Annotated in this window: 58 protein-coding genes, 2 pseudogenes and 1 other annotated feature; of the genes and pseudogenes, 40 read left to right on the forward strand and 20 right to left on the reverse strand. The window is 60.7% G+C overall.

The window, feature by feature from the left end; all coding sequences use genetic code 11:
- The 6 genes and pseudogenes from F464_RS29540 to F464_RS0125185 form a co-directional block, all read left to right on the forward strand.
- Nucleotides 1–204 (forward strand): penicillin-binding transpeptidase domain-containing protein (locus F464_RS29540; protein WP_040395780.1); only part of this gene is annotated, 204 nt, incomplete at its 5' end.
- A gap of 172 nt (nt 205–376) precedes the next feature.
- Nucleotides 377–786: pseudogene (locus tag F464_RS0125160) on the forward strand (transposase); the annotation flags it as partial.
- Nucleotides 655–771 (forward strand) — a sequence feature (AL1L pseudoknot). Its footprint overlaps the pseudogene before it by 117 nt.
- Nucleotides 787–910: 124 nt before the next feature.
- Nucleotides 911–2,056, forward strand: coding sequence for an ISAs1 family transposase (locus F464_RS0125165; protein ID WP_018992631.1), 1,146 nt, complete (start codon nt 911–913; stop codon nt 2,054–2,056).
- A 26-nt stretch (nt 2,057–2,082) separates the two neighbouring features.
- Nucleotides 2,083–2,910 (forward strand): annotated as a pseudogene (locus F464_RS0125170) (IS3 family transposase); the annotation flags it as partial.
- Nucleotides 2,911–3,569: 659 nt separating this feature from the next.
- Nucleotides 3,570–3,821, forward strand: coding sequence for a ribbon-helix-helix domain-containing protein (locus F464_RS0125180; RefSeq protein ID WP_018992634.1), 252 nt, complete (start codon nt 3,570–3,572; stop codon nt 3,819–3,821).
- On the forward strand, nt 3,818–4,150 hold the full coding sequence (locus F464_RS0125185; protein ID WP_018992635.1) for a type II toxin-antitoxin system RelE/ParE family toxin: 333 nt from the start codon (nt 3,818–3,820) through the stop codon (nt 4,148–4,150). Before F464_RS0125180 ends, F464_RS0125185 begins: the two co-directional genes overlap by 4 nt.
- A gap of 251 nt (nt 4,151–4,401) precedes the next feature.
- On the opposite strand, the gene F464_RS30650 is transcribed toward F464_RS0125185, so the two are convergent.
- Nucleotides 4,402–4,614, reverse strand: coding sequence for a GDCCVxC domain-containing (seleno)protein (locus F464_RS30650; protein ID WP_232429034.1), 213 nt, complete (start codon nt 4,612–4,614; stop codon nt 4,402–4,404).
- Between the two features lie 20 nt (nt 4,615–4,634).
- Nucleotides 4,635–5,198 (reverse strand): cation transporter, encoded by a 564-nt coding sequence (locus F464_RS0125190; protein WP_018992636.1) that lies wholly within the window; start codon nt 5,196–5,198, stop codon nt 4,635–4,637.
- A 169-nt stretch (nt 5,199–5,367) separates the two neighbouring features.
- On the opposite strand from F464_RS0125190, the gene cadR reads away from it, so the two are divergent.
- The 4 genes from cadR (at nt 5,368) to F464_RS0125210 (ending at nt 7,750) form a co-directional block, all read left to right on the forward strand.
- Nucleotides 5,368–5,811, forward strand: a complete 444-nt coding sequence (gene cadR, locus F464_RS0125195) for a Cd(II)/Pb(II)-responsive transcriptional regulator (RefSeq protein WP_018992637.1) — start codon at nt 5,368–5,370, stop codon at nt 5,809–5,811.
- Nucleotides 5,808–6,143, forward strand: a complete 336-nt coding sequence (locus tag F464_RS0125200) for a YnfA family protein (protein WP_018992638.1) — start codon at nt 5,808–5,810, stop codon at nt 6,141–6,143. The genes cadR and F464_RS0125200 overlap by 4 nt, the downstream gene beginning before the upstream one ends.
- 561 nt (nt 6,144–6,704) lie before the next feature.
- Entirely contained in the window at nt 6,705–6,980 is a 276-nt protein-coding gene (locus tag F464_RS0125205) for a hypothetical protein (RefSeq protein ID WP_157354167.1), read from the forward strand.
- Nucleotides 6,980–7,750, forward strand: a complete 771-nt coding sequence (locus tag F464_RS0125210) for a metallophosphoesterase (protein ID WP_018992640.1) — start codon at nt 6,980–6,982, stop codon at nt 7,748–7,750. The genes F464_RS0125205 and F464_RS0125210 overlap by 1 nt, the downstream gene beginning before the upstream one ends.
- A 389-nt stretch (nt 7,751–8,139) precedes the next feature.
- Here the strand turns inward: F464_RS0125210 and F464_RS0125215 are convergent, their stop codons facing one another.
- Nucleotides 8,140–9,093, reverse strand: a complete 954-nt coding sequence (locus tag F464_RS0125215; protein WP_232429037.1) for a TIR domain-containing protein — start codon at nt 9,091–9,093, stop codon at nt 8,140–8,142.
- A 516-nt stretch (nt 9,094–9,609) separates the two neighbouring features.
- Here F464_RS0125215 and F464_RS0125220 point away from each other — a divergent pair.
- Nucleotides 9,610–10,068, forward strand: a complete 459-nt coding sequence (locus tag F464_RS0125220; RefSeq protein ID WP_157354170.1) for a hypothetical protein — start codon at nt 9,610–9,612, stop codon at nt 10,066–10,068.
- 418 nt (nt 10,069–10,486) lie between these two features.
- Here the strand turns inward: F464_RS0125220 and F464_RS0125225 are convergent, their stop codons facing one another.
- The 4 genes from F464_RS0125225 to F464_RS0125240 form a co-directional block, all read right to left on the reverse strand.
- A complete protein-coding gene (locus tag F464_RS0125225) occupies nt 10,487–11,743 on the reverse strand; it encodes a hypothetical protein (RefSeq protein WP_018992643.1) in 1,257 nt (418 codons plus the stop codon).
- Nucleotides 11,744–12,115: 372 nt separating this feature from the next.
- Nucleotides 12,116–12,583, reverse strand: coding sequence for a DUF411 domain-containing protein (locus F464_RS0125230; RefSeq protein WP_018992644.1), 468 nt, complete (start codon nt 12,581–12,583; stop codon nt 12,116–12,118).
- A gap of 34 nt (nt 12,584–12,617) precedes the next feature.
- Nucleotides 12,618–14,033: a heavy metal sensor histidine kinase gene (locus F464_RS0125235; RefSeq protein ID WP_026296310.1), complete on the reverse strand. Its 1,416-nt coding sequence runs from the start codon at nt 14,031–14,033 to the stop codon at nt 12,618–12,620.
- Nucleotides 14,030–14,710 carry a heavy metal response regulator transcription factor gene (locus F464_RS0125240; protein ID WP_018992647.1) on the reverse strand — a complete coding sequence of 227 codons (681 nt, stop codon included), beginning with the start codon at nt 14,708–14,710 and terminating at the stop codon, nt 14,030–14,032. The genes F464_RS0125235 and F464_RS0125240 overlap by 4 nt, the downstream gene beginning before the upstream one ends.
- A 177-nt stretch (nt 14,711–14,887) precedes the next feature.
- Between F464_RS0125240 and F464_RS29550 the strand changes: the two genes are divergently transcribed.
- The 17 genes from F464_RS29550 to F464_RS30120 all read left to right on the forward strand — a co-directional run bounded on the left by F464_RS29550 (nt 14,888) and on the right by F464_RS30120 (nt 34,327).
- Nucleotides 14,888–15,310, forward strand: coding sequence for a hypothetical protein (locus F464_RS29550; RefSeq protein WP_018992648.1), 423 nt, complete (start codon nt 14,888–14,890; stop codon nt 15,308–15,310).
- Nucleotides 15,311–15,719: 409 nt separating this feature from the next.
- Nucleotides 15,720–17,126 (forward strand): TolC family protein, encoded by a 1,407-nt coding sequence (locus F464_RS0125250; RefSeq protein WP_018992649.1) that lies wholly within the window; start codon nt 15,720–15,722, stop codon nt 17,124–17,126.
- 17 nt (nt 17,127–17,143) lie between these two features.
- On the forward strand, nt 17,144–18,541 hold the full coding sequence (locus F464_RS0125255) for a multicopper oxidase domain-containing protein (protein WP_026296311.1): 1,398 nt from the start codon (nt 17,144–17,146) through the stop codon (nt 18,539–18,541).
- Between the two features lie 65 nt (nt 18,542–18,606).
- Complete coding sequence (locus F464_RS0125260; RefSeq protein ID WP_026296312.1) at nt 18,607–19,116, forward strand: cupredoxin domain-containing protein; 510 nt, start codon at nt 18,607–18,609, stop codon at nt 19,114–19,116.
- A 106-nt stretch (nt 19,117–19,222) separates the two neighbouring features.
- Nucleotides 19,223–19,576 (forward strand): copper-binding protein, encoded by a 354-nt coding sequence (locus tag F464_RS0125265; RefSeq protein WP_018992652.1) that lies wholly within the window; start codon nt 19,223–19,225, stop codon nt 19,574–19,576.
- Nucleotides 19,577–19,666: 90 nt separating this feature from the next.
- The gene (locus F464_RS0125270; protein WP_026296313.1) at nt 19,667–20,956 is read left to right on the forward strand and encodes a TolC family protein; all 1,290 of its coding nucleotides are present in this window, start codon (nt 19,667–19,669) and stop codon (nt 20,954–20,956) included.
- Complete coding sequence (locus F464_RS0125275) at nt 20,953–22,551, forward strand: efflux RND transporter periplasmic adaptor subunit (RefSeq protein WP_026296314.1); 1,599 nt, start codon at nt 20,953–20,955, stop codon at nt 22,549–22,551. Before F464_RS0125270 ends, F464_RS0125275 begins: the two co-directional genes overlap by 4 nt.
- A 1-nt stretch (nt 22,552) precedes the next feature.
- Entirely contained in the window at nt 22,553–25,726 is a 3,174-nt protein-coding gene (locus tag F464_RS29555) for an efflux RND transporter permease subunit (protein WP_018992655.1), read from the forward strand.
- Nucleotides 25,727–25,845: 119 nt separating this feature from the next.
- Complete coding sequence (locus F464_RS30655; protein ID WP_026296315.1) at nt 25,846–27,066, forward strand: TolC family protein; 1,221 nt, start codon at nt 25,846–25,848, stop codon at nt 27,064–27,066.
- Nucleotides 27,063–27,632: a hypothetical protein gene (locus F464_RS29560; RefSeq protein WP_157354173.1), complete on the forward strand. Its 570-nt coding sequence runs from the start codon at nt 27,063–27,065 to the stop codon at nt 27,630–27,632. The genes F464_RS30655 and F464_RS29560 overlap by 4 nt, the downstream gene beginning before the upstream one ends.
- 23 nt (nt 27,633–27,655) lie before the next feature.
- Nucleotides 27,656–28,810: an efflux RND transporter periplasmic adaptor subunit gene (locus F464_RS29565; protein ID WP_051092363.1), complete on the forward strand. Its 1,155-nt coding sequence runs from the start codon at nt 27,656–27,658 to the stop codon at nt 28,808–28,810.
- A gap of 9 nt (nt 28,811–28,819) precedes the next feature.
- Nucleotides 28,820–31,939: an efflux RND transporter permease subunit gene (locus F464_RS0125300; protein WP_018992659.1), complete on the forward strand. Its 3,120-nt coding sequence runs from the start codon at nt 28,820–28,822 to the stop codon at nt 31,937–31,939.
- 48 nt (nt 31,940–31,987) lie between these two features.
- Entirely contained in the window at nt 31,988–32,368 is a 381-nt protein-coding gene (locus F464_RS31780) for a hypothetical protein (protein ID WP_018992660.1), read from the forward strand.
- 163 nt (nt 32,369–32,531) lie between these two features.
- The gene (locus F464_RS31205) at nt 32,532–32,813 is read left to right on the forward strand and encodes a superantigen-like protein SSL4 (protein ID WP_157354179.1); all 282 of its coding nucleotides are present in this window, start codon (nt 32,532–32,534) and stop codon (nt 32,811–32,813) included.
- Between the two features lie 198 nt (nt 32,814–33,011).
- Nucleotides 33,012–33,317 (forward strand): hypothetical protein, encoded by a 306-nt coding sequence (locus tag F464_RS0125310; RefSeq protein ID WP_018992661.1) that lies wholly within the window; start codon nt 33,012–33,014, stop codon nt 33,315–33,317.
- Nucleotides 33,318–33,555: 238 nt separating this feature from the next.
- A complete protein-coding gene (locus F464_RS30115) occupies nt 33,556–33,765 on the forward strand; it encodes a hypothetical protein (RefSeq protein WP_018992662.1) in 210 nt (69 codons plus the stop codon).
- A gap of 151 nt (nt 33,766–33,916) precedes the next feature.
- The gene (locus F464_RS30120; RefSeq protein ID WP_269744920.1) at nt 33,917–34,327 is read left to right on the forward strand and encodes an ABC transporter permease subunit; all 411 of its coding nucleotides are present in this window, start codon (nt 33,917–33,919) and stop codon (nt 34,325–34,327) included.
- Nucleotides 34,328–34,379: 52 nt separating this feature from the next.
- Here the strand turns inward: F464_RS30120 and F464_RS0125325 are convergent, their stop codons facing one another.
- From F464_RS0125325 to F464_RS31455, 3 genes are all read right to left on the reverse strand, one after another.
- A complete protein-coding gene (locus tag F464_RS0125325) occupies nt 34,380–35,744 on the reverse strand; it encodes a hypothetical protein (protein ID WP_198292343.1) in 1,365 nt (454 codons plus the stop codon).
- Between the two features lie 154 nt (nt 35,745–35,898).
- Complete coding sequence (gene petA / locus F464_RS29575) at nt 35,899–36,504, reverse strand: ubiquinol-cytochrome c reductase iron-sulfur subunit (protein ID WP_040395781.1); 606 nt, start codon at nt 36,502–36,504, stop codon at nt 35,899–35,901.
- A 436-nt stretch (nt 36,505–36,940) separates the two neighbouring features.
- Nucleotides 36,941–37,387: a hypothetical protein gene (locus F464_RS31455; RefSeq protein ID WP_198292344.1), complete on the reverse strand. Its 447-nt coding sequence runs from the start codon at nt 37,385–37,387 to the stop codon at nt 36,941–36,943.
- A 457-nt stretch (nt 37,388–37,844) separates the two neighbouring features.
- Between F464_RS31455 and F464_RS0125340 the strand changes: the two genes are divergently transcribed.
- The 12 genes from F464_RS0125340 (at nt 37,845) to copK (F464_RS0125390) (ending at nt 47,660) form a co-directional block, all read left to right on the forward strand.
- Nucleotides 37,845–40,274 carry a heavy metal translocating P-type ATPase gene (locus F464_RS0125340; protein ID WP_084600599.1) on the forward strand — a complete coding sequence of 810 codons (2,430 nt, stop codon included), beginning with the start codon at nt 37,845–37,847 and terminating at the stop codon, nt 40,272–40,274.
- Between the two features lie 143 nt (nt 40,275–40,417).
- Nucleotides 40,418–41,260, forward strand: a complete 843-nt coding sequence (locus F464_RS0125345; RefSeq protein WP_198292345.1) for a class I SAM-dependent methyltransferase — start codon at nt 40,418–40,420, stop codon at nt 41,258–41,260.
- On the forward strand, nt 41,257–41,727 hold the full coding sequence (locus F464_RS29580) for a hypothetical protein (RefSeq protein WP_040395782.1): 471 nt from the start codon (nt 41,257–41,259) through the stop codon (nt 41,725–41,727). The genes F464_RS0125345 and F464_RS29580 overlap by 4 nt, the downstream gene beginning before the upstream one ends.
- Nucleotides 41,728–41,741: 14 nt before the next feature.
- Nucleotides 41,742–42,005 carry a DUF2933 domain-containing protein gene (locus F464_RS0125355; protein ID WP_018992670.1) on the forward strand — a complete coding sequence of 88 codons (264 nt, stop codon included), beginning with the start codon at nt 41,742–41,744 and terminating at the stop codon, nt 42,003–42,005.
- Nucleotides 42,002–42,655, forward strand: coding sequence for a methyltransferase family protein (locus tag F464_RS0125360; protein WP_018992671.1), 654 nt, complete (start codon nt 42,002–42,004; stop codon nt 42,653–42,655). Before F464_RS0125355 ends, F464_RS0125360 begins: the two co-directional genes overlap by 4 nt.
- Nucleotides 42,655–43,434 (forward strand): HD-GYP domain-containing protein, encoded by a 780-nt coding sequence (locus F464_RS29585; RefSeq protein ID WP_084600600.1) that lies wholly within the window; start codon nt 42,655–42,657, stop codon nt 43,432–43,434. The genes F464_RS0125360 and F464_RS29585 overlap by 1 nt, the downstream gene beginning before the upstream one ends.
- 151 nt (nt 43,435–43,585) lie before the next feature.
- Complete coding sequence (locus F464_RS0125370; protein WP_018992674.1) at nt 43,586–43,831, forward strand: hypothetical protein; 246 nt, start codon at nt 43,586–43,588, stop codon at nt 43,829–43,831.
- Nucleotides 43,832–45,329: 1,498 nt separating this feature from the next.
- Nucleotides 45,330–45,722, forward strand: a complete 393-nt coding sequence (locus tag F464_RS30660) for a CzcE family metal-binding protein (RefSeq protein ID WP_084600604.1) — start codon at nt 45,330–45,332, stop codon at nt 45,720–45,722.
- A gap of 104 nt (nt 45,723–45,826) precedes the next feature.
- Nucleotides 45,827–46,108, forward strand: a complete 282-nt coding sequence (gene copK, locus F464_RS0125380; protein WP_018992676.1) for a periplasmic Cu(I)/Cu(II)-binding protein CopK — start codon at nt 45,827–45,829, stop codon at nt 46,106–46,108.
- Between the two features lie 244 nt (nt 46,109–46,352).
- The gene (locus F464_RS30665) at nt 46,353–46,745 is read left to right on the forward strand and encodes a CzcE family metal-binding protein (RefSeq protein ID WP_084600601.1); all 393 of its coding nucleotides are present in this window, start codon (nt 46,353–46,355) and stop codon (nt 46,743–46,745) included.
- 116 nt (nt 46,746–46,861) lie between these two features.
- Nucleotides 46,862–47,143 (forward strand): periplasmic Cu(I)/Cu(II)-binding protein CopK, encoded by a 282-nt coding sequence (gene copK / locus F464_RS0125385; RefSeq protein ID WP_026296319.1) that lies wholly within the window; start codon nt 46,862–46,864, stop codon nt 47,141–47,143.
- Nucleotides 47,144–47,378: 235 nt separating this feature from the next.
- The gene (gene copK / locus F464_RS0125390) at nt 47,379–47,660 is read left to right on the forward strand and encodes a periplasmic Cu(I)/Cu(II)-binding protein CopK (RefSeq protein WP_018992678.1); all 282 of its coding nucleotides are present in this window, start codon (nt 47,379–47,381) and stop codon (nt 47,658–47,660) included.
- 152 nt (nt 47,661–47,812) lie between these two features.
- On the opposite strand, the gene F464_RS31785 is transcribed toward copK (F464_RS0125390), so the two are convergent.
- From F464_RS31785 to F464_RS0125440, 10 genes are all read right to left on the reverse strand, one after another.
- The gene (locus F464_RS31785) at nt 47,813–48,226 is read right to left on the reverse strand and encodes an ankyrin repeat domain-containing protein (RefSeq protein WP_018992679.1); all 414 of its coding nucleotides are present in this window, start codon (nt 48,224–48,226) and stop codon (nt 47,813–47,815) included.
- Between the two features lie 7 nt (nt 48,227–48,233).
- Entirely contained in the window at nt 48,234–48,422 is a 189-nt protein-coding gene (locus tag F464_RS31790; protein ID WP_224792799.1) for a hypothetical protein, read from the reverse strand.
- A gap of 99 nt (nt 48,423–48,521) precedes the next feature.
- Nucleotides 48,522–48,884, reverse strand: a complete 363-nt coding sequence (locus F464_RS0125400; protein ID WP_018992680.1) for a YgdI/YgdR family lipoprotein — start codon at nt 48,882–48,884, stop codon at nt 48,522–48,524.
- Nucleotides 48,885–49,335: 451 nt separating this feature from the next.
- Nucleotides 49,336–50,142: a hypothetical protein gene (locus F464_RS0125410; protein ID WP_018992682.1), complete on the reverse strand. Its 807-nt coding sequence runs from the start codon at nt 50,140–50,142 to the stop codon at nt 49,336–49,338.
- Nucleotides 50,143–50,308: 166 nt separating this feature from the next.
- Complete coding sequence (locus F464_RS0125415) at nt 50,309–50,866, reverse strand: ankyrin repeat domain-containing protein (protein ID WP_040395790.1); 558 nt, start codon at nt 50,864–50,866, stop codon at nt 50,309–50,311.
- Nucleotides 50,867–50,978: 112 nt separating this feature from the next.
- A complete protein-coding gene (locus F464_RS0125420; RefSeq protein WP_026296320.1) occupies nt 50,979–51,329 on the reverse strand; it encodes a hypothetical protein in 351 nt (116 codons plus the stop codon).
- A gap of 66 nt (nt 51,330–51,395) precedes the next feature.
- Nucleotides 51,396–51,782, reverse strand: coding sequence for a hypothetical protein (locus tag F464_RS0125425; protein WP_018992685.1), 387 nt, complete (start codon nt 51,780–51,782; stop codon nt 51,396–51,398).
- A gap of 41 nt (nt 51,783–51,823) precedes the next feature.
- The gene (locus F464_RS0125430; RefSeq protein ID WP_018992686.1) at nt 51,824–54,943 is read right to left on the reverse strand and encodes an efflux RND transporter permease subunit; all 3,120 of its coding nucleotides are present in this window, start codon (nt 54,941–54,943) and stop codon (nt 51,824–51,826) included.
- A gap of 15 nt (nt 54,944–54,958) precedes the next feature.
- Entirely contained in the window at nt 54,959–56,071 is a 1,113-nt protein-coding gene (locus F464_RS0125435; RefSeq protein WP_018992687.1) for an efflux RND transporter periplasmic adaptor subunit, read from the reverse strand.
- Nucleotides 56,068–56,631, reverse strand: a complete 564-nt coding sequence (locus tag F464_RS0125440) for a hypothetical protein (protein WP_026296321.1) — start codon at nt 56,629–56,631, stop codon at nt 56,068–56,070. The genes F464_RS0125435 and F464_RS0125440 overlap by 4 nt, the downstream gene beginning before the upstream one ends.
- Nucleotides 56,632–56,643: the final 12 nt, after the last annotated feature.

Below are 56,643 nucleotides of genomic sequence, written 5' to 3' on the forward strand. Positions count from 1 at the left end.
GAGCGGTATCGTCTTTATGCAAAAACGGGTTGGGCGACCCGCAACGCTTCTCCTGTGGGTTGGTATGTTGGGTTTGTGGAAACACCGGACGACATCTGGATTTTCGCTCTGAACCTTGCCACCCGCGATGCCAAGGATCTCCCGCTGCGCATCCAGATAGCCAAAGATGCGTTGAAGGAAAAGGGCGCGTTGCCGCCAAGCTAACGTCTCCTTTCGGAAAAGTTCAACTCCCGCTTCGGGTCGCTATGGATAGATTTGCATAGTGAAGCTTTGGCTACCACGAGAACCCGGGGCGATTCAAAGTCATAGGGCGCCGTGGCACAATTTGAATCGCCCCGGGTTTGATGGAGGCTCTAACTCTTGAGAAGATAGAGCCATGAAGAAGTCCGTGAAGTTCTCCCCCGAAGTCCGTGAGCGTGCGGTGCGCATGGTTGCCGAGTGTCGCGGCGATCATCCGTCGCAGTGGGCAGCCGTTGAATCCATCGCCGCCAAGATTAGTTGCACGCCGCAGACGTTGCTGACCTGGGTGCGTCAGCACGAACGGGATAGCGGACAGCGCGAGGGACCTACCACGGCCGATCAGAAACGCGTCAAGGAACTGGAGCGCGAGGTCCGTGAGTTGCGCAAAGCCAATGAGATTCTGAAGCTTGCCAGCGCGTTTTTCGCCCAGGCGGAGCTCGACCGCCGATTCAAGTCCTGAGAGCCTTCGTCGACGCGCATCGCGATGCCTTCGGGGTCGAGCCGATCTGCAGGCAATTGCAGATCGCCCCATCCGGCTACCGGCGCCAGGGCTGCCGCAGCTACGCGCTTGTCGTTGACCATCCCAGAATGACGTTCACGATCAACCACTTGCCACACCCCTGTTCACAAGCGGTTGTTTTGTGTAGCTTCCTGTCTTTTTGGGCAACCAATGGACACAGGGAAGCTGGCCGACATGGTGGAGGTTTTCGAAGGCCTGGAGGATTGGCGCAGCGCGCAACAGACGCGGCATCGGCTGTGCGAAGTGCTCACCGTGGCGGTGTGTGCAGTGCTCAGCGGCGCCGACGACTTCGAGGAGATCTCGCAGTGGGGGCGCGCCAAACTGCCATGGCTGCGGGGCTTTCTGCGGCTCGACTACGGTGTCGCCTCGCCCGATACCTTCGAGCGCGTGTTCGCGCTGCTCGATCCGAAGCAGTTCGAGCAGGCCTTTCGCGCCTGGGTGGCAGGCATCGTCCCGGCGCTGGGCAAAGACCAGGTCATCGCCATCGATGGGAAGTCGAGCCGACGCACCACGAGCAAGGCGGCCGCTGCGCCGCTGCATCTGGTCAGTGCGTTTGCGGCCAACGTGGGCGTGGTGCTGGGCCAGACGGCGACGGCGGAGAAGTCGAACGAGATCACAGCGATTCCCGAACTGCTCCAGGTGCTCGACATCGAGGGCTGCATCGTCACCATCGATGCGATGGGCACGCAGACCAAGATCGCACGTGCCATCCGTGAGCGAGGCGCCCACTACGTGCTGTGCGTGAAAGACAACCACCCGAAGCTGCTCGACTCGATCATGTTCGCCGACCTCGATCCGCGCGGTCCGCTGACACCGAGTTCGACGCATAAAACCACGAGCACTGGCCATGGACGGACCGAAGTGCGCAGCTGTACGGCCTATGACGTGACCGATCGGCTCCACAAGGCCGAGGCCTGGAAGGATGTGGCCAGCTTTGCCGCCGTCGAGCGAGTGCGAACGCTGGGAGAACGCACCAGTACCGAGCACGCGTACTACATCAGCAGCCTGCCGGCCGATGCCGAGCGGATTGCGCTGGCGATCAGAAGCCATTGGGAAGTCGAGAATCGTCTGCACTGGTGTCTGGATGTTCAGTTCGGTGACGACTACGCACGGGGCCGCATCGGTCACATTGCCCACAACCTGGCGCTGGTGCGCCACATGGCGCTCAATCTCATCCGGCTCGATACGTCAATCAAGACCAGCATCAAGACCAAGCGACTGCTGGCAGCAACATCCGACGAGTTTCGGGCCACGCTGCTCGGCTTCGAGACGCCAGACGAGGATGACGATGAATGATGAATGCGTAGCTGCGGCAGCCCTGCTACCGGCGCCATGTCGCGCTGCTGCGCAATCCTGAACGACGCAGTCAGAGAGTGCAGCGCGACGAGATGTTGATGCCCGAGATCGAGCGCGTCTGGCAAGCCAACCTGCAGGTTTATGGTGCCGACAAGGTCTGGCGGCAACTGAACCGGGAAGGTGTCGCGGTAGCCCGCTGCACGGTCGAGCGACTTATGCGCCGTCATGGGCTGCGTGGTGTCGTACGAGGCAAGGTCGTGCGCACCACGATCAGCGACAGCAAGGCGGCGTGTCCGCTGGATCGGGTCAATCGGCAGTTCAAGGCCGACCGCCCCAACCAGTTGTGGGTCTCGGACTTCACTTATGTCTCGACCTGGCAAGGCTGGCTGTATGTGGCCTTCGTCATCGATGTCTTTGCCCGACGCATCGTGGGCTGGCGTGTGAGCAGTTCCATGCACACGGACTTCGTGCTCGATGCCCTGGAGCAGGCGCTGTACGCCCGCCAGCCAAGTCCCGAAGAAGCCCTGATCCACCACTCCGACAGAGGCTCGCAGTACGTCTCGATCCGCTACAGCGAGCGCCTGGCCGAAGCAGGTATAGAGCCGTCCGTCGGCAGCAAGGGCGACAGCTATGACAATGCTCTGGCAGAGACGATCAATGGTTTGTACAAGGCAGAGATGATCCACCGGCGAGCACCCTGGAAAACCAAGGAATCTGTGGAGCTGGCAACGCTGGAATGGGTGTCCTGGTTTAACCACCACCGGCTGCTCGAACCCATCGGGTATATCCCGCCCGCAGAAGCTGAGGCAAACTACTACAGGCAACTCGCCCGTCAGACCGCCATCGCGGCCTGACTTAAACCAACCGGCCTCCACGGAACCCGGGGCGATTCAGGTGGAGGCCATATTATTGAGCCGAGGATGCCGCTTCCGGGGATTGGGTGGTATGCAACGTGCGCAGAGCCTGGCGGACTTCGGTTTGGAATTATTCAAGTTGATCAAGATGCTGCCTAAGGTTATTGCCGAACAATTCTCTGCTGGCCGCCGTCCTCGACAGGCCATGATCGGCGCTCAAACGTCTAGCATCTGCTTCTGACAGCGGCGAATTTCGGCTTCGGGTCGTTACAGTGAGTTCTCATAATCGTCGATCCTGCCATTCAACAGCGCAGGGGCGGACGTAGCAGGGTGCTCAATCTTTGCCACCGGTCTTTGTGGTCGTGCTGGAGGGCAAATGAGGAAAAAGGGAGCAAAGAGCGCGAACCTGTACGCAACATTGCGAGTGCTGCGATGTTCGGGGGGTAATGTCGCCGAAGTAGGGCAGGGGACTTCCCCGGGTTTCCGGTTTCCGGTTTTCGGCCCGAAGCTGCCGGCCAGCCTGCGTCGATTGAGCGGCTGAAGTAGTGCGGACAGCTGCCGCACGGCGCTCAGCGCCGCCGGAATGCGGTTGCCCAGGGGATATGGCGAGACGGACACGCAGTCTTGCCAAATTTTGCCAAGCCGACTAATCTGAGGCCATGAGCACGATGAACATTTCCTTGCCCGATAGCCTGAAGTCCTTCGTGGACGAGCAGGTCAGCGAGCGCGGCTTCGGTAGTAGCAGCGAGTACCTGCGCGAACTGATCCGCAAGGATCAGGGGCGTCAGCGCTTGCGTGGCTTGTTGCTGGCGGGCGCAGCCTCTGCACAGGGATCGCCAGCCAATGCCGCTTACTTCGAAGGTCTGCGTGACCGGGTACGCAAGGCTGCAAAGTCTGTTTCTCGCGGGTGAGGGTCAAGCCGGTAGTTCCGCGTGAGCAGGCCAACCTAGACGTCGACAACGTGGTCGCCTACTACCTGGACGAGGGGGCCGCGTCGATCGCACTCGATTTCATCGACGCGTTGGAACAGGTTTATACCCACATAGGTCGCCATCCCGCCACAGGTTCGCCTCGTTACGGGCATGAATTGGACCTTCCCGGTCTACGCTCTTGGTCGCTGTCTCGCTACCCTTACCTCGTCTTCTACGTCGAACGGCCAGACCACATTGATGTCTGGCGTGTGCTGCATGGCCAGCGCGATATTCCCACTTGGATGCAAGACCCCGACGCCTTAGCCTGACGCCACCGCCCGGCATTTCCGCGAGCCAGTCATTGCTGTCCGCTTACGAAAGCCACCCTTCAACCTTGCAAACTAGAGCAGCCAGCCAGGGCACGAAACGCCGAAAGTCCATCACCAAATGCCTGGATCACTCTGAAAGCTGTCGCACAGCCTTTTCAGGTCAGCGGCTGTGCCCGACCCGCTCCGGGCTGACGACCTTTCTTAAACCGGACGCTCGCATCTGCAAACGGTGGTACAGCAGGATCAGGTGATCAGCCACAGCAGCCGTGCTTCTTTCGATCTTCCTGTACGGGTGGGCACGGCACCGTCCCGTAGGAGCAGAACACGCAGCAGTCGCCGGCGTTCGGGCGCAGCAGTGCGTGACAGGCCTGGCACTCGTAGAACCATTGGCAGGCATCCGCAGGCATCTGTTCGGTCTTGGTGTGCCCGCATTTCGGACAGGTCAGCGTGGATTCTAGAATCACGGCGCTCTCCGGCATGGGTTTCATGCGGGCGTGGCCGCAGCCGCATGGGCGGCGATTTCTCCGCGTGCCTGCCGCACGACGCTCCGGCCCGCCAAGAGTGCCAGGCCAGCGATCACCACCGCTACCAGCAGATCCGGCCAAGCGGTGCCGGTGCCCAGGACGCCCACGGCCGCCAGCCCCACCGCCACATTCACGATGGCGTCGTTGCGGCTGCACAGCCAGACCGAGCGCATGTTCGCGTCGCCGTCGCGAAACGCGTGGAGCATCGCCGCGACGCTGCCATTGGCCAGCAAGGCGAGCACGGCGATGGCGCCCATGGTGACGGGTTCCGGCGGGATGCCGGACATCGCCGTCCAGGCGGTCTTGCCGAGGACGAAGAGACCATAGACGCCCATGGTCAGCCCTTTGACCAAAGCGGCGCGGGCGCGCCACAACAAGCCCATGGACAGCACCGCCAGCGACAAGCCGTAGTTGGCGGCATCACCGGCAAAATCGATCGCGTCTGCGAGCAGGGACACCGAACCGGCGTGCAGCCCGCCGACGGTTTCGACCAGGAACATCAGGGCATTGATTGCGAGCGCCACCCACAGCGCCTTGCGGAAACGCGGACTGACGACGGCCCTTGCTGACGAACATTCTCCGGAGCAGCAAGTGGACATGGTCTTTCCTTCGCAATTCGATTGCCGCCATTGGAAACCATGGAGTCACTCCAGGGTCAAGCATTTATAGTGATCGGTCTGACGGGAGGTAAACATGCGCATCGGGGAACTCGCTCAAACGACCGGCGTGGGCGTCGAGACGATCCGGTACTACGAGAAGGCGGGTCTGCTGCCGACACCGCCCCGGCAGTCGAACGGGTACCGGGATTACGGCGAGCACCATGGCGAGCGCCTGGCCTTCATCCGTCATTGCCGCGCGCTCGACATGCCGTTGGCCGAGATCGGGCGCCTGCTCGATTTCGTCACGCACCCGGAAGCCGACTGCGGTGACATCAACCGGCTGATCGACGAGCAACTGGCTCGCGTACGGGCGCGGCTGTACTCGCTACATGCTTTGGAGAAACAGCTCACGGCGCTACGTGCGCGCTGCAAAATCGGACAGGTCCCTGCCGACTGCGGCATCCTGCACGAGTTGGTGGCGGCCGCTCACGGCGAAGCCTGCGCCTGCCACGCCGCCAATCCCGGGGAAGTGCGATGATGCAGTTGATCAAGACCACGGGCCTGTTCGCGATCACCGCGGTCGCGGAGATCCTTGGCTGCTATCTGCCGTGGCTCGTGTTGAAGCAGGGACGTCCGCCGTGGCTGCTTTTGCCCGCCGCCGTCTCGCTCGCCCTATTCGCCTGGCTGCTGACCTTGCATCCGTTCGCCGCGGGGCGCACGTATGCGGCCTACGGCGGTGTCTATGTGGCCGTGGCGCTGGGCTGGCTTTGGGCCGTGGATGGCGTCGCGCCGACACGCTGGGACGCGATCGGCGCGGGCGTGGCGCTGGTCGGTATGGCGATCATTGCGCTGCAGCCGAGGAGCATCTAATCGGACCGGGCGCTACGCCGCGCCGCACCGTCTCTTGATCTGGAGCGACGGAGCATCGAGCGGCGCTCGGTCACCTTCATTACCTGCTCGAAGGCCGCACGCGATCTATACATCTAAATGACATATTCGAACATCCGCAATCGGCCCGAACTCGGAGTGGCCGGAAATGGCCGTTATGGACAGCTGTTCATAACGCCCAAGTGCGGCTATAGACAACAACGAAGATCCGAAATCGTAACGGCTGTTTGTTCCTGGCGTAGCGGACATCCCACCTAAAAGATCTGTCATCCTTGGGCTTTGCAAGGATGCGTAGCGCGAGATAAGCCTTATCGGCTGAGTTGGATTCGTTTTTTGCGCGTGACGCTCAGGTGTTTGAAGTACGCAATGCGGCTCTGGGGCGCCACTCCCGCGCCCTCGCCCTCAAGTTCTGCCGGCAAGAGCGGTTTATCAGGGCGTGGAAAGAAGCATCAGGGCGTGGAAAGAAGCGCTGAACTCATGACGGCGATTCTTCACCAGCCCTAATGAAAGGCAGATATTAGCGAAATGCAACAAGGAGAGCACTTGAACGTTCGCGAACTGATCGAGATCCTTGCGAGCCTGCCGCCCGTCGCGCGAGTAGTGGTCGACGACGTCGAAGGCGTGTTTGATGACGTGGGGTTTGCTAAAGCAGTAGCGATCCGCGGGAACGCAAATCAAGACGCACACTACTACGGCCCGCACCTGGCGGACGATCTCCAGCCGTGGGAAACGGCGGCGTGCATCGGCGCGGCGCGTACGAGAGGTGCACGGCTCACGGTTGCAGACATGGAAGCCGATAAAGCGCGGGGGATTTGGTGATGAAGCTCTGCATTGCGTCCGATGTCCATCTCGAATTTGGCGAGCCGTGGGAGCCGGCCGATCTCGACTATGACGTGCTCGTGCTGGCCGGCGATATCGACGTCGGCACCAAGGGCTTCAAGCGGTTTCGCGGGTGGCGCGATCGGTGGATGATCTACGTCGCAGGCAATCACGAGTTCTACGGCCAGAACATGCCCGCGACGGTGCGCCAGTTGCACGGACTACGCGCTGAAGCCGAGCGTGCAGGCAGCTTCTTCCTCGAAAAGTCCTCGACCGTGATCGAGGGCGTGCGCTTTCTCGGAACGACGCTCTGGACCGACTTCCAGCTGTTCGGTGCCCATCGCCGCAGCGAAGCAATGAACGCGGCCGAAGAGCAGATGACCGATTACCGGAAGATCGTCGCGCTGAAAGACGGGCCGACGAAGGTCATGCTGTCGGCTGTCGACACCCTGCGCATCCACGAATACGCCCGCGACTGGCTTGCTCACGAGCTCGCGCAGCCGCACGACGGTCCGACGGTGGTCGTGACACATCATGCACCGTCGATCCAGTCGATCGCGCCACGCTTCCGGGGTGATCTGGTGACTGCAGCGTATGCCTCGAACCTCGAAGGGCTGATCCTGGAGCATCAGCCGACGCTGTGGATTCACGGCCATTCGCACGTCGCCTGCGACTACCGCATCGGCGCGACACGGGTTGTCGCGAACCCGAAGGGCTATCCAGGCGAAACGTTTGTTGGGTTCCAGCCGCGCCTGGTTGTTGAGGTTTGAGACGACGAAGCCGTATGAGCGCACCGCGCTCTTATCTTCGCTCGCGAGCTGCTCGAAGAGCTCCGTGATCGCACAAGACATCCAGGGACAACAGTGAGGAGTGGGGGCGGCAAGGCACGCATCTGCACTCGCGCCATTGCGACCATCAAGATGTCATCAGGGGGTTAATGTCAAGTTCCGCCGCGTAGGCAGAATGTGAACAGGGCACGACACCATGACGTCGATCCTGCTTCGACGTCCAATCACACAGAACCGTAGCTCACCAGTCCGGCGAACTCACGCTGCCAAAGCTGAGCTGACATACGACTTTCGTCGCGCATGTCCCGGAGGGGGCAATAATCCAAAAATCGCGGGCATGTCGCACGAGGATAGGCAGCGTGCGGGGCGACTCACCGCTGCAATGGCTGAATTAGCATTTCCCAGAAGTACTCCGCCACTCCCTCGTAATTGAGGAGCGTTTGGCCATCGCGCCCGAGGTGGGCGAAGCCGAGCGGCTTGAACCCCAGCGAGTAGCCGTCGTCCTGGATCGACATGCTTTCGTTGAAGCTGTTCTGCGAAACGCCGCTGTGGCTGAACAGGATGTCGCCGCCGAAACTCCTACCTCCCATCCAGATTCCGCATCCGCATCGCCGTTTCCCAGAGACGTAAATCGCCGCGTCAAAGCTGTTGGCATCGATCTGACGGAAATTCACTTCGATGTCCGGATTGCGCTGCTTCAACTCTTCCAGGGAGTTAGCGAAGTACTTGGCTACAAACTCGAAACACTCAGCCCGTGCGCAATCACGCTCGCGGTCAGTAAATTCCTTCTTGATGCGCAGGTTGCTGGACCGGGACGTTGTTGTAGTAACCACCGGTTGCACGGGTGCCGCTACCGGTGGAGCCGCAAGCGCTGCTGGCGCAGCGGCAGTCGACTTGGGAAGCGTATTGAGCGCGCCCTTGATCGCGGATACGACGTGGAAAAAGCCCTCATCCAATGAAGGGTACTGAGTGACCGCCTTCCCATCCGGTGTGGCGGCCAATAGCTTGCCGAACGGCAAATCGTGCCAGTGGCAGACCCGCAAGATCACCGGGATCACGATCGCCAGCCCAAGGTTGTGACGCTCGACTGCGCGCACCATTTCGACGTCGTAGCAGTAATCGGAATTGATGAAATTGGGACTCACGAGCAGCAAGACGAGTTCGGCATCCTCGAAGTGTTGGCCGATTTCATTATTGAATTCTTGCCCAGCAACGATCCGGCGATCGTGCCAGGTTTCGATCAAGCCCTGGCGTTTCAGGGGCGAAAGATGCTTTTCGAGCTCGTTTCGCAATGTCTCGTCCACGTGCGAGTAGGAGAAAACCACTTTGGCCAATTTACGTCTTCCTGAGTCAGTCGCGTGAAGCAAATAAATAGTAATGGAGCGGAGGATCGCTATAGTCCCACTCTTTCGCCTGCGCCCGAAAAAGCTGTGGTCAGCGCTCCCCGAATTGGCGCTTGCATAGTGTAGCTTGCATGCCTAATCCGGAACCACTGTTGCGCGGCGCACCACAGGACTTTTTTTGTCGCGAACGCCCTGGCGACCAACAATAGACGAAACAATCAAGCTTCGGGGCACATGAAATCCATCGCGCTACTCGACATCAGGCTACGCTAGACCGGTGGGTAGGGGAGGATTTGCAGCGCGAGGAGATTCACCATCGAGCGGCCCGGTAAGAGGCAAGTCGGGAACGGCACAACCAGCGTCAAGATCCAATGCCGCCACGTTCTACCTGCTCCGGCCGGCGAGTAGCAAAGCTGGAAGACCAGCTAAATACATTGCGCACACTGGAATACGTAGCGCATAATCTATGTCTTCGATTAAGTTTGCCTGGAGGTGGAAATGCCAAATGCAACAACAATTTATCGCGCGCTCGAAGAACTAGCAAGGCGATTTGAAGTGCTTCATCAAAAGTTCAGCGAATTTTTCGAAGCTGCACAATATATGGGAGATAGGAAATGTTTCGGGCCGATCGTCAAATTTGATGATCATCTGGATAGGAACTGCTTCACGGTTAATTTCCTTGACAAGACTCTTATTTTCCGCTTTTCGTCCGCATTAAGCGAGACGAACTCCCCTGTCGGCACCGTCACCTGCCTGGAGCCCAACCCCGACGACGAATCGCAGCCGTACGACGTGCTGACTATTTCTTTCTCAACCAGTGGAAAAATTTATGGTATCGACAAGCCCGATGACTTTGAGGATCCGCTGAATATCAGTGACACTGTCACCGCAATCTTTATCGTCAGCCATTGCGTCTACCTGACCCTCCGGAAGGGAGTGCAGGCACAACCCTCGTGAGGGCCGGCATAGCCCCCGACAAATCCAAGTCGCGCCGTGACGGCCAAGAGGACGCGCTCTCAAGGCACGAGCCGCGAGGGGATAAAGTGGCGAGCTGAGAACGGTTGGTCGATACTTTCCACCGAGTGAAGAACATATCGACGGTCGAGTGGCTCTTGTCGGTCGGGCCGGCTTTGACATGAGGTTCACTGCGCTCATTCGGCACAGCTTTCCGCTCTGCAGCCGGTAAACGATGGATTTCAGATGGACTTGAGCCGTACGCTCACGGTCGGCCCTGTATGGCAAGCGGAAGGTTGGAAGCCAGCCACTGCCAGACGGCTGAGACGTTCGGCGGGTAATGTCAACCGCGTGGTTGTGGCTGTGAAATGCAATCTACGGGCGCTCCTGCCGAGCGGCAAGTCTCTCCAAATATTCTCCATCATGCGACACAGCGACACGCAAGGCGCTCGAGAATCCGCCGATCTTCGCCGAGCTTGCACAGCGATTCGAAATGCTGGTCAAGATCCTCGAACAGGATATAACTCAGTGAGAAGTCCTCGTGGCGCTGGAACATCGGGCGCTTGAGTTGCACGACGATCTCCTTCTCGCGTGCAGCCGGAGCAACCAAATATAGATGCTCATGCCGGCCCGGAATCGACAATGCCATGTCGGCAAGGCGTAGGATTCCCGAATAAATCGACGTACTCTTCTCCACTTCAAAGGCACTCGCGATTCTCGGTTCGCCAGGGTATAGCCACAAGACATCGATGAGTTCTGCGGTGGCGTGCACTTCTGGTGGGAGCCCAAGGTCTGGCAGACACTCCAGGCAACGGTAGCCCAGCGCGCGGCCGCGGTAGAGGGCGCTGCGGTCATTGCGGGCGACCAGCACGTCATAGCCCAGTGCGCGGCCCAGTTCGATCAGTTGATATTGGACCTTCGTATGCAGGCGCTCCTCCGCCATGTCTTGTTCGACCTGGGCGTGGCGCTTGCGACGCACCTGCTCGATTTTTTCACGTTCGATGGTCAGGGCACTCGAATCATCATCGGTCGTTCCGAGCCGTCCGACGCCAATCTCGAAAAGCATGCCGCTGAATGCGCCCAGATCTCGTGAGAGCATGCCCAGTGCAGCGTTGGCAACGATGATTGTCTCCCGCATTTCCAGATAGCTGTCCCACGAGCCGAGTCTCTTCTTTGTCCTAAACAGCGCGTTGAATCCGTTCAGCATTGCCGTGTTGAACGGTGGGAAATGCGTCGGATGCAGGAAGTACAGAATATTCGCGACGGCTGGGCCCAAGCCTTTGATGCGCTTACCGGCGAGTTTCAGAACCTCCCTTTCGAGCGCCCGTACATCGGTAGTTCCGAGACAGGCGTAGAGGAACTCGCCAAATGCCTGTTTGTTGAGATCATGCTCGTAGATGTCGGGGATACGCAATTTTGGCTTCCAGTAGAACGGATGTGCGGCCCCTTCGAATACCTGTTTTTGTTCGGAAATGCACGCCAGTACGAACTCCAAGGACGATCCCTTGAAGTCATTCGGGAAGCGATGATGCTTGATATCGTCGACGACCGCTGCAACACCACGGCGAATGCTGCGAAACGCCTTGATCCGGTCTTCGCTGCTGATGAACCAAGTGCTATAGACTGATTCGGGATCGGCCTTGTAAGCTTGCGCAATCGGCAACAGAGCATCATGCATAAGGACCCCTCATTGACTTGAGCATCATTTCTAACAGCGTAAATTGAGGTGGTCAATCCTGCCCAAATGGGGGGGCGCTGCCCACACATCCGGCCCCCGGACACATCGCCTACGCCGTCCTGAGTTGTCATCGAGAACGCAAAGGTCCGGAGCATGGGCATAAAGCATATGCCCGCCGCCAAGGATCGCGCATCGGCGTTGATGGCGATGGGTCCCTCCTGTGCGAGGAATGGTAGAACGCCTGCGCTAGCCGTGTTCAGCCGCGATGCAGCAGTCTGGCTCGTGGGTCTGCCGAGGAGGGGGGCGAGGCACGCCGCGCAGGTAGGCCGGCACTTTGCATCTCTGTGCGATAGTGCCGCGCCTGCCCCCGGTTCAGTGCCTTGCGAAAGTGGTGATCACGCCCTTCTCGTCGAAGCTGACGACTTCGTAACGGTCAGCGGGGAAAGGCCCCTCCATTCCCGGGGATCCTTGAGGCATTCCGGGCGCGGAAATGCCCACGATCTTCGGCTTGACTGCCAGCAACCGCTTCACATCCGAAGCGGGCACATGCCCTTCGACGACGTAGCCGCCGACCTTGGCCGTGTGGCACGAGCTAAGCGCCGTCGGGACACCGGCGTCGCGTTTCACCTCGCCCATTTTCGGTGTGGCAATTTCCTTGACGTTGAAGCCCTGGGATCGCATATGCTCTGCCCATTTGCCGCAACAGCCGCAATTCGGATCCTTGTAAACGATGACTTCGTCACCTGCTGCAAGCGCAGGAGACAGACTGAACGTGAGGGACAGCGCAGTTGCGGCAAGCAATGCGCGCTCGCGGATCGGAAACAGTGCATTGATGGTCATATCGGTCACTCCTGGCGAATACCTTGGGCAAACTCTACTCTATGCTCGTCTGGCCATGGATCGAGCGCGGCAAATGAATGCGAAATGCGGTGACGCCGTCGGCGGATTCGACGTCTACCGTTCCGCCATGTGTCTCGACGATCGTACGGGTGATTGCCAGACCGAGCCCGGCGCCCTCTCCGTGATGATGTCGCTCGGCGCTTGCACGATGGAAACGTTCAAAGATGCGTGATAGTTGATCTGCCGGAATTGTGTCTCCGCGATTTTGAACGCGGAGCATGACTTGAGGGCCGTCATCGGCGACATCAATCTCGATAGTGCTTCCCGCGCGCGAGTGGCGCAGGGCATTCGATAGCAGATTTGAGATCGCGCGCCGCAGCATCAAGCGATCACCGTGGACCGTTGCTGCGCCTCGTACCACCACGCTGACATCGTGCTCCTCGGCAAGTGCTTCATAGAATTCCGCGAGCGCACGCGCCTCCTCGGCCAAGGCCACCAGTTCGTGTGGGCCAGGCAGGCGCCCATTATCCGCTTTTGCCAGGAACAGCATGTCGGCAACCATCCGCGCGATCCGTTGGTATTCTTCAAGGTTTGACGTTAAGACCTCACGATATTCGTCGGCGGTACGCGTTCGGGACAGGGAAACGGCCGTTTGCGTCATCAGATTCGAGATGGGGGTCCGCAGTTCATGGGCAATATCGGCCGAAAAGTCGGATAGACGTTGAAACGCAGCTTCGAGGCGGCTGAGCATGCCGTTAAAGGCGTCGACGAGTTCACGCACTTCAACCGGCGCCTTGGCTTCCGTCAAGCGTTGGCTAAGACGCTCAGCTGACACCCCGCGAGCGATCTCGGTTACTCGGCGTAAGGGGGCGAGACCCGCATGCGCGACCCACCAGCCGAGCAGGGCGGCCATTACCGCCGCGAATGAGATGGCAAGCCAAAGGCGAAGCCGCGCTGCGTCGAGAAAAGTTGCATGGTGGGTGATATCCAGTCCGACCACAGCGCGAATATAGGTCGTTGTTCCGTCGGCCCGCGGCATACGCAGCGACTGCTCACGTCCCGCATAGTGGTGTCCATCCTTCTCCCATTTGGCGATGCCGGATGGTAATGCCTCTCCGGCGAGGATTCCCGTCAGAAAAGAGCTTGGATGGATTGCGTAACTTACAACCCCGTCCTTATCGCGCAAGAACGCCGCGATACCATCATGGCCGACGAAAGCGTCGTCGAGTCGTTGGGGCAGCATATCCCGTGCGGACGGCGAATCGGCCCGCTGGAGCAGATTTTCGATCAGCGCGAGTTTTCCGCGCAATTCATGGTCGTCGAGTTCAGCAAAGTGCGCTTCCACTGCACGACCGAGCAGTACGCCGACGGCAATCAGTAAGCTCGCTGCCGTCAGTGCGAAGAGCAGTGCAAGTCGTGTGGTGAGCGATAGAGGGTACCGGAACTTCACTGAGCCTCCGGTACTTCCAGAACGTAGCCCATGCCACGCACGGTACGGATAAGTTTTGGTTCGAAGGGTTCGTCGACTTTCGCTCGCAACCGCCGAACTGCGACTTCGATGACGTTCGTGTCGCTGTCGAAGTTCATGTCCCACACTTGCGAGGCAATCAATGACCGCGGCAACACTTCGCCCTGCCTACGCAACAGCAGTTCGAGTAATGAGAACTCCTTCGCTGTGAGATCGATCTTTATGCCTGCACGCGTCACTCGCCGTCGCAGAAGATCAAGTTCGAGGTCCCCAACCCTGAACACCTCAGGTTCCTTGGCCTTTCCTCGACGTAGCAATGTGCGCACGCGCGCGAGCAGTTCCGAGAAGGCAAAGGGTTTCACTAGATAGTCGTCGGCCCCGAGCTCGAGACCACGTACCCGATCCTCGACCTGATCGCGTGCAGTAAGAAACAGCACTGGCGTTTCTCTGCCGCTACGTCGGACGGTTCGAAGCACGCCCCAGCCATCAAGTGAGGGGAGCATTACGTCGAGCACGATCAGGTCGTACTCGCCATTGAGCGCCATATGCAGGCCATCCAGCCCGTCGCGCGCGAGGTCCACAACAAAGCCGGCTTCGCCCAGCCCCTGCTGCAGGTAATCGCCGGTTTTCGGCTCATCCTCAACGATCAGGATCTTCATGGTTGCCCTCTATCTCGTTCATGCGACGACATTTTGCATCGCTAAACCGGGCTTCAATTCGAGATTACCAAGATGTAATTCGGGAGACAGACTTCTGACACCTTCTGAGTCGCAATATGGCGATGTGTCGGTCCGTACCGAGGGCATCGCTTCTATCCTTTCGAAGGAGGTAGTTGTATGAAACCGATTATGGTGATGCACGTTGTGTTCGCGTTGACTGCCGCGGCTGCGATGTCTGTTACGTTTGCGGCAGCGCCGACGAATGAGGAGCACCAAAGTCATCATCCCGACGTGGCGCAAGTGACACCCGCCACGACAGGGCCCGCTGCCAGCATGCCCGCGCTCCAACAGCGCATGAAGGCGATCCGTTCGGAGAAAGACCCCGCGCGTCGCATGGCCCTGATGGAAGAGCAGGTGCACGCCATGGAGTCGGCGATGCGTGACATGCCAGCTGAATGCCCGATGGCCGCTGGCAGGATGGGCGGCAAAGCGCCAGACATGATGCGTGACCACATGCGAATGATGGAAAAGCGCATGGACATGCTGCAGCAGATGATGGAAATGCACATGAAGGCTGAGCCGACGAACCCCATGAAATAAGAGGAGGTTTGCCTCTGGGAAGGCTCCTCGGGGCTAAGGCCACAAGAAAGAATGAATCCCCGATGAAGAGCGGTTGTTTCGCCATTTCGTGGCGGAGCGCTGCGGCGCTCGTCTGTCTGGCCTTGCAAGTTCACACAGGCCGAGCCGCGGCGTCGAACGTGTCCTCGCCACCAGAATCCTCCCGCGTGCGCGACGCCACATTTGCGACAGGCGCGGATGTCGGAATTGAGGTGCCCTCGTTCCGTTCCGTGCTTGAAAACTACCGTTCTTACGGCGCGGACGAGCCCCTTCGTCCATGGCGTGAGGTCAACGATGAGGTGGGTCGAGAGGAGGGCCGTCACGGTAATCGCGACACTACGCCGATTTCGAACGATGCGGCGCCACAGGGTGGAAGGACGGAGGATATGAGGTGAAGGCCGCCACGTCTTTTGTCTTGGTATCCGCTGGCATCCTGACGGGCTGCGCAACGGCCGAAATTGACAGTAACTACGAGGCGGTAGCGCGATTCAGTCAGGAACATGCTGGAAGCGTGCCACGATGGTTGCGTAGCGATCCTGATCGCGTCGAGGTGGAGGCGGAAGTCGCTCGCCTGCTGGCTCAGCCGCTGCGTAAGGATGATGCCGTGCGGATAGCGCTCAACAATAGTCCGGCGTTTCAGGTGGTGCTTGCAGAAGCGGCGGCGGCATCGGCCGACACTACGCGCTCAGCGCGCGTCCCCGGCCCGGTGTTTAGCTTCGAGCGTCTGCTGCGTTCGGGAGGCGGCGAGCACGAACTCGAGCTTGGCCGAGCGCTGAGCTTCTCACTGCTTGACGTGTTACTCCTGCCTGCGCGTCTCGACCGCGCCGAGCTGAAACAACGGGAAATCCGGTTGCGGGCCTCGGCGTCGGTCTTGGCGCTTGTAACTGACGTGCGCCGCGCATGGGTCGAGGCTGTTTCGGCGTTACAGGTCGCCAATTACCACGACCAGGTGGCCAGTGCCACGGCAGCGACAGCCGAACTCGCGCGCCGTATGCAGAGCGCGGGCAACTACAGTCGTCTTCAGCAAGCGCGAGAACAAGCGCAGTATGCAGATGCCGTGAGCGTTCAGATTCGTGCGCGTCAGGATGCGGTACGGACCCGCGAAAACCTCATTCAGTTGATAGGCCTGTCGCCTCACCAGGCGCTTGCCCTTCGACTCCCGGAGCGCTTGCCGGATTTGCCGGGGGAACCGATCGACGAAGCGACGGTTGCTCGCACGATAGTCGACGAGCGCCTCGACGTCCGTATCGCACGCGCTGCACTTGAAACAGCCGCGAAAGATCTCGGACTTACGCAGGTGAGCAGCGTAGTCAATGGGATCGAGGTCGCTGGCGTGCGCAACAGCGAGACAGGCACGCGCCCACAGCGTGGTTTTGAGATCGAATTGCCGTTGCCGATATTCGACTTCGGTGACGCACGCCGCGCGGGAGACCAGGCGCGTTATCTCGCTGCGGTCAACCGTACCGTACAGGTCGTTCGCAATGCCAGTTCGCAGGTGCGCTCGAACTATGACGGGTATCGCAACGCGTATGACTTGGTACGCCATTACCGCGACGAGGTCATCCCGTTGCGCAGAAGCATCGCGGACGAGGCGGTTCTCCAATACAACGGGATGTTTATCAGCATTTTCGAGCTTCTCGCGGAGACCCGCAACCAGACGTTAGGCGTGATTCAGGCCATTCAAGCTGAGCGTGACTTCTGGCTTGCGGACGCCGCACTGAGTGCGACCTTGCTCGGTTACCCGATTGCGCCGACGGTCCTGCGATCAGGCCCGGCGGTACCTGTCGCTCAACACTAGTATGGCGAGCACTGAGAATGCCCAATAGACGACAATTTCTCGCGGGTGCAGGCTTGCTTGCGATCGGTGGGGTGGGCCGTGCTGCCTTGGCAGCTCTACCCGAGGTGGCCCTACGGCACAGTGCCGACACGGCGATGCCGCTGCAACCCGCCGATGGTGCTTCCTACAACCCAGTTGTGACCCTCAATGGCTGGACAGCACCATGGCGCATGAACGGCGGCGTCAAGGAGTTCCATCTTGTTGCGGAACCGGTCGAGCGCATCATCGCTCCGGGGATGACCGCGAGGTTGTGGGGATATAACGGCCAATCGCCGGGCCCCACCATTGAAGTGGTTGAAGGCGATCGGGTGCGCATTTTCGTCACGAACCGTCTCCCCGAGCATACGACGGTCCACTGGCACGGGCAACGTCTGCCCAACGGCATGGACGGGGTTGGGGGGCTGACGCAACCGCATATTCCTCCTGGCAAGACATTCGTCTATGAATTCATCGCCCGCAGGCCGGGTACCTTTATGTACCACCCCCACGCCGACGAGATGGTGCAAATGGCGATGGGGATGATGGGGTTGTGGGTCACGCATCCGCGTAACCGGCATGCGCTGATCGACCCTGTTGACCGCGATTTTTGCTTCCTCTTGGGCGCGTTCGACGTAGAGCCCGGCAGCTATACCCCCAAGACCCATACGATGCTTGAATTCAACCTGTTTACGTTCAACAGCCGCGTCTTCCCGGGCATCGATTCGCTCAACGTGCGCCGTCGCGATCGCGTACGGATTCGAATTGGCAACCTATCCATGACCAGCCATCCGATCCACCTGCATGGACACGAGTTCGAAGTGACGGGGACGGACGGTGGTCCGATCCCGAAGGAGGCTCGCTGGCCCGAAGTTACCGTCGACATCGCGGTTGGCCAGATGCGTCAGATCGAGTTCGTCGCTGACGAGGAAGGCGACTGGGCGCTGCATTGTCACAAGTCGCACCACACGATGAATGCGATGGGTCACGACGTACCGACAATGATTGGAGTCGATCACAGAGGTCTTGTCGAGCGCATCCAGAAACTCGTACCGGACTATATGGCGATGGGCGAGCGCGGCATGGCTGAGATGGCCGAAATGGAGATGCCGCTGCCAGACAACACCCTGCCGATGATGACAGGCCAAGCGCAGTTCGGCGCAGTCGAGATGGGCGGCATGTTTACCGTCGTCAAGGTTCGGCGTGATCAGAGGCCAGGAGACTACTCGAACCCCGGGTGGTACAAACATCGGGCGGGGCGTGTCGCTCATGAGTGGGCAGGGGGTGTCATGGACCCGGCGCGGACACTCGATGCAGGTGGTCAATCAATGCCGGGGACTACCACCGGCTCTCCCGGAACGATCAATGTTCGCCGGCCCAGACGTCACCCGGGGCACTGATGCTGGACCACTGCCCACTTCTTCCCGAACTGTATGAAATATTCGATTATGATAATGGAGAACCAATGAGGTCACGACGTCATTTCTTGGCTACGAGCCTGTTCGCGACAGGCTCACTCTTTGCTGGTCGCGCAGCATTGGCTCACGGAGAAGCGACGCACTCCGCCATCAGACCTGCGACGGTTAGTAATGAACAGAAGGACTGGGGGGTGGCCGGCGATCCGCGCGAGGCAAGTCGTACTGTCCCCATTCTAATAACGAATGGAATGCGCTTCTCGCCCGATCGCATCGAAGTACGCCTTGGAGAAACGATCCGCTTTGTTCATCGCAACGTCGATAACGTTCTCCACGAAATGGTCATCGGGACAAAGTGGGCACTCCATGAGCATGCTGAATTGATGACGAAGTTCCCCGGTATGGAGCATGACGCGCCGTGGATGACTCACGTTGCCCCGGGCGGGATGAGCGAAATCAATTGGACGTTCAATCGCCCCGGGCGCTTCGAGTTCGCCTGCCTGATCCCTGGTCATTACCAAGCGGGCATGATCGGTACGATCATTGTGTCCCAAGCTTGAGCCGATTGATCCATGCAAGCTGACAAAAAAGTAATTTTCCAGTCACCTTCTGGTTCAAATCGACTCTTCATACTGAGTCTCAATTAGTCACGACGCAGGATTTGTCATGCTTACCCAACGCAATCTTCCGACCGTTGCGCTCCTCGCAGCACTCGCAATGGCCACTCCGACCTTTGCGTCGAACGGCCACGATGCCCATCATGCTGGCGCTGCCGACAGCGGTAGCGAGGTCGTATCGGCGCTGTCTGACGGAACGATCAAGAAGATTGACAAGAGCACCGGCAAAATTACGATCAGCCACGGTCCGCTCGAAAATCTCGCCATGCCGGCAATGACGATGGTTTTCCGTGCCGCCGATGCATCCATGCTCGATCAGGTCAGAATAGGCGACAAGGTCCGCTTCAGGGCCGAGCGCGTTGATGGCGTGTTCACTGTCACAAAGCTTGAAGCCGCAAACTGACGCCAGCGTCACCGGGAGGGGTGTAGTCCCGGACGCCGTGGGCACCTGTCATTTACGATTGTATCGGCCTCTATTTTCAAGTCGTTTCGGATGAAAACGCATATTCTCGGCCTCCGTTCCTTGCATAGAGTCGTAGGCATTACCGTGCTCGCCGCCAGTCTGGGGGCAGGCGCCGCACACGCCCAAACCCCCCCGTTGGGTGCCGATGTGGTCGGTCTGATAGAACAGGCCCGCCTCAACAACCCGGCATTCGCGGGCGATCGCGCCGAAGCTGCCGCGGCCCGGGAACGGGTTGAACCGGCGGGCGCGCTGCCCGATCCGACCGTTCAGATTGAACTCATGGACTTCACTAACACGATGCGTGGGGGCTCGACGACACTTATTCCGGGCGAAGTTGGGGAAACGCGCTATCGCATCATCCAGTCATTACCGGGCTGGGGTAAGCGCGAACTAGCAGCGAACGCGGCAAGTGCGCGTGCTGATCAGGCCGATGCGAACCGCGACGCAGCATGGCGCAATCTTGCTGCAGAGATCAAGATTGCGTGGCTGCGTTACTACGCGGCCGATCGCGAGGCCGCACTGAACCGTGACGGACTCGCATTGCTGCAGAGCCTTGAGGAAATCACGCTGTCGCGCTACCGACTCGGCCTGCTGCCGCAGCAGGCGGTATTGCGTGCGCAGCGTGAGATCACCTCTCAACGTCTTGCGCTTGTGGGCATCGAACAGCGGCGCCGCGGTATGGCCTCGGCACTGAACGCATTGCTCGGACGTGCGCCGGGCAATGAACTTGCTTTGCCCCAGGATCCCGCGCCATTGCCACAGACGCTCATCCTTGCGGACCTGGCCGAGCGCGCCCGTGCGACTAACCCAATGATTGCCGCCGAGGATCGCGGTATCGAGGCGGCGCGGATCGAGCGCGATCGAACTTGGCGGGACCGATACCCGGACTTCAGTCTCGGCCTGACCAACAACCAACCTCGCGGCGGTGATCAATCCTGGGATGTGATGTTTGAGGTGATGATCCCGCTGCAGCAGTCCGCTCGTCGAGCGCGCGAACGTGAGGCGACGCTGATGGTCACTGCCGCTGACGCAAAGCGCGCCGCGGCCGAGTCGAAGCTGCTGGGCGAGCTTGGCAGTGCCTACGCGACGTACGCGAGCGGCCGTGAAACGCTGCAACTGTTGCGCGGGACGCTCATGCCGCAAGCTGAGGCGACACGGGATGCAACGCGCGCCGCATTCGCGACGGGGCGTGTCGACTTCGATACCGTGCTCGAAGCCGAGCGCCAACTCGTCGATACGCGCATGGCGATGCTGCAGGCCGACGTTGACACTCGGATGGCGCTTGCTGAACTTGAAAAACTTGCAGGAGATATGCCTTGAAGCCCGGCGTACAACTTTCCTTGGCTGCTGCGGCGGTCGCGCTCGCGTTGGGCGCCGGTTACTGGGCGGGTAATCGCGCCGATAGACAGGATCCGGTAACGGGTAGCCACGTGGTCGGTGCGGGCGAGGCCGCGCCAGCAGGTGGGACGCCATCGAGTGGAACTGGCGAACGCAAGGTCCTCTACTACCGCAACCCAATGGGGCTGCCCGACACCTCGCCCGTGCCGAAGAAGGACTCAATGGGTATGAACTACATCCCGGTGTATGCCGACGATAAGCCTGACGATAGCGGAGTGGTCGTCGTGAGCCCCGCCCGCGTGCAGACTCTCGGCGTCAAAACGGCGGTCGCCGAAATGCGCGTCGTCGATGCGGTAGTGCGTGCGGCCGGACGTATCGAGCTCAACGAGCGCGCGATCGTGGATGTCGCGCCGCGTTTCGAAGGCTGGATCGAGCGCCTGTATGTGAATGCCGTCGGAGATCCGGTACGTCGCGGGCAGCCGCTCTTCACGATCTACAGCCCGGAACTGCAATCGGCTGGCGAGGAGCTGCGCATCGCCGAGCGACTGCAGCGCGACAGCGCGTCCACCGATACTGTCGCTGCCGACGCTGCTCGTCGGCTCGCCGATGCGACGCGGGCGCGCCTGCGCAACTGGGACATCGCCGCGCCCGCGAGTGGCGAGACGCCGCAGCGCCAGACTTTCCATTCACCGACGAACGGCGTCGTGCTTGAGAAGAAGGCGGTGCAGGGCACCCGCTTCATGCCCGGCGACGCGGTCTATCGCATCGCCGACCTGTCGAAGGTCTGGATCATCGCCGACATCTACGAGCGCGACCTCGCCCGCATCCGGGTTGGCCAGTTGGCGTCGGTCACGCTCGACGCCTTCCCGGACCGCCGCTTCGAGGCGAAGGTCGGCTATCTCTACCCAACGCTAAATACCGAAACGCGCAGCACACAAGTCCGCCTCGAACTTGACAACCGCGACGGCCTGCTGCGCCCGGGGATGTTCGCGCACGTTGACCTCGCGTCCGGCGTGGCGACCCAGCGAGTAACCGTGCCGACTTCAGCGGTAATCGACGACGGCAAGCGCCAGGTTGTGCTGCTCGCGCTCGACGAAGGACGCTTCAAGCCGCAACCGGTGCGCATCGGCCAGCGCGGCAAGGAATACGTCGAAGTGACGGACGGCGTGCAGGCGGGCGATCGTGTTGTCGTGTCGGCGAATTTCCTGATCGACTCCGAAAGCCAGCTCAAGGCCGCTTTGTCGAACCTGACCGATGCCACGGCGGCAGAAGGTGGGGGATCGTCCGCAGCAGCGCAGATCTACCGCGGGGAAGGTACCTTCGACGCGCTCGATGACGCTGCCGGCACCGTGTCATTGACGCACGGCGACATTCCCGCGCTGCAGTGGCCTGCGATGACGATGGACTTCGGAATCGCATCGAAGGATCTCGCTGCCGGAGTTGCGCCAGGCACAAAGGTGCGCTTCGAGTTCATACAGCGCGCGCCTGGCGAATTCGTGGTTACCCGGATTGAGAAATCTGCACCGGCGGCCGCTAGCGAGCCGGTGGCACCGGCCCCAGCGCACGGAGGGCACTAACATGCTCGGCCGGCTGATCGACTGGTCTTCCCGCAACATTTTCCTGATTTTGCTCGGGACACTGTTCCTGATTGGTGGCGGGATCTACGCGGTCAAAAATACGCCGCTCGACGCGCTGCCGGATTTGTCGGACGTTCAGGTCATCGTCTTCACCGACTTCCCGGGCCAGGCGCCGCAAGTCGTCGAGGACCAGGTAACTTACCCGCTTACCACCTCGATGCTTGCGGTGCCGCGCGCGAAAGTCGTGCGCGGCTTCTCGATGTTCGGCGCGTCGTATGTCTATGTGATCTTCGAGGACGGCACCGATATCTACTGGGCGCGCTCGCGCGTCCTTGAGTACCTCAGTACCGTTGCCGGCCGGCTACCCGCCGGGGTGGCGCCACAGATCGGCCCGGATGCGACCGGTGTCGGCTGGGTCTATCAGTACGCGATAACCGGCAAGAATTTGTCGCTCGCTGAGACGCGCAGCTTGCAGGACTGGTACGTGCGCTACCAACTGACGAAGGCCGGCGGTGTGTCCGAAGTCGCGAGCATCGGCGGCTTCGTGCGCGAATATCAGGTCACCGTCGATCCCCACCGGCTTGCGACCTTCGGCCTTGCGCTTGACGAGGTCAGCAAGGTGATCCGCGACTCGAACCGCGACGTCGGTGGGCGTGTCATCGAGATGGCTGAAAAAGAATTCATGATCCGCGGTCGCGGTTACCTGCGGGGCGTGCAGGACATCGAGGCGCTCGTTCTGAAGACCGTAGGTGGCACTCCCGTGCGCATCGTCGATGTCGCACGGGTCGAGCTGGTTCCGGCCGAGCGCCGCGGTATCGCCGAGCTCAACGGCGAAGGCGAAGTGGCGTCCGGCATCGTCATGGCGCGATTTGGCCAGAACGCCCTCGATGTGATCGCCAACGTCAAGGCGAAGATCGCTGAGATCACGCCCGGGTTGCCCGAGGGGACCGAGATTGTCCCCGTCTATGATCGCTCGACGCTGATCGAGCGCGCGATCGCGAACCTGAAATGGACGCTGCTCGAGGAAAGCCTGATCGTCGCCGCGGTCTGCGTGATCTTCCTTCTGCATGTGCGCAGTGCGCTCGTTGCCATCATCACACTACCGCTTGGCATCTTGATCGCATTCATCGCGATGCGCTCGCTCAATTTGGGCTCAAATATCATGAGCCTCGGTGGCATCGCGATTGCGATCGGTGCGATGGTTGACGCTGCGATCGTCATGATCGAAAACGCCCACAAACGCATAGAGCACCTCCCCGAGGGAGCGACGCAGACGCAGCGCCGTGAGGCAATTATCCGTGCCTGCAAGGAAGTCGGCCCGGCACTGTTCTTCTCGCTCCTGATCATCACCGTCTCCTTCCTGCCCGTGTTTACGCTCGAAGGCCAGGAAGGCCGTATGTTCTCGCCGCTCGCGTTCACGAAGACCTTCGCGATGGCCGGCGCGGCACTGTTGTCCGTGACGCTCGTGCCGGTGTTGATGCTGTTCTTCGTGCGCGGCCGCATCCTGCCGGAGGCGAAGAATCCGGTGAACCGGGTGCTGATCTGGCTCTATCGTCCGATCATCGCCTGGGTGATGCGCCACAAGGTCCTCACGATCGTGGCCGCACTGGTGACGATGGCGGCAACTGTTTTTCCGGCGCGACAACTCGGCTCGGAGTTCATGCCGACACTCAACGAAGGCACGCTGTTCTACATGCCTGCGGCACTGCCTGGAATGTCGGTGACCGAAGCGGGTCGCCTGCTCGCGACGACGAACCGCATCATCAAGACTTTCCCCGAAGTCGAGTCTGTGTATGGCAAGGCCGGGCGTGCGCTGTCGGCGACCGACCCGGCGCCGCTCGAGATGTTCGAGACGGTCGTCAACCTCAAACCGCAAGCCGAGTGGCGCCCCGGCATGACGACCGACAAGCTGATCGCCGAGATGGACGCCGCGCTGAAATTTCCCGGCGTCGCGAACTCGTGGACGATGCCGATCAAGGCGCGCCTCGACATGCTTTCAACCGGGATCCGGACCCCGATCGGTGTCAAGGTGTTCGGCAAGGATCTGGACACCATCGAGAAGGTTGCGAAAGCGATTGAGGCGGCGGTCAGGAACGTCCCGGGTGCGAGTAGCGCGTACGCCGAGCGCGTTACCGGCGGCTATTACGTCGACATCGTGCCACTGCGCGATCAACTCGCGCGCTACGGCCTGTCGGTCGGGGCCGTGCAGGAAGTTGTCGCAACCGCGCTGGGCGGCGACATGGTGACGACGGCGGTCGAGGGCCTCGAGCGATACAACGTCAGCGTGCGGTATCCGCGCGATCTGCGCGATGACCCGCAACGCATTGCCGCCGAAGTGTATGTGCCGACCATGAGCGGACCGATTCCCCTCGGCCAGCTCGCGGAGATCCGGCTCACGCGCGGTTCGCCTGGCATTCGAACCGAAAATGCGCTGCTGGCTGCCTATGTCTATGTGGACACCCGTGATGCCGACCTTGGTGCGTTCGTCAAACGTGCACAGCAAGCGGTCGCCGAGCAAGTCACATTCCCGCCTGGCTATTACGCCACCTGGAGTGGTCAGTTCGAGTACATGGAGCGAGCGAAGGAGAAGATGAAGATTGTGCTGCCGCTGACAATCGGCCTCATCTTCGTGCTTCTGTATCTCAATTTCCGACGTCTCACTGAAACATTGATCGTGATGCTGTCGGTTCCGTTCGCTCTCATTGGCGGCGTGTGGCTGATGTGGTGGCTAAATTATCAGATCAGTGTGGCGGTCGCGGTTGGGTTCATTGCGCTGGCCGGTGTCGCTGCCGAGACAGGGGTGATCATGCTGATCTATCTCGACCATGCATGGGAGGCGATCAAGGCGAAGCGTGTTGCCGACGGCCAAGAGCCCTCAGTCGTAGACCTCTATGAGGCCATCATGGAGGGCGCCGTCGAGCGTGTGCGGCCAAAGATGATGACTGTCGTTGCCATCATGGCGGGTCTGCTGCCAATCATGTGGAGTAGCGGCACCGGGTCCGAGGTCATGAGCCGCATTGCAGCGCCGATGGTCGGGGGGATGATTTCGTCGACCGTTCTGACCCTCGGCGTGATCCCGGCGCTCTATGCGTTGGTCAAACAGTGGCAACTGAGACGAGGCCGCGAAGTGCGGCCCGCGTCGGACGCCCCAGCCCCCGTCGCCGCGAACATATGAGCAGCAAGAATACACAGGTTACCCGCGCCAGACGGGTAAGCAGCGCCATGCCGTCACTGCATACTGCCGCCCGGACAGTCGCCGAGATATTGTCGATGACTTTTCGGCGGACACGCTCGATGCGCCGCATCGTGCTGCTCGGGCTCGCAGTCTCATGTCCCGCCGCAGCCCAGCAGGCCGCTCTTCACGCGTCAGGAGAGGCCGGTACGCAGAGCATCCGGCACGCTGTCGAAGCGGCATGGCAGCGTAGTGCAGACGGTCGTGCAGCGGCAGCCCGGCGCGACGAAGCGGTTGCTCGGCGCGATGCTGCAACCAGCTGGACGCCCGAACCGCCCACCTTCACGCTGTCTCAGCGCAGTGACCGCCTCCACCGCAATGACGGCCAGCACGAGGTCGAGGCGGAGTTGGAGGTGCCGTTGTGGATGCCCGGGACACGTGCTGCTGCCTCGGCACTTGCAGACGCGCAAGGCGATGAACTGGAAGCGCGTTTGGCGCTGGCCCGACTGAAACTCGCCGGCGAAGTGCGTGAAGCCGTGTGGTCATTGCGGCTTGCGCAAAACGATCTGGACGCGAACCAGCGCCGCGTCGCCGAGGCCGAAGTACTCGCCGCCGATGTGCAGCGTCGGGTCGTGGCCGGCGACCTCGCCCGCATCGATGCCAACAGTGCGCAGGCTGCAGTGCAGCAGGCCCGTGCGGCAATGGCCGAAGCACGGGCCCGCCTGCTGCGCGAGCAGAGGCTCTATTCGGCATTGACGGGCCTTCCCCAACCCCCCGTGGATCGCGAAGCGGATACGGTGGCAGCCGAACTCGACAGTCATCCGGCCCTGATCGCCAGACGCCGTGCTGCAGAACTGGCGCGCGCTCACCTCCACCAAGCCAGCACGGCAACTCGCGACGCACCTGAGCTCATCCTCGGAGTGACCAGCGAACGCGGGGAGTTCGGTGAGCGCTATACGAACACAACCACGGTCGGCATCCGTGTGCCCTTTGGCACCGATGCACGCAATCGCCCGCAGATCAGCGCTGCGAATGCGGAACTCATCGACGCGGAGACGACATTCGCGCTCGAGCGCGAACGCCTCCGCGCAGAACTCGATGCCACCCGCGACGAATTTGATCAGGCTCGTCGCGTCGAGTCCTTTGCCGCCGAGCGTGCTCGCCTTGCGGCAGACAGCCGGCAACTGGTTGCCAAAGCTTTCGAACTCGGCCAAGTGGATCTTCCGACCCGTCTGCGCGCCGAGAACGAATATTTCGATGCTGAACTTGCGCTAAGCCGCGCGCGTAGCGAAGCCGGCCGAGCCGCTTCCCGATTCCAACAAGCCAACGGACTGTTGCCATGAACCCCGATTCACGTTCCATACCATCAGTTGTCCGCCGGCTTCTGCTGCTATTGATGTTTATTATTGCTGCTCCGGCATTTTCTGGGCCAGGGCATGACGGTGGCCACGAGGAGGAGGGGGGGCAGTCTGTCGCGGTGGATTCGGTAGAACCGCGGTTCGAGGCGCACTCCGACCTTTTCGAAGTTGTCGGCATCCTAAATAGTGGTGCATTGGTGCTGTCGCTGGACACTTACGCGACGAACGAGCCTGTCTCGGGCGCGCAGGTCGAACTCGAATCAGGAGCCTACAAGGCCACGGGGGAGTTCGACTCGGATCGGGGGCTCTACCGCTTCGCCGACGTCCCATTCAATGCGACCGGGACCTATCCGGTGACGCTGACCATTACCGCGGGCAACGAGGTGGATTTGCTCGCCGCCGATCTCATCGTGCGCCCGGCCTCGGCTGCGTCCGCGTCCGTCATGAACGGTACGCCTAGTTCGGGCAGCTGGCTGTGGTGGGGTGTGGGGGGGGTAGGTGCCATTGCTGCACTCGCCTTCGGTCTGCGTCGCCGCCGTGCGGTGGCCTGAGAAACGCTCACGGAAACTGATCCATGAAGAAGTCTTCCCACTTGCGGTTGTGCCGCACGCTACCCCCTGTTCGCTCCGCCCTGCTGATTTTCATGCTCGTCAGCGGCGTTTCCGGTACAGCGTTTGGCGACGCCGGACATGACCATGGTAATGAACCGCCTGTTGTCGCCAACCCGAACGCGCCCAAGCGCCTGCCTGACGGTTCCGTTTTCTTGCCCAAGTTGTCGCAGCGTCAACTTGGGGTGCGTACTGTGCTCGCCGAATCGCAATCCCTGCCGCAGACTTGGCAGTGGGTCGGTAAGGTTGTGATGGATCCCAACGCAGGCGGCAAGGTTCAGCCCACGATCGACGGCCGTATCGAGGCCGGCCCAGGTGGTCTGCCGGTGTTAGGCCAGACAGTGCGCAAGGGCGAAGTGCTGGCACGTGTCAGCCCCATTGCGAATCCGATCGAACGAGCCGAACAGAACGCCCAAGCTGCCGAATTGCGTGCGAATTTGGAGATTGCCAAGAAGCAGCTCACCCGCCTGCAGGAATTGGAAGGTAGCGTGCCACGCAAGGAAATCGAGGCGGCACAGGCCGAGGTACGTAGCCTCGGAGAGCGCCTCGCCGCGGTCGCTGGCAGCCTGAGCAACGCCGAGGCCCTCGTCGCCCCCGTCTCGGGCGTCATCGCCACAAGCAGCGTCGTCGCTGGTCAGGTCGTCGAGGCTCGCGAAGTGCTGTTCGAGATCGTCGATCCCGCGCGTTTGCAGGTCGAGGCTATCGCGCACGATGCCGCACAGGCGCAAGGCGTGGCCCATGCCTCGGCCTCCGTGGATGGCGGCCGGACCGCCTTCCCCCTGGCATGGGTGGGTGCCAGCCGCGCGCTGCGCGAACAGAGTCTGCCGGTGCTGTTCCGGACGGTCGAAGGCAAGGCGCCGCCGCTCGCCGTCGGGCAACCGCTGCAGGTCATCGTGCAGACGCGCGAGCAGATCAGCGGCGTCCCCGTCCCCGCTGCCGCACTGGTGAAGAATCCGGCCAACCAGGAGATCGTCTGGGTGCACACCTCGGCCGAACGCTTCGTGCCGCGCACCGTGCGCCACCATCCGCTCGATGGCGCGACCGTCAGCGTCACCGACGGCCTTACCTCTGGCGACCGGGTTGTCGTCCAGGGGGCGCCGCTGGTCAATCAGGTGCGCTGAGGACGATTCATGTTCGATTGGCTTGTCAATCAGTCCCTACGTAACCGCCTGCTGGTGCTCGCGCTTGCCACCGTGATGATGCTCTACGGTGGTCTGACGCTCACCCGCACGCCGGTCGACGTTTTTCCCGATCTCAATCGCCCGCAAGTCACGCTGCAGATCGAGGCCGGCGGCATGGCCCCCGAAGAGGTCGAGCAGCTCATCACGATCCCACTCGAAGTGTCGATGAGCGGCCTGCCGGGTGTGAGTTCCGTACGCTCAGTCTCCTCCGTTGGCCTCGCTTTCGTGTATGTGAGCTTCAACTGGGGCGTCGACGTCTACCGAGCCCGCCAAATCGTCAATGAGCGTTTCACCACCGTTCGCGACCAACTGCCCCAAGGCATCGAACACGCCGCAATGGGGCCGATCAGCTCGATCATGGGCGAGATCCTGTTGATCGCGATTCCGATCGACCCCGCGAAGATCGACCCGATGGCTACGCGCGAGTACGCCGATTTCGTGCTACGCCCGCGCCTGCTGTCGGTCCCCGGCGTCGCCCAGGTGATCCCGATTGGCGGTGAAGTGCGTCAGTACCAAGTGCAGCCGGACACTGCACGCATGGCTGCGCTGGGTGTTACGGTGGATGACATCGCTGGCGCACTGAAGGGCTTCTCGGCGAATACCAGCGGAGGCTTCCTCGAACTCAATGCACGCGAATACCTCATCCGTCACATCGGCCACACAACGCGCCTTGCGGACCTCGAGCGTCTGCCGGTCGCGTCCCGCGACGGGCGCAGCATCCTGCTCAAGCAAGTCGCGTCGGTTACTTTCGCTCCGGCGATCAAGCGTGGCGACGCGGGTTTCAATGGCGAGCCGGCAGTAATCCTCTCGGTCCAGAAGCAGCCCGACGCCGACACCGTGAAGCTCACGCGGGAGATCGAATCGGCGCTTGGCGAGCTGAAGAAATCCCTGCCTGCGGGCATGGAAGAACCGCGCGTGACCTTCCGGCAGGCGAATTTCATTGAGTCATCAATCGGAAACCTCAAGGGCAAGCTTATTGCTGCGTCGACAATCGTTGCAGTGGTGCTCTACCTCTTCCTCGCCAACCTGCGTACAACGCTGATCTCGCTCGTTGCAATTCCGGCGTCGATTCTGACGACCGTGTTGGTGTTCCGCTACTTCGGCATGTCGATCAACACGATGACGCTGGGCGGCCTGGCGATCGCGATCGGCGAACTGGTCGACGACGCCGTCGTCGGTGTCGAAAACGTCCTGCGGCGCTTAAAACAGGAACGTCAGCGCGGCGCCGAGGGCCATTCGCGCCTAAGTCCGCTGGAAGTGATTGGAAAGGCAACGCTGGAGGTGCGCTCCGCAATCGTCTACGCGACCTTCATCATCGTGCTGGTATTCGTGCCCCTTTTCGCGCTGCCAGGTATCGAGGGGCGGCTTTTCCTGCCCCTTGGCGTTGCATACATCACCTCGATTCTCGCCTCGATGTTGGTATCCGTAACGCTGACCCCCGTGATGGCCTTTTACCTGCTGCCGCGTATGAAGAGCCTCGGGCACGGCGACCCCAAGCTCGTTCAGTGGCTCAAGGCGCGTTACGCGGCTACCCTCGCCTGGTGCTTCGAGCACGCCCGCATGCTGCTCGCCGCCGCGGCCGTTGCAATTGCTGCCGCGCTGGCACTGGTGCCGTTCTTCCCGACGACCTTCCTGCCGCCCTTCAATGAAGGCACCGTGCTCGTCGGTCTGCGTCTGAACCCCGGGACCACGCTCACCGAGTCAGTGCGCATTGCGCAGCAGGCGGAAATGCTGATTCGCGAGGTGCCCGAAGTGGTACACGTCGGGCGCCGCTCGGGCCGCGCCGAGATGGATGAGCATGCCGAAGGCGTGCATTCCTCGGAACTGGATATCCAGCTTCGCCCAAGCGAACGACCGCTCGACGCGGTGTATGCTGACATCCGTGCGCGGCTGGTGAGTCTGCCGGCGGCGATCGGCATCGGCCAGCCGATCAGCCACCGCATCGATCACCTGCTCTCCGGGGTGCGCGCACAGATCGCGATCAAGATCTTTGGTGATGACCTCGACACCCTGCGCGCCCAAGCCGACGCACTGCGTGGTCGCCTCGCCGGCATCTCGGGTCTGGCCGACCTCGAGATCGAAAAACAGGTGCTCACGCCGCAGATCAAGGTGCGCGTCGATTTCGACGCGGCCGAAACCTACGGCCTGCCGCCCTCGAAACTGCTCGAGGAATTGAAGATGCTGGTCGATGGCGAGCGCATCACCCAGGTCATCGAAGGTAACCGCCGCTTCAACCTGGTGCTGCGCCTGCCCGACGCCGCGCGCTCGGTCGACGGCCTCGCCAACGTCCTCATCGACACGCCGAGCGGTCGCGTTCCGCTCTCGAAACTTGCGCGCATCGACGACTCCGATGGTCCGAATCAGATCAGCCGCGACGACGGCAAGCGTCGCATCGTTCTCTCCGCTAACGCATCGCAGCGCCCGCTCTCGGACGTTATCGCCGATATCCGAACGGTAATCGCTGATACGCCGTTACCGGAAGGCTACTTCATCGACTTGGGCGGCCAGTTCGAGGCGCAGGAGGAGTCCAGCCGCCTGATCGGCCTGCTGTCGCTGGTGTCAGCTGCGATGGTTTTCCTCGTGCTCTACAGCCGCTACAAGAGCACCGCGCTCGCGCTGATGATCATGGCCAATATCCCGCTCGCGCTAGTCGGCTCGGTGATTGGCCTGTGGCTTTCCGGCCAGCCGCTGTCGGTCGCGGCGCTGATCGGCTTCATTACGCTCGCGGGTATCTCCACGCGCAACGGCATCCTCAAGGTCAGTCATTACATCAACCTGTGCGCCTTTGAGGAAGAAAAATTCGATCAGAAGATGCTGATCCGCGGTTCGCTCGAGCGCCTGACCCCGGTGCTCATGACCGCGCTGGTCGCTGCCTTCGCGCTCGCGCCGCTGCTCTTCGAGGCCGAGCAACCGGGCACCGAAATCCTGCACCCGGTCGCGGTCGTGATCTTTTCGGGTCTGATCAGCTCAACGCTCCTCGATACCTTCCTCACGCCAGCGATTGTTTGGCTCTTCGGGCGCACGCCAATTGAACGGCTGGTCGAAGATTCTGGCAAAGACGCCTTCTGACCCTCATCCTCTCTAGCCTCGCTCACACCCAATCTCAAGGAGACATACGTGAAAGCACTAAAAACCCTTGTCGCTGTCACGGCCATTCTCAGCGCCTCGGCTGTGTTCGCCGGAGCCGGTCATGACCTGACGCCGAAGCACGGCGGCGTCGCCGCCGAAGCTGGTGGTGTGGTCTTTGAACTCGTCGCCACATCTGACGCGCTTACCCTACATGTCGATGACCACGGCCAGAAAATCGACACCGCAGGTGCCTCCGGGAAGGTCACGTTACTCGCCGGTGCGGACAAGAAGGAGGCAATTCTGAGCCCGGCCGGCGATAACAAGCTCGAAGCAAAGGGGGCTTACAAACTGGCTTCCGGGACCAAGGCGGTCGCAGTGGTTACGCTGCCTGGCAAATCGCCTGCGACGGCAAGGTTCGCGATTAAGTGAGCAGGATTGCGTGCGAAGCAGGCTGAATTAATAACGCATATGTAATCCGCTCGCCATGTTCATGACAGGTGGCGGCGGGTAGTCTGTGTTCTCGAAACCGGCGTGGCAGGAGCGCGGTAGACGCCTCATGTCACAGGATTGACTTGTCCCTCAGGGGGGTGGCATGACCTTCAAGACTTTATTGTTCTCCAGCTTACTTGCTGCTACCGCAACGATGGCCATTGGTGCAGAGCATTCCGTGGATCCGCAGCCCAACGTTGCGGCTGAACAGACGAAAAGCGAAAGCGTCGAGAACCAGGCTCCGCAACCGAAGACGCGGCATGACCATGCAGCTGAGCGACTGGGGGTTACAGCCAATACGCCGGCAGATCCAGTGTCCGACAAGTCCACAACGCCACGAAGCCAACAGACGAAGCAGCACGATCATATGCGTGATATGAAGTAGGGTGTGCCCCCAATCAATTTGCACGGGACGTCATTACCCAGAGGGGGCAGTTGACGAGTGCAACGCACCCCGAACACTCGAACACTGAAGCGTCACACTGCACTTGGCCCTCACTTTGCCTGTGACTGCCTAGACGATCAGGTTGAGGACGGCGGCGCGTTGAGTCTTCATGACGTTAAATAGCGATAGGAGGACAAAGTGAACGACAAGGATTTGCAAGCGCATACGAATCACTTGCGGGAAACCTACCAGGCACAGCTCGATCTGTCGCGCTCCTGTTGTGATCTTGGTTTGAAATGCTGCAAGGGATTCGCTGACTTGAGCACGGATGCCACGAATGGTGCGCTTGCTCTCGCGGAAGCCGGTCGTGAATTATTCCTTGACAACGGCCTGTCGAAATACATTGCGGAGAGCAGCGGAATCGGCATGTCTCTGTGGTCCGCTTGGTGGTCAACTGGAGTAGAAATCCAAAAGGGCATCATTAACAGCCTGTCGAAGCAGTAAGTGAGGGCGTGAGACGCGATCACGTTTAAGGCGCGGCATCTCGAAAGTGAGGCGCGACTAGAAAACGTGCCGCGTCACAGTCACCTATGCTTGCAGCGCAACCGTTTTCCGACCGAGCCCCGGCGTGGTGGCCACGTGGGCCTGCGCAGCGAATTCAGTCGGGCTTGTCGACTTCCACCTCACGTAGCCGAAGTGCATGGGTGGTGGGGGTGTCGGATTCGAACTCCGGAACGCGATCATGTATGTGCTCGAGGGCGACAAGAGCGCGGCCTCGCGCGAGTTGTTGAGCCGGTTCACCGCGCCTTATTACCTGCTGCACGGCACGGACGGAAAACTCGGAACTGGCATCCGGCTCCTAGACTGCGGCGATATGATGATCACGATGGACGTTCCAACCGACTTCGAGAAGTCGCTGCTGCGCGGCAAGCCGGCCGCCGTACATCCATAGGCGGATACTGCGGATACCACCAATTCGTCGCTCGTCCTGCTTTCTGCGGCCTATGCAGTGCATATAACAGGCCAGTTCGGAACGGCACTCGCGCTCGCTTGTCTGGGCGCGGGGACCCTTGAGACGCTGCCGGTCATTCGTGAGGAGCAGTGTGCCTGGTTCAACCCGAATCAAAACTCTGGTTTTTCCCATCGCCGAACTGCTGATGATGGCGATGCTTCTGCTGTCGTGCGGGACGGTTGCGCGCGAGAAGGAACGCGGGACCATCGAGCAGCTGCTGCTGGTTTCGCCGCTCACGCCGCTGCAGATCCTGGTGCCCAAGGTGCTCGCGATGACGCTCGTCGTTCTGGCCGGGTCGATGATGAGCGTCTTCGCCGTCCTCGGGCCCGTCTTTCACGTGCTGATCAAGGGTAGCCTGACGCTGTTCTTTGCGCTGACGGCGTTGTCCGGCTTCACGTCGTCGCGACTGGAGCACTTCATCGCCACCGTGCCTCGGACCCTGCTTCTGGGCGGGGCGGTATTCTGCGTCGGCGTCTGGCGCATCCGGCGGCAATTCGAGTAGGGGGCTGCGCAAGTTGGTCGAAATGCTTCATCGCCCCCCCACCTTGTCTCAATCAGAAAATGAACCAGACGTAGCCGAAGAGCAGGTTGTTGTCCGATGCGTCGCGGCCGAAGCCGTTGTAGTTGTTGCGGGCACCGTTGAAGCGCGAGTACGCGGTGTATCGCAGCCCGAGCTTCAGGTTCTGTGTGTCCTTGAGCGGCAGGTAGTTGAGTTCCGCGATCCAGCCGCGGTTGTCAGGACTGCCGCTCGCGCTGCCCATGGCGCTCGGGCCGTCGGCCATGCCGTACTTCAGCATGTCGCGGTCGCCCTGCGTGTCGAAGTAGCCCACGCCGAGACCGACGCGGCGCTGCCAGTAGTAATGAACATTGGCCTTGAAGGTCCGCAGCTTGTCGGATGCGTTGGAGGCCATGCCCATCGGGAAGCTTGCGTCCCAATCGCGCGTCTCGCGCATCCACGTGGCGTCGGCGGTGAACGTGTGAACGGCGCCAATATACTGGTACTGGGCTTCCAGGGCCACGTCGCGAAAGCGATCGGTCGGGCCGCTTGGCTCATCTTCATCAGGGAAGATGTTCACAATGATTCCCTTGATGCCGGCGGCAAAGCTCTGATTGCCCATTTCACGGTTGAACATCAGATGCCAGTATGGGGCATGGCCGTCGACCACCGTTTCGGTCGGCACGCCCGCGCTGAATGGACGCAGCACCCCCTTCCTGGCCGTGCGATAGACGCCAATTTCGCCGTACAGGATGTTGTCCCAGAAGCCATACAGCCCCAGCCCGGCCGCTTGGCCGGCGAGGGCCATGTCGAGCGCCGGTGCGACCTCCGGCATGATTCCGGCGTCCTCGAGATGAGGGAAAGACCACATCGGGGCGCTGTTCCAGACGTCCTGTACGCCGGGTGAGTTGTTGAGCGTCACGCCGAAGAGCAGCTCCTTGTTCCTCAGCATTGTGCTGCTCGCATAGCGGATATCGGCCATCTCGATCGCCCAGCGCCGCTCGATACCGTCGTAGCCGTACTGGACGAAGGCTCCGGTCGAGTCGGTGATCTTGCCGGCGTAGTAGACCGCCGCCGTCTGCAGGATCGTCTCGCCGGCGCGTGGGAAGTCCTCCGACGGATCGGACGCGCGGGAGTCGCGGATCGAGCTGTGCGAGCCAATCAGCGAGCCCGACAGCGGCAGGTTGAACGGGAAATTGTTGTCGTCGAGCTGGTTACCCAGGCTGTAGCCGCGCAGCTTGAACTGCCGACCGAACGCCGTAAGCTCGGGGAAGACAGTATGGCACGACGCGCATGGCTGTCCAGTCTGGCGCCCGAAGCTCGGCACCGCCTGTGCCGGGGCGCTCAACAGCAGGAACAACAGCGCCGCGGCTGCCGCCTGCATCATGGCCTGAATAAGGCTTGCGGTTCTTGACTTGTTCACGATTCCCCCTCTTTTTCTTGCGAGTAGTGAGCGGTATTGCTCGGGCCAGCGGATTCGATTACGACACCCCCTCGGTGCGATCGCCCGTGTTGATGCCCTGCCTCCCGTGCCAAGGATGGGCGAGCGCGCCCATCGATCCCATGTGTGTCTGCGGTCATGCGCCCGAATCGTCTTGGCCGATCAGCAATCGCGTATCGGACAGGTACTTGTGCTTCGGGATGACCAAGTTCGATGGGGCCGGCACATGCTTGAAGACCCGGCCCGCGAGATCGAACTTGGAGCCGTGGCAAGGACAGTAATACCCGCCGGGCCAGGGCTGACCGAGGTCTCGCGGCGATAATTCCGGGCGGAAGGTTGGAACGCAGCCCAGGTGCGTACAAAGGCCGATGGCGACGAAAACGTCGGGCTTGATCGAGCGCGTCGCGTTCTGGCAATAGGGTGGCTGTTGCAGCCGCTGCGAGGCGGGGTCGAGCAATAACTCATAGATACGTTCGAGCCCTTCGATCATGTCGGGCGTGCGCCGCAAAATCCATATCGGCTGGCCGCGCCATTCGACGGTGGTCATCTCGCCGTCGCCAAGTTTCGCGATGTTCGCTTCCACGGGCGCGCCGAGGGCCCGCGCTCGGTCGCTCGGCGTCAGACTGACGATGAATGGAACCGCACCCGCCGCCACCGCGGCACCTCCCGCTGCCGAAGTGGCGACCAGTAAGCGGCGGCGCTGTGGGTCGGGGGGCGTGTCAGTGTCGTGCTCTGATCGCATCGTCTCATCTCCCGTGCACTACGCAGCGAACCACTCTACGGTTGGCTGTTCGCGAAACATGCCCACCTGCCAAGCGAAGCTGTCGTTCTTGCGCGTGGGCAAAGGCCGTCCTGAACGGACTCTTCTATGTGACTACATCATGAAACGGTCGAGCTGACGGTGGAGTGACGACAAGGTTACGTTTCCGTCAGCTCCGCGCCATCAATTACACAAGCTTGCGAAAATGTCCGCGGCATGTACGGTTGGAATGGCTGAATTACAACTAGCATATAGAAGCAGTCGTAAGCACGACAAAGGCGGGTAGAACACCGCCGCAATCAAAGACCAGGACGCGAAGACCAATGTGCCGCGATTTCCCCTCCACGCCGTATGCACATGCGATGGAGTGATGCACATGCGGCCATGCGTTATCTCTCAAATGGCAGTGAGGCGCCCGCTACTCCTCGTGAACGAGGACTGCCTTGATTGCGGGGTCGATCGGCCCAACGTCGTGCCATTTTCCGCTGGTGTCGTGCGTCGCGGGCTTGTTGCACATGCCATGGTCGCAATCGACGATCCAGCGCTTCTGAAGCACGCGGGAGCAGAAGCGGTAGTTCACCGCGCCGGGGGGTAAGCCGACGGCAGCGGCGAGCAGACGGCAGACGCAAAGGTGACCGTGGGTCACTGACGATTTTGATTCCATCGAACACCTCTTATCGGTACTTTTTTCCGACGCACCACAGCCAGTCACGAAGTTTGCGAAGCGCGTTTCGGCGGATGCGGATTTCTTCTCACGCCAGCGCAGGTCTTGGAGTTGCTCGCTGCAATTGACCCTTTGCTCGTCCTCGCCGGCGGGTGGCGGGCGGTAGAATCTGGATAATCCACTCGGGAAATCGACATTCATATGGCAAGCGATTTTTAGGCTTGCCGCACCGCGCTTCGGCCAACGCGGGAAACAGTCATGCAACGGCTCAAATTGTAGGAGTCGGATCTTAACGCGGCAATGAAGACAGCATTACATCGCAGTTATCTAATTGTAATTTGCGACACTGATCCACGCGCAACGGTGCATTAGCGTCTGAAGGCCTCGTCGTTCGCGAACCAAAGCGCGGCTTCTCCGCGCTGTATGGTTGCAGGATTACAGAGTTGTAATTGAAGCGTCATGCGCGGGACAGCATGGGCGGGGTAAGCTACAACTCCATCGGATCCAGGGGCGATGGCAATGATCCGACAGGGAGTTTGTAGCCGGCTCGATGGTTCGTCGTGGTGGACTGCAGTGCAGTCAAGACGTCACTCGCTGTACCAAACCGGTTGCGTTCGTTCAGAACAGTCTGGAGTCTGATCGATCAACATTGCGATGCATGGCCGGCTACGCGCTGTGCGCGCCCACCGCGTCGGACGCGCCGTGCCCCACCAGGGAGAATGCCGCCTTGCGACACGATCATCCCCCCCCAAAAGCCTTGGCCTTGCACGATCATTACGATTCCGATAATCCGCGCGATGACGTAGCGACCAAGGATCCAGTGTGCGGCATGACCGTCAAACCGGATTCTCCACATCATGCGAGCCACAATGGTCACGTCTATCACTTCTGCAGCGCAAAGTGTCACGACAAATTCAAGGTGGAGCCGGAGCGTTATCTGAAACCGGCACCGGCATTGCACGTTAGAGCGACGCCGGACGTCGCGGCAGACACTGAATACACCTGCCCGATGCACCCCGAAATCCGCCAGATGGGCCCTGGCACATGCCCGAAATGCGGTATGACGCTCGAACCGGTGCTTCCCGGCGAAGACGAGGGCGACAATCCGGAGCTGACGGAATTTCGCCACCGCTTCTGGTGGACGCTGCCGCTGACAGTCATCGTGACTGCGATCGCGATGTCGGGCGGCATGTTCGATCCGCTGCTCGGACCGGCGCGGCCGTGGGTCGAAATGGCGCTCGCGACGCCGGTCGTGCTTTGGTCCGGCTGGCCGTTCTTCGTTCGTGGCGTGCAGTCGATCCGCAACCGCAGCCCGAACATGTGGACCCTGATCGGCCTCGGAACCGGCGCCGCTTACGTCTATAGCGTGATCGCAACCGTCGCACCCGACGTGTTTCCGCCGTCGTTCCGGATCGGAGAACACGTCGCGGTGTATTTCGAAGCTGCTGCGGTGATCATCTCGCTGACGCTACTCGGCCAGGTCCTCGAACTTAAGGCCCGTTCGGAGACCGGCGCGGCGATTAAGGCGCTGCTCGGGCTCGCGCCGAAGACGGCGCGCCGGATCCGCGAAGACGGCAGCGAGGAGGACATCCCCCTGACCCACGTCCATCCGGGCGACCGCTTGCGCGTGCGTCCAGGCGAGAAGGTGCCGGTCGACGGTGCTGTCGAGGAAGGGGCGAGCGCGGTCGACGAGTCGATGCTGACCGGCGAACCGATCCCGGTGACGAAGCGGCCCGGTGACAAGCTGATCGGCGCGACGCTCAACGCCAGCGGCGCGCTCGTCATGGTCGCGGAGAAGATCGGCTCGCAGACCGTGCTGTCGCAGATCGTGCAGATGGTCGCCCAGGCGCAGCGCTCGCGCGCGCCGATGCAGCGGATGGCCGACCGCGTCGCGGGCTGGTTCGTCGTCGGCGTCGTCGCGATCGCGCTGCTGACGCTGTTCGTCTGGGGCCTCTTCGGGCCGCAGCCGAGTTGGGCGTACGGGCTCATCAACGCGGTCGCCGTGCTGATCATCGCCTGCCCGTGCGCGCTCGGGCTCGCGACACCAATGTCGGTGATGGTCGCGACCGGCAAGGCCGCGACGCACGGCGTGCTGTTCCGCGATGCCGCCGCGATCGAATCGATGCGCCAGGTCGATACGCTGATCGTCGACAAGACCGGCACTCTGACCGAAGGCAAACCCGCGTTCCATGGCGTCGCCGCGGCGCCTGGCTGGACCGAGGCCGAAGTCCTGCGCGTCGCCGCGAGCCTCGACCAGGGCAGCGAACACCCGCTCGCGCATGCAATCGTCGCCGAGGCGAAAAAGCGCGCCCTCGGCCTTAGCACCGCAGGCACCTTTGAATCCTCGTCCGGCATCGGCGTGCGCGGCACGGTCGGCGGACAGCCCGTCGCGCTCGGCAATACCGCGCTGATGAAAGACGAAGGCGTTGACTGGCGGCCGCTCGAGGCACGGGCCGAGGCGTTGCGGCAGGAAGGCGCAAGCGTGATGTTCCTCGCGGTCGCGGGCAGGATCGCCGGACTGCTCGCCGTCTCCGACCCAATCAAGGCGTCGACGGCCGAAGCGCTCGAAGGGCTGCGCGCGACCGGCCTGCGCATCATCATGGCGACCGGCGACGGCCTCACGACCGCGCGCGCGATCGGCCGACAGCTAGGCATCGACGAGTTGCACGGCGAGGTCAAGCCGAAGGACAAGGACGACCTCGTCGCGAAGCTGCAGGCCGAAGGCCGCATCGTCGCGATGGCGGGCGACGGCATCAACGATGCGCCCGCGCTCGCGCGCGCGAATGTCGGCATCGCGATGGGCACCGGCACCGACGTCGCGATGAACAGCGCGCACCTTACGCTCGTCAAGGGCGACCTGCGCGGCATCGCCACCGCGCGCGCGCTGTCCGTAGCAACGGTGCGCAACATGCACCAGAACCTCACGTTCGCGTTCCTGTATAACGCGCTCGGCGTGCCCATCGCGGCTGGCGTGCTATACCCGTTCCTGGGTCTCCTGTTGTCGCCGCTCATCGCGGCGCTGGCGATGAGTCTCAGTTCGGCCTCCGTGGTCGGGAATGCACTAAGACTTCGCACCACAACACTCTGACGCGTTGGCATAGAACGCTTAACAGGGGGTAGGGAAACGATGTCCTCGCATATAACGCGGTCAACATCCCGAGACGTGCTCGTCCCCTAAAAAGTATTCTCGCCCTAGCCAAAGCAGCGCTGTCCTCGCTATCGGAGATTGCCATGAGCCGACGATCAATCGACAACTGGATGTGGATCTGTCCTGCCTTGGCGATCGGTGTGGCAGCAGTCGTCTTGTCGCTGTGGGGACTCACGTGGCCGAGTGCGACGCTTGTTGCCGTTCTGCTCGCCTGTCCGGGAGTGCTGGTTTGGGGCGGCCTGCAGTTGCGCCAGTCAGGCGCCTTTCCCCTTGGCCCGCCCCCCCGCACGGCGGGAATGACTATGGGCTGGGCCGCACCGATCTACGACTGGTACTTCCCCAAACTCGGCCTCGGCAAGGCCTTTCGGATGGAGACGCTGCGCCATGCCGCACTACAGGCAGGCGAGCACGTGCTGGAAGTCGGCTGCGGCACGGGCGTTCTGACCCGGCTCGCCGCAGAAGCGATCGGGGCGTCGGGCGAGGCAATCGGCATTGACGCGGCACCGGCCATGATCGTCGTCGCCCGTGAGAATGCCGCCCGCGCAGGTAGTCGTGCGAGCTTCCAGCTTGCGGCCATCGAAACGCTGCCATTTCCCGACGCCACCTTCGACGTGGTGCTGGCGAGCGCGATGTTGCATCACCTGCCGCCGGAAGCGAAGGAAGCCGGGCTCAAGAGCGTGCGCCGCGTCCTGAAGCCCTCGGGACGTCTTGTCATTGCCGACCTCGACCGGCCGGCGAACCCGCTGTGGTGGTGGCTGCTCTGGCCCTTGTTGGCCATGCCAATGACCGCCGGAAACCTGCGCGGCGAGATTCCCGCTTTTCTGCAGCGAAACGGGTTCGGCTCTGTCCAAATGCAGGGGCGTTGGATGCAGTTGCTGGCTTTCTGGGTGGCACGTTCAGGCTCAACGCAAGGAGAAGGATCATGAAAAAAGAGTACCCACTATTGATTCGGTGCTGGATGGCTGCGCTCGTCATGCTGGTCACGTCGGCGTTCGCCCATGCGGTCGAATTGGGGCAACACATGACGGTGCAAGGGATCGAAGTCTATTACGGGCTCATGCCGGCACAGGTGGCAGGCAAGCATCCGGCACCTCATGAAGAACGCGCCATGCATGGCGGAGTTCCAAGCAAGAAGGATGCATACCATCTGGTCGTCGCGCTCATCGATACGGCTGGGCAACGCATCACCGAGGCCGACGTGCGGGCAAGCGTCGCTGAACTAGGCATGGCGGGTACGCACAAGCGGCTTGAGCCCATGCACATCGACGACGCGCTGAGCTTCGGCGCTTACTTCATCCTGTCCGGTGATGGACCATACCGAATCGCCATCGAGGTTCGACGGCCCGGGATAGCACAGCCGATCGAAGCACTTTTCGAATACCGCCGACGCTAACCGAGAGCTATGACATGTCAGAGCAACATGATAGGGAACAGCCGGTCCACAGACGCGGGGGGGCTGACTCACGGGTGAAATGGGTATTCTTCGGCTTTCTCGCGCTGGCCGCGTTTTTTCTCTTCACTGAACACCGCGCTCATCTCCTCGGCATCTTGCCGTGGCTTTTCCTGTTGGCCTGTCCGTTGATGCACATCTTCATGCACGGCGGACACGGTGGGCATGGTGGGCACAATCGGGGGGACACACAGAATAAAACGGAAGGAGATGAGAAATGACCGACACCCCTTCCTACGGCCTATGGTCGCTGGTCATCATCAACTCAATCTTTTTCATCGCGTTTGCGTTCAGCTTCGCAAGGCCCCGCAGTACGCGCGATTGGCGTTCGCTCGGCGCTTACTCCGCCTTCATCGTCGCCTTGTTCACGGAGATGTACGGGTTTCCGCTCACAATCTACGTGCTGTCCGGTTGGCTATCCTCGCGCTTTCCGGGTGTTGATTTCCTCGCTCATGATTCGGGCCACCTGCTCGAAGTCATGTTCGGTTGGCGATCTAACCCGCATTTTGGCCCGTTTCATCTCCTTAGCACGGCGTTCATCGTCGGCGGTTTCTGGTTGCTTTCAAAAGCTTGGCCGGTGCTCTATCGCGCACAGCGTGAGCATCGCGTGGCGGACACCGGTCCCTATGCAAGAATTCGGCATCCTCAGTATGTTGCCTTCGTCCTCGTGATGTTTGGATTCCTGTTGCAGTGGCCCACATTGATCACGTTGGCGCTATTTCCCGTGTTGCTTATCGTGTACGCGCGCCTGGCGCACCAAGAAGAACGTGACGTACTCGTTGAATTTGGCGAAGCCTACGTGCAGTACCGGGAACGCACGCCGGCATTCATCCCAGTCCTGGGGCGGCAACCGCCCGATGCAACCGAGTGATGGGGGCGTCGTTACATGGGAGGCACACATTGGAGCTTCGACCTACCTTTGCAGGGACGTGTCATTGCTGCGGTACCCGTGTCGTTTCTCGTACGCCGTGGAAATCAAGCCAGCAGACTTGTGAGCGCTGTTTTCTCGAAGAGTTGTCCCGCGGGTGCTCACGCTGTGGTGAACTGAACGCTGCGTTTGCAGAAGCGCTCGCAGATGCTCTTGATCTGCGTGAGCATGAGACTGGCTTGCATTCCCGGCGTGTTGCGTGCCACACGGTTGTCCTGGCTAAGCGCATTTTTCCTAACGATGAACAGCGATTGGCCCAGATATACTGGGGTGCTCTTCTGCATGACTTGGGCAAAATCGGAGTGCCGGATGGTGTTTTATTGAAGGTAGGGCCGCTCACGGAAGGCGAATGGACCATCATGCGTCGGCATCCGGATGATGGCCATCGGTTAGTTGGCCGACTGGCCGGCATGGAAGAGGCGGCCGATATCGTGCGCAGTCATGAAGAAAGGTTCGATGGCGGCGGGTATCCGCGTGGCCTGCGGGGTGAGGATATTCCCTTCGGTGCGAGGCTATTTGCCGTTGTCGACACCCTTGATGCCATGACGTCAGACCGGCCGTACCGTCAGGGGCTCACATTTGATGCGGCGAAGGCGGAGATACTCCACATGTCCGGCAGCCAATTCGACCCTGTTGCGGTGAATGCACTACTCGCCGAGGAGGCCGTACTGCGTCAGATGGTGGACATGAAATGCGTGTCTGAACCCACTAAATCACCCTAGAAGTCCTAAAGTGCGATTTGATCCAGTTACGAATGTGTAATATCCGCGTCATGCTCTCGACAGCCTATGTGGAGCACACTACCGGTAGGGTGTGCGCAGATCAAGGCGACAGTAGCGCACTTCGATAGTGTTTTTTGTGGGAGATCGTGCCATGACAACGAAGCTGATTCTTATCACGGCTCTGTTATCCGCGTTTGCAATCCTGGCGCCCGCGGGGAACGCTGCCTCAACGACTGCACCTGTGGCGGCGCAGAACGAGAAGACCGAAGGCCGCGTCAGCCCCCATAACCATATGCAAGAGAAGCTCGCTGTTCCCGCACAGAAGAGTGCTGAAGCGACGCCGCAACACGCGAAGAAAGTTCTCCACGATCACAGTAAGTTCCATAAGCACCTGTAATCACTTCGCAGGACTTACTGCGCGCCCGCTTTAGAAATCAATCACTGCCGAAAACCGCGCTTCCCAGACGGGAGGCGTCGGGGTCGGCGAGGTTTCAGAAGAGGACGGCGAAATAAAGAGCTTCCATCGAAAGGTTTCAATCCTACGCGATCGTGAAGACAGGGTAAGACTCTAAGAAGAATCATATATAGCCGACATCCCTCGAGTGAGGGATGTCTACAAGGCGAGGGAAAGGCAGACGCCTTCAGTCAATCTGCCGGCGCAGTCCATGCCCGTCGCTGCACCTGTATCGAAATCAACGCATCTTCGACGCCAGCAGAGTGGGCTCTGCGTAAGCAATGAGATGGACGCTCCCTCCCGACAACGGCATCAACCTGCCAGACAAGAAGCGGAAGCCGGTCCTTGAGCGTTACTTACTCGGGTTGGCCCTGCAACGCCTTAGGCTGCCAACGCCCCCGATGCTGAGACAGTGGCGGGAGTCACTACATTCGACACTGCCAATGTGAGCCTCGCCAGGTTCAAATTTTTCGATGCGCCAAAGCTTCAGGAAATGCAGCGCCGAACCGAGGCCGAAGAATACTGTCAGGCATCCGCTGGCTGCGCACAACCACCGGTTGTTCATTGAAATAGCAAAGCAAGGCCGTCCTCTTCCGCCAACCTCGTGCACCTTGATTTTGCATGAACCTCGCATCCATTCAGGTGCAACAGCAAGCTCTAGCCATGTTGCATATTGCTTCCGCGACTCCATTTTTCCTATCTCCAGCAACGAATTCCCCGTAGCAAGTTGAATGCGAAGACGCCCCGTGACAACAACTCCGGGGCGGTGCAAACGCGGGGCAATCACAGAATCATTCATTTGCCCGTGTAGTGGCAACTGAATGTTGCCGCAAGCGACGTCACATTCCTTTTCGTATCATAGCCTGTACGCATTCGTTATTAATACTGGCAGCTCATGTCGTGACTTGTCATCGGCTAGTTTGCAAGGGGCATCATGGTCAGGAAGAACATCATCGACGAGCTCCAATCGGTGATCGCGGATGGCAGCGCCAGCCAAATTTCATTGGCGAACGTGATCGTCCAGCTTGCCAATCCATCCTTGTCGGACGCACAACGAAATCGCCGGAGGTGTCATGAAATGGGCAGCGAGCAGTTCGCATATGAGCATGACTGGAAATCCAAAGTGGATTCCGTAAATCTGGGATCCGTTCGAAAGATGAGCTGCCCGTCTACTCCGAGAAGTGCTCTACTTAACGATTCTCGGTCAGGACAGAATTTTGCACTTTTAGTTCTCCGGCGCGCGAATGTTCTTGGCTAAGGATTTGTTGCGTTGTCAGAGCGTGCATGGATAAATTATATACGTGCTCACAGTGGTTTTACAAAATGACACAGCGATGACAGGAATGTAATTGTTAAGTCATGCCAATGTCAGATGCTCGCTGCTACAATCAGGTTACGGTCGCTCGATAAGGAGCATCTTGATTGGTCCTGGGGAATGATTATGAACCGCAATATCTGCCGTGCCACTGCTATCTCGGCGCTGCTGTTCACAACGGCCTCGTCGGCAATTGCACACACTGACTATTCAGAAGCTGGCACTTCGCACTGGGTCGAGGGCGTTCGAGGATCAGCGAGCGAACCCACAGAGAGACAGAAGGCCCCTTATGGGTATGAATCAACCGGAGTTCCTGAGCGCATCTTAGTCGTAGATAAGAACACCCGGCACATCAATGTCGTCCAGCTAGAGACTGTTTCGATCCGTTTCGGAGGAAAAGTGGTTAATTGGACATTCGATGCATATCCACGGAGAAATTTCTCCTTGTCGAATATTTTGCCTGGAGTAGACGGCGTGACTGTGTACGTGGATGAGAGCCCAATGTATCGGGGGCGTTGATCAAGTGTGCTTCTTGCAGATAGCACACCGGTTTTACAACCAAAAGGCGTCGTGCAGTAAAGGTTAGTTTTTAAGTTCTACCACTTAACTGTCAGGAGTCAATCATGCTTACGAAAGCAATCGCCGCAGCCGCATCCGTGATCATCGCCACCTCGGCATTCGCAGTGGACCGAGGAAATGTCGAGAAAGCCTATGAGTTGAAAGATGGCTCCACCGTCTACGTCTTTAAGGACGGCAAGATGGCGATGGAGAACAAAGTTGGGCAAGTTGTTACGATGAAGGAAGGCCATGCGATGGAAACAAAGGATGGAAAAAAAATAATGATGAAGGGTAACGAAATCTGGCGTCTAGAGAACGAGCTGCATCGCGAGCATCAGACAAACTGAATTGTTTGCGACCGTCGCGTGGCGACGATTGATCGGCCTGCGCGCTGTAACGGCGGAGCAGGCCGATCTGCTGTCGGTGGTGCGTAATCCCTGCTTAAACAACGTTGTTGCTTTCCGCAAGGTTGCAGGAGGATGAGTAGGAAGTAATCGGAAAGTCATTCTGCCGTAAGGCGCTCCAGACTAATATCTACTCGTGGTGTAGCGAAGTCGAGCGATAGAGCCAAATACTGCGGGAGAGTGAAGGATGCAAATTACTAAATCTAGCGTAGCTTATGCATCAATACTGCTGTTTGGAACAGCGAGCGCACTTGCTGGTGAGCAGTATTCCGCGCCGAGCGAAACGCAAGTTGGAGCTTTAATCCGGGTTGCCGCAAGCGCCGCTCATGCACGCCAGGCTGCCCGCTATGGATACGCATCGCTGGCGACGGCGGAGCGGAGCATAACCATTGACAATCAGACCCGCCATATCAACGTTGTGAGAATGGAAACGATTGCAATACGCGTCGGAGAAAAAACTGTTACGTGGACCTTCGATACCTTGGGAACCTCTAGTTTTCCGCTGTCGGAAATCATCCCTGGCACGGAGCAGGTAACCGTATATGTTGACGAGAATCCGATGTACCGAGGAGGTCAGTGAGGGCAGGGCATCGGGAGTGGGGCGTAAACAACGGCGTTGTGCAGAACAAAGGTGTCAAGTACGGCGCGCACAGCCCCAACATTCTTGATTCACATATCCTCTACGAGGAGTTTGTTATGCTTAGTAAGCTCGCAATTGTTGCTGCATCGTTCCTCGTTACCGCGTCTGCGTTGGCCGTAGATGAGGGGAACGTGACGAAGTCGTATCCGTTGAAGGATGGATCAACGGTTTATGTATTCAAGGATGGAAAGATGGCCATGGAGGACAAATTGGGGCGCCTTGTTACCATGAAGGAAGGACACACGATGGAAACAACGGACGGTCAGAGGATCATGATGAAGGGCAATGAAATCTGGCGTCTCGAGCGCGAGTTGCATCGTGATCGTGGAGGTAGTTGACTCTCCCTTGAATTGTTGGGAGTGCCCGACTTCTTGTGGTGCGGTTGCTGATACTAGGTTTTCTCAGTCTGCGCCGAGGGGAGGTTGATACGTCCGTGCCAAGTTTTGTTGGAAAATCTGAACTGTGAACTTATGGCTGGCATGAAGCACGCGGAGCGTGACTAATGCGGAGAATATGCCTGTTGATCTCCCGCTAAACTGTCAGCCACAGGTTGCGAATTTAAAGGAGTAAATCATGCTCAAAAAACTCATTGTCGCAGCAGCCTCTGTCTTGGTCGCGACGTCGGCCCTTGCAGTTGACGAGAGTAACGTCGAAAAATCGTATGTAATGAAGGATGGATCGACGGTTTATGTTTTCAAGGATGGCAAGATGGCCATGGAGAACAAATTCGGCCGGGTTGAAAGGATGGCGGAGGGGCACGTGATGGAGACTAAGGATGGCCAGAAGATCATGATGAAGGGCGATGAAATCTGGCGTCTTGAAAGGGCCTTGCATCCAAATCGCGGCGGTCGCTGACGCTCCCATTACAAGTGTTCACCTGACACCGGCCCCGAGCCGGTGTTGTTCTTGCATCGCCGGCGTTCTTCCGACGATCCGCAGGGCGAACTCGTAGATCAATACGTCGCCGGAAGGCGTGCCGGACGGTGTCTGTCTTGGTTTTAGCTCGATCAGCCTACCAAGTTGCGGCAACCATGCGTCTTGCGTGACGTCTGCGTAGCTACTGGATCAAAGTGCACCGTCGGAGTTTCAGGGAGGAGGATGCTTCGTACGTTGGGCGCGCCGTCCTTCGATGATGGTGACGACGTCGTGCCGCCCAACATCTGCGCGAGCCTGAGCTCGTCATGTCCGTCCGCGTCGAGTTGGTTGCGCTTCGCACCGCCGATCCGAAGATGCCGGACAACCGACGTGTGGCCCTTGTAGGCGGCCCAGAACAGAGGCCACTCCCCGTCCGAGTTCCGCACGTCGTGGTTGGCGCGGCCGATCAGGAATGAAACGATGTCCGCATGGCCGTTGAAAGCGGCCCAGAAGAGTGGCGTCCATCCCCGGCTATCGGGCAGGTCGACCGATGCACCGCGCGCCAACAGGTTGTCAATAACGGCCCACTGACGGTGATATGCCGCCAGGAAGATCAGGTGCCCCCTCGGTATTTTGCGAAGCGACGGGCAGTCCGTCCTCCAGCCATCTCAGCACTTCCGGGACCTTGCCCTGGCGAACCGCGTCGAGCTGCTTCGGGGCCGCTCGATCGCGCCTGGCTTTGTGCTGGATGTCGTAATGCATCGTCTTGGTCCTGACGAGGCGAACCCGGACTCTGCGGGCGTTGATCCTTCGCCACAATCCCCGGCGTCCCGCGCGATACGCACATCAATTGAACTGTTGCTAGTCCGAGGGTGATGAGCTGCGTCTCGGGATTGGTGCGCTGCAGTCCTTGAAATTCACGTAGACCTTGTCGCCGACCTGTAATTGCGAGTCGGCGGGCAACTTGGCGGCGCGCGCATGCGAGTGTCCATGGCTCAAAAGCGCGATCATCACATACTGATCGCTGCCTTCCGTGCCCGACGCCACGGTCCTGCAGTCATAAAACGCGGGCCGCTTCAGACTTTTCGCGGGTCCGATCTCGACAACGGTTCCTTTGCGCCACCCGTCCGCCTCGGAGTATTTCCCTTCGAGCACGGTGGGGCTCGCACATCCGCTCAGCGCTACAAGGGCCACAATAGCGGTAGCAACCATAATTGTCTTCATGGGATGACCTCCAGAAACGGCAGAGGGAATGTCGGGCAGGATGAATCTGCTTCAGCCATCTTGGGGGTACGCAATCATGGCATCTGTGAAACCGCGTACTGGACTCACTGTAGAAGACTTTCCCTGTCGAATTGCAGACAGCCCGATTACGAATTCGTAATGTCGGCAGGCTGCGTGTCTTGAGCTCATTCGCGCATGACGATATGGGCGGTCGACGACCTGCCGATTGCGTCAAACGTCACGTTTGGAGCGCTGCCCTTCAGGGATGGTGACGACGTCGTGCCGCCCCAACGTCTGCGCGAGCCTGAGCTCGTCATATCCGTCCGCGTCGAGCTGGTTGCGCTTCGCACCGCCGACCAGAAGATGCCGGACAACCGACGTGTGGCCCTTGTAGACTCGGGGTTCCGTGCACGGCGACGCGTGTTCTCTCGATGGCAATCGGGCCGTGACCTTACTTGAACGGGTGCTCCAACGACACATAGAGCAATACACCCTGCGTTCCCGAAGACGGGCCGACACCGATCGGTCTGGAAACTCCCGACACAACCTGGAGACCCGAATCGAAGTTGGTCGCATAGCGGAAGCCGGGGTTGATGAACATCGTCTTCTCATGTTGTCTACTGCCGTCCGCCTGAACTGCTTCGAAATTCGTTCCGGCCGCCTCCAACATCAGGTTGAAGTTCGCGCTCACCAAGTAAATGATGCTGGCACCGTAGTTCGACCCTACGGTATCAGCGCGGGCGCCGCCAGACTCTCTGGAGTTCGGCGTGTAGGTTCCCCCGAGATTCCAATGGGTGACCACTGAGTCGGATAACTCAACGCTCAGGGGCAGGTTCACCTGAATGCCAATAGCGCCAGTGCCATGCCCTTTTCGGTAGTCTCCGGACGGCGCGATGACCGACAGGCGAGGCGCGAAGGCGACGCCCTCCCTACCGATCGCTTGATATCGATAGTTGAGGGCGATGTCGCCGACGCCGGTCGATGCAGTTGGATCGGCGACCCGCAGGACTGGAATCGTGTATGAAAGCTGGTGGGTTTCGTCGGGAATCGGCCATTCCTGCGTGAAGGTATAGGCCCACTCCTTGGACTGCCGGAGGTACATAAAGCTCTGAATGTGCTGTACCACGCCGGCTTCCTGGTTGTATGCCTCTTCGATCAGGAACGAATTGTCCTGGATCTTTTTGGCTCCATCGGCTGTGGCATGGAGGGGAACACCGAAGGTCATGGCCAGTGCCACGATGAAACGATGAATTGACATGATGATTCCTTGAGGATATGACAGGTCTAAATCAGAGCGCCGGAGTGCGCGGCAGTGTCGCGTACTCCGGCAAAAGGGCCTACATCACTTCAGTTTGAAGCTTACGTGGGCTTCCGGTTTGCCAAGCAGTTATTTCGACTTGTACGAGTGGAGCCGTGGGGCGGGGTTAAACGAACCCGTCGGAATTCCCTGGCTGGGGGTGAGTCATGTGCCGCGTCCGCTGCCCTTCAAGGATGGTGACGATTTCTTGTCGCGCCAAGGTGCGTGCGAGCCAGAGCTCGTCATGACCATCCACATCGAGTTGATTCCGCTTCGCGCCGCCGAGCAAGAGGTAGCGGACGACGGCCGTGTGGCCTTTGTAAACCGCCCAGAACAAGGGCCACTCCCCGTCGTTAGTCCGCGCGTCGGGATTGGCACCGCGCCCGATCAAGAACGAGACGATGTCCGCATGGCTGTTGAAGGCGGCCCAGAAGAGCGGAGTCCATCCCATGCGATCGGGCAGGTCGACCGATGCGCCGTGCGCCAACAGGCTGTCAATGACAGCCCACTGACGGTGATAGGCGGCGAGGAAGATCAGACTGCACCCCTCGGTGTCCTGCCAGTTGGCCGGCAGTCCGTCCTCCAGCCACCTCAGCACTTCCGGTACGTTGCCATCGCGAACGGCTTCGAGCAGTGCTGGGTCGACTCGATCGCCCCAAGCTTCGTAATGGATGTCGTCACTCATCGTGTGGGCCCTGAGCAGACCAACCAAGGTTTCTCCGACCGCTGATCAATCGCAACGATCCCCCGCGTCCCGCGCGGCAAGTACATCAAGAGAGTGCCTACCGGTCGAACGTTCATGAGCTGCGTTTCGGGATTGGCGCGCTGCAGTCCTTGAAATTCACGTAAACCTTGTCGCCGACCTGCAATTGCGAGTCGGCGGGCAACTTGGCGGCACGCGCATGCGAGTGTCCATGGCTCAACAGCGCGATCATCACATACTGATCGTTGCCTTCCGTGCCCGACGCCTCGGTCCTGCAGTCATAAAACGCGGGCCGCTTCAGACTTTTCGCCGGGCCGATCTCGACGACGGTTCCTTTACGCCACCCGTCCGCCTCGGAGTATTTCCCTTCGAGCACGGTGGGGCTCGCACATCCGCCCAATCCACCGAGGGCCACGACAACCATTCCTGCAGCAAAAGCTTTCATTGGGTCACCTTTTTGATCACATGGGAAGGCCACCCGCAGCGACGTGCTGCAGGCAGCCGGACGGCGTCACTTCAGCGTGAAGCGCGCGGTGGTGGAGGGCTTGCCCGGCAGCGTGACGACGGCCACCAACTTGGTGCCGGCGCCCACCTTGAAGCTCCCCTTGGACTCCAGCCGGTCGCCGGCAGGCTTCAGTTCGACTTCCTGCTTTTCGGTGCCGGCCAGGAGCGTGAGCTTCGCGCTGCCATTGGCCACATCGAGCGGCTTACCGTGATCGCGCAGGTGCAGCTGGATGACGTCAGGCTTGGCGACGAGCTCGAGGTCGATATCCTTGACCTCGACGACCACACCACCGTGCAGGGATTCATGTCCGTGGGCATGGTCGTGCTTATCCGCCGCGAAAGCGGGACCGACGGCGACCAGGGCAGCCAGGGCGACGAGCTTCGAGAGTTTCATGTTTTCTCCTTTCAGGATTCGATTGTGTAGGCGCATCAGCGTTAAAACGCTTCGGCATTGCGGTCGTTGAGCAGGCGCTCGACGTCGCGGCGACCGAAGAGCCAGAACATCGCCGGGGTGAGGAAGGTATCGAGCAGCGTCGAGCTGATGAGCCCGGAGAAGATCACCACGGCGACCGGATGCAGGATCTCGGTGCCCGGGCGTTCGGCCTCGAACAGCAGCGGGGCTAGCGCGAAGGCGGTGACCAGGGCGGTCATCAGCACCGGGGAGAGACGTTCCAGCGAGCCGCGCAGGATCATTGCGTGATCGAAACCTTCGCCTTCGATGCGCATCAGGTTGATGTAGTGGCTGACCTTCAGGATGCCGTTACGCACCGAGATACCGGCGAGCGTGATGAAGCCGATGAGCGCTGCGACCGACAGCGGCTGGCCGGAGATCCACAGGCCGATTACCGCACCAACCAACGCGAGCGGGATGTTGGCCATGATCAGCACCGAGAGCCGTACGGACTTGTAGCGGCTGTAGAGCACGACAAACATCAGCACGAGCGACACGATCGAGAGCAGTCCCACGAGGCGCGAGGCTTCTTCCTGCGCCTGGAACTGCCCGCCCAGCGTAATGAAATAGCCCTCCGGCAGCTTCATGTCGGCCACCACGGCGCGGATGTCCTCGACGATCTCCGACAGCGGGCGCTGCTGCGCGTTGGCCGACAGCACGATGCGGCGCTTGCCGTCGTCGCGGCTCACCTGGTTCGGCCCGTCGCCATCCTCGATGGACGCGAGTTTCGACAGCGGGACATGCCCGGTCGGCGTTTCGATGAGAATCTGCGCGAGCCCCTCGACCGAACGCGCCGACTCGGGCAGGCGCACGACCAGCGCGAAACGCCGTCCGCCTTCGACGATCTGGGTGACTTTCTCGCCTTCGACGAGGTTCTGCAGCGCGGCGAGAATCTGCGGTGCCGGCACCCCGTAACGTGCCGCCGCCGCATAGTCGATGCGGACCTTGATCTGCGGTGCGAGCACCTGCTTCTCGATTTCCAGATCGGCGAGACCGGGAATGCCGGCGAGCCGCGCCCGCAGCGCATCAGCCTGGCCTCGCAGCGTATCGAGATCCTCGCCGAAGATCTTGATCGCGATCTGCGAACGCACGCCCGAGAGCATGTGGTCGATGCGGTGCGAGATCGGCTGACCGATCGCGATCGCAGCGGGCAGGTTCACGAGCCGCGCGCGGATGTCGGCAGCGATCTCACCCATCGAGCGGGTGAGTTCAGATGCTGGTTTGAGCCCGACATCGAGTTCGCTGACGTGCACGCCTTCGGCATGTTCATCGAGTTCCGCACGTCCGCTGCGGCGACCAACGTGCGTGACTTCGGGCACCTGTTTCACGAGCACCTCCGCCTGTTGCGCGAGCGCGGTCGACTCGGCGAGCGTGACCCCTGGGTTGAGCCGCATGCCAATCAGCAGGGTGCCTTCGTTGAAGGGCGGCAGAAACGTGGTCGGGAAGAACGGCACGGCCACCGCAGCAATCAGGACGGCCATCGCTCCTGCAGTCACGGCCGCCTTGGGCCGATCGAGCACCCCCTGCAGCGTGCTGCGATAACGCATTTTGAGCCACGCTAGCAGGCGCGTGTCGCCGTGTTCAAGCGACTTCATGCGCGGCAGCAGATAGAAGGACAGGACCGGGGTCACCGTCACCGACACGACCAGCGACGCCAGCGTCGAGACGATAAACGCGATACCGAGCGGCACGAAAAGCCGCCCCTCCATACCTGGCAACGCGAACAACGGCAGGAACACCAGCACGATGATGATCGTCGCGTAGAGGATGGCCGAGCGCACTTCCATCGTCGCGTGCGCGACGAGTTCGATAGGGTGGAGCCGGTGATCGGGATGCTTGACCCGCTCTTCCTTGAGCCGGCGCAGCACGTTCTCGACGCCGACCACCGCATCATCAACGAGGCCGCCGATCGCGATCGCCAACCCCCCGAGGGTCATGGTGTTGATCGACAGGCCGAAATACTTGAATACCAGCGCCGTCATGAAGATCGACACGGGGATCGCAGTGAGCGCAATCACCGTCGGCCGCAGCGTGCCAAGGAAGAAGAACAGGATCGCCGCTACGAACACGGACGCGCCAATCAGCTTGCCCTGGAGCGTGCCGATCGACGCCTCGATGAAGCTCGCCTGACGGAAAGTCACCACCGGCGCATCCATGCCAGTCGGCAACGATTTCTTCATTTCGTCGAGCGCGGCCTCGATCGAGCGGGTGAGGTGGATGGTGTCCGCGGTCGGCTGCTTCTGGATGCCGAGGATGACCGCCGGTTTGCCCTCGAATCCCGCATCGCCACGTCGCAGCGCCGGGGCAAAGGTCACGGCCGCGATCTGGCGCATCAGGATCGGCTGACCGTCGCGTGCGGTAATCGCGAGATTCTTCAGATCCTCCAGATTCGAGGTGCGTCCGAGGTTGCGGATCAGGTATTCGCGGCCGGTGAGCTCGAGAAAGCCGCCCGAGGTGTTCGACGAGAAGCCGCGGATCGCCGCTTCCATCTGTTCCAGCGCAATGCCGAGTTCCGCCATGCGTCGCGTATCCGGCTGCACCTGGAACTGCCGTACTTCACCGCCGATCGGGATGACCTGCGCGATGCCGGGGATGGCCATGAGACGCGGACGCAGCACCCAGTCCGCGTATTCGCGCACCTGCATCGGCGAGATCTTCGCGGTGTCGATCGGGATCGCGATCTGCATGATTTCGCCCATCACGGAGCTGATCGGTCCCATGCGTGGAATCACGTCCTCCGGCAGTCCTTCCTCCATCGCGGACAGGCGCTCCGACACCATCTGCCTGGCTCGGAAGATCTCCGTGCTCCAGTCGAAGGTCACATAAACGAAGGACAGCCCCGCGCTGGAGATGGAGCGCACGGCCTCCACGCCGGGCAGGCCGTTCATCGTCGTTTCGAGCGGGAAGGTGATGAGTTGTTCGACTTCCTCCGCCGCCATGCCGCCGGATTCGGTCATGATCGTGACCGTCGGCTTGTTGAGGTCCGGGAACACGTCCACGGGCGTGCGTGTGAGCGTGAATGCGCCGTAGGCCATCAGCACCAGGCTGGCGATGATCACCAGCAGCCGGTTGCCGAGACTATTGTCGAGTAGCCACTTGAACATCGGTCGGGCTCCCCGTCAGCGGATCTGGTTGATCAGGGTGGCCGCGTTTGTGGCGACGCGCTCCCCGGCCGCGAGGCCCGACGTCACCGCCACATTCGCCCCGTCGAGCGGCGCGGTCGTGACGGTGCGGGGCTCGAAGCGCTCCGGCGCGGTCTTGACCCACACGATGGTCTGGTTCGCCGGGTTCTTCAGCACCGATCCCGCGGGCACGCTGACGCCCTGCAGTGTGCTGCGCGTTTGCACGAACACCTCGACCGGTTGCCCGACAGCGAAACGCGCCAAGGAATCGCCCGCCGCACCGAAAGCGAGCGGCAGCGCCTGCTCGCGCAGACTGCGCGCCGCGCCGAGAAAGTCGAGTCTCACGCGTTGCTCGCCGACCGCGAGGCTCGCGCCTGCGACATCGATGGCGGTGTCGGCATCGTAGGCCAGCGCCTCGACGCGCAGCCGTTTCGGATCGACGATCTCGAACACCAGTTCGCGCGCGTCGACGACTTGCCCGGCGACCGCGTTGCTCGATGCGATCACACCCGCGACGGGCGCCACGAGCGCATCGCGATTGCTGAGCCCCGCACCCACCGCCGTCGCGCGGGCCGCGAGACTCGCGAGTTCGCTCTCGGCCGCTTCGATCTCCTTGCGCGGCACCGTGTCGGCGAGCTCCTTCAGCCGCGATACGCGCTTTTCCGCGAGCACTTTGGCAGCCCGCAATTCGGCGAGCTGGGCCATCTGGTTCGAGCGCTCGATCTGTCCCGCTGATGGCACGACGTACGCGAGCACCTCGCCCTTCTTCACCGCCTGTCCGATCCCGGGCAAGCCGCGCGGTCCGGCTTCGAGGCGGCCGGCGACCAGCGCCTGCACCTTTCCGCCCGCGTTGGGGTCCATCACCACTTTGCCAGCCAGCGTCACTGTGCGCGGCAGGTTGCCGGCTTCCGTGACCAGCGTGCGCACGCCGATCTGGCGTTGTGCCGGCTTGGGCAGGAATACGCTGCCGTCGGGCAAGCGTCGCGGACCGTTGCCTCCGACGGGCGCGGAGCCTTCGTCGCCGTGATCGTGCCCGTCGCCAGCGAATGCGTTCCACGATGCACTTGCCGTAACAAGGCACAGCATGACCAACAGAATTCCCGGTTTCATGCGACACCTCCGGCCGAACGGGTGCGGGCGTTTCCCTTGCGCAGCGCGGCCCAGCCGACGAGTCCAAGAACGAGAACGCCGGCGCCCACCCATCCCGCGTAGGGTTTCACGCCTGGTCCGGCCGATTCGGCGTGCACCTCGGTGGCCTCTTCATGCAGATCCAGCTCGCCGGCAAGGAGGTCGGTGTCTTGTCCGGCCACGACCGTGGCGGTCACGGACACGACGCCCGGTTTGAGTGCATCCTGCAGCGTGGCTTCGAACTCGCCGTCGGCATGTGGCTCGACGGAAATCGCCTTGCCGTCGAGTTGCAGCTCCAGCGTCGCGTCCTTGACCGGGCTGTTGTCGGCGAAGCGGTCGAGATAGAGGGTGATGTTCTCGCCATCGACCACGCCGACCAGCTCGAAGAGCTCCGAAACGGCGGTGAATCGCGGTAGCGCCGGGCCGGCCATGGGCGCCGGGGCGTCACCGTGGTCGTGGCCTTCGCCGGCCAAGGCCTGAGGCGTGAAGCCCGCAAGGACGGCGGCAAGACTCCACGCCGCCAGGGTAGGGGAAGGTTTCATGTTCGGGTTCCT

Origin of the sequence: Aromatoleum toluclasticum ATCC 700605 (genome assembly GCF_000378245.1) — a bacterium.
Lineage (GTDB): Bacteria > Pseudomonadota > Gammaproteobacteria > Burkholderiales > Rhodocyclaceae > Aromatoleum > Aromatoleum toluclasticum.

What these genes read in the sequence shown, in the direction of transcription:
- F464_RS31790 (WP_224792799.1), bottom strand. Translation starts at nt 48,422, where the DNA reads ATGCATTACGACATCCAGCACAAAGCCAGGCGCGATCGAGCGGCCCCG.
- F464_RS30665 (WP_084600601.1), top strand. Translation starts at nt 46,353, where the DNA reads ATGCAAATTACTAAATCTAGCGTAGCTTATGCATCAATACTGCTGTTT.
- F464_RS31455 (WP_198292344.1), bottom strand. Translation starts at nt 37,387, where the DNA reads ATGAATGTCGATTTCCCGAGTGGATTATCCAGATTCTACCGCCCGCCA.
- F464_RS31205 (WP_157354179.1), top strand. Translation starts at nt 32,532, where the DNA reads ATGACCTTCAAGACTTTATTGTTCTCCAGCTTACTTGCTGCTACCGCA.
- F464_RS0125370 (WP_018992674.1), top strand. Translation starts at nt 43,586, where the DNA reads ATGACAACGAAGCTGATTCTTATCACGGCTCTGTTATCCGCGTTTGCA.
- F464_RS0125240 (WP_018992647.1), bottom strand. Translation starts at nt 14,710, where the DNA reads ATGAAGATCCTGATCGTTGAGGATGAGCCGAAAACCGGCGATTACCTG.
- copK (WP_018992678.1), top strand. Translation starts at nt 47,379, where the DNA reads ATGCTCAAAAAACTCATTGTCGCAGCAGCCTCTGTCTTGGTCGCGACG.
- F464_RS0125400 (WP_018992680.1), bottom strand. Translation starts at nt 48,884, where the DNA reads ATGAAGACAATTATGGTTGCTACCGCTATTGTGGCCCTTGTAGCGCTG.
- F464_RS29565 (WP_051092363.1), top strand. Translation starts at nt 27,656, where the DNA reads ATGAAGAAGTCTTCCCACTTGCGGTTGTGCCGCACGCTACCCCCTGTT.
- cadR (WP_018992637.1), top strand. Translation starts at nt 5,368, where the DNA reads ATGCGCATCGGGGAACTCGCTCAAACGACCGGCGTGGGCGTCGAGACG.
- F464_RS29555 (WP_018992655.1), top strand. Translation starts at nt 22,553, where the DNA reads ATGCTCGGCCGGCTGATCGACTGGTCTTCCCGCAACATTTTCCTGATT.
- F464_RS0125200 (WP_018992638.1), top strand. Translation starts at nt 5,808, where the DNA reads ATGATGCAGTTGATCAAGACCACGGGCCTGTTCGCGATCACCGCGGTC.
- F464_RS29580 (WP_040395782.1), top strand. Translation starts at nt 41,257, where the DNA reads ATGAAAAAAGAGTACCCACTATTGATTCGGTGCTGGATGGCTGCGCTC.
- copK (WP_026296319.1), top strand. Translation starts at nt 46,862, where the DNA reads ATGCTTAGTAAGCTCGCAATTGTTGCTGCATCGTTCCTCGTTACCGCG.
- F464_RS30655 (WP_026296315.1), top strand. Translation starts at nt 25,846, where the DNA reads ATGCGCCGCATCGTGCTGCTCGGGCTCGCAGTCTCATGTCCCGCCGCA.
- F464_RS0125415 (WP_040395790.1), bottom strand. Translation starts at nt 50,866, where the DNA reads ATGAGTGACGACATCCATTACGAAGCTTGGGGCGATCGAGTCGACCCA.
- petA (WP_040395781.1), bottom strand. Translation starts at nt 36,504, where the DNA reads ATGCGATCAGAGCACGACACTGACACGCCCCCCGACCCACAGCGCCGC.
- F464_RS29560 (WP_157354173.1), top strand. Translation starts at nt 27,063, where the DNA reads ATGAACCCCGATTCACGTTCCATACCATCAGTTGTCCGCCGGCTTCTG.
- F464_RS0125225 (WP_018992643.1), bottom strand. Translation starts at nt 11,743, where the DNA reads ATGCATGATGCTCTGTTGCCGATTGCGCAAGCTTACAAGGCCGATCCC.
- F464_RS0125345 (WP_198292345.1), top strand. Translation starts at nt 40,418, where the DNA reads ATGAGCCGACGATCAATCGACAACTGGATGTGGATCTGTCCTGCCTTG.
- F464_RS0125410 (WP_018992682.1), bottom strand. Translation starts at nt 50,142, where the DNA reads ATGTCAATTCATCGTTTCATCGTGGCACTGGCCATGACCTTCGGTGTT.
- F464_RS29585 (WP_084600600.1), top strand. Translation starts at nt 42,655, where the DNA reads ATGGGGGCGTCGTTACATGGGAGGCACACATTGGAGCTTCGACCTACC.
- F464_RS0125210 (WP_018992640.1), top strand. Translation starts at nt 6,980, where the DNA reads ATGAAGCTCTGCATTGCGTCCGATGTCCATCTCGAATTTGGCGAGCCG.
- copK (WP_018992676.1), top strand. Translation starts at nt 45,827, where the DNA reads ATGCTTACGAAAGCAATCGCCGCAGCCGCATCCGTGATCATCGCCACC.
- F464_RS30115 (WP_018992662.1), top strand. Translation starts at nt 33,556, where the DNA reads ATGTATGTGCTCGAGGGCGACAAGAGCGCGGCCTCGCGCGAGTTGTTG.
- F464_RS0125340 (WP_084600599.1), top strand. Translation starts at nt 37,845, where the DNA reads ATGGCCGGCTACGCGCTGTGCGCGCCCACCGCGTCGGACGCGCCGTGC.
- F464_RS0125265 (WP_018992652.1), top strand. Translation starts at nt 19,223, where the DNA reads ATGCTTACCCAACGCAATCTTCCGACCGTTGCGCTCCTCGCAGCACTC.
- F464_RS0125165 (WP_018992631.1), top strand. Translation starts at nt 911, where the DNA reads ATGGACACAGGGAAGCTGGCCGACATGGTGGAGGTTTTCGAAGGCCTG.
- F464_RS0125420 (WP_026296320.1), bottom strand. Translation starts at nt 51,329, where the DNA reads ATGAAAGCTTTTGCTGCAGGAATGGTTGTCGTGGCCCTCGGTGGATTG.
- F464_RS0125435 (WP_018992687.1), bottom strand. Translation starts at nt 56,071, where the DNA reads ATGAAACCGGGAATTCTGTTGGTCATGCTGTGCCTTGTTACGGCAAGT.
- F464_RS0125355 (WP_018992670.1), top strand. Translation starts at nt 41,742, where the DNA reads ATGTCAGAGCAACATGATAGGGAACAGCCGGTCCACAGACGCGGGGGG.
- F464_RS0125260 (WP_026296312.1), top strand. Translation starts at nt 18,607, where the DNA reads ATGAGGTCACGACGTCATTTCTTGGCTACGAGCCTGTTCGCGACAGGC.
- F464_RS0125270 (WP_026296313.1), top strand. Translation starts at nt 19,667, where the DNA reads ATGAAAACGCATATTCTCGGCCTCCGTTCCTTGCATAGAGTCGTAGGC.
- F464_RS0125180 (WP_018992634.1), top strand. Translation starts at nt 3,570, where the DNA reads ATGAGCACGATGAACATTTCCTTGCCCGATAGCCTGAAGTCCTTCGTG.
- F464_RS0125430 (WP_018992686.1), bottom strand. Translation starts at nt 54,943, where the DNA reads ATGTTCAAGTGGCTACTCGACAATAGTCTCGGCAACCGGCTGCTGGTG.
- F464_RS0125300 (WP_018992659.1), top strand. Translation starts at nt 28,820, where the DNA reads ATGTTCGATTGGCTTGTCAATCAGTCCCTACGTAACCGCCTGCTGGTG.
- F464_RS0125220 (WP_157354170.1), top strand. Translation starts at nt 9,610, where the DNA reads ATGCCAAATGCAACAACAATTTATCGCGCGCTCGAAGAACTAGCAAGG.
- F464_RS0125425 (WP_018992685.1), bottom strand. Translation starts at nt 51,782, where the DNA reads ATGAAACTCTCGAAGCTCGTCGCCCTGGCTGCCCTGGTCGCCGTCGGT.
- F464_RS0125360 (WP_018992671.1), top strand. Translation starts at nt 42,002, where the DNA reads ATGACCGACACCCCTTCCTACGGCCTATGGTCGCTGGTCATCATCAAC.
- F464_RS0125230 (WP_018992644.1), bottom strand. Translation starts at nt 12,583, where the DNA reads ATGACCATCAATGCACTGTTTCCGATCCGCGAGCGCGCATTGCTTGCC.
- F464_RS0125255 (WP_026296311.1), top strand. Translation starts at nt 17,144, where the DNA reads ATGCCCAATAGACGACAATTTCTCGCGGGTGCAGGCTTGCTTGCGATC.
- F464_RS30660 (WP_084600604.1), top strand. Translation starts at nt 45,330, where the DNA reads ATGAACCGCAATATCTGCCGTGCCACTGCTATCTCGGCGCTGCTGTTC.
- F464_RS0125440 (WP_026296321.1), bottom strand. Translation starts at nt 56,631, where the DNA reads ATGAAACCTTCCCCTACCCTGGCGGCGTGGAGTCTTGCCGCCGTCCTT.
- F464_RS29550 (WP_018992648.1), top strand. Translation starts at nt 14,888, where the DNA reads ATGAAACCGATTATGGTGATGCACGTTGTGTTCGCGTTGACTGCCGCG.